Genomic DNA, 57671 nt, shown 5'->3' on the forward strand with positions numbered 1-57671 from the left:
ACATCGTCCGCGGCTACTTCGGCGGCCCACACGTCCGCTACGTCCTGGACGAGAACCCCATGAGTTTCTGATCAATACCAAGATCTGCCGGGCTTTCCGATGGCCTTGAGGGTCTCGGGACGTTTGACGGTTTTGCCGACGTCGTAGCGGGTGGCGGGCCGCCGGTTCTTCGAGCCGAGGGGTCGGCCAGGGCCGGTTCCGGTCGGTTGAGGAACACGGGCCGGGCAGAGCAGGTGCGCGCGGATGTTCCTGAACCCGCGGCGGACCCGGGCCGGGGTGAGACGTTCGGGCTTGGCCGGCTTCTCCCAGGGCCGGCGGAGATCGGTGGCCAGCGGCCGGGCGAGGCGGAGCTGGGTGTGGGCGACGACCAGGAGCCAGGTCCAGCGGTCTGCCGCCTCGGGAGTACGGACTTTCGGGGTGGTCCAGCCGAGTGTCTGTTTCCCGAAACGGAACGTGTGCTCCAGGTCGAATCTCCTGAGGAACACCTGCCAGCACAGGTTCACGTCCGGCGGGGCGGCGCCGGTTTTGGAGGACCACAACCACACCGGCGGGGCCTCTCGTTCCTTCGAGAGGTGCTCGACTTTCAACCGGATCAGGGTGCCTTCGACGATGGGGAGTTCGCCGTCGTGCTCCAGCCATGCCGAGCGGTGGGTCAGTCTCGGGTGGACCCGATCCCACGCCTGGGCTTCGGCCTTTCCGTAGTTCACCGTGTCGGTGGCCGTGGTGATCGCCGGCTCGGGCCAGGTGTCGGGCTTGGCGAAGCGAAATTCCGGGCCGTGCTTGGGCGGCCGGCCGTTGACGCCGTGCGTCCTCGGTGGTTTCGGCAGACGCATCACCCGGTCGCTGCGGATCCGCCCGACCAGCTCGACCGGGAGATCCCGCAGCACCCAGGCCAGACGGGTGACGTCGTAGCCGGCGTCCATGACGATCGTCATGTCCGGATCTCCCGGCGTCCACTGGCCGACCGCGATGAGCCGTTCGGCCACGGCCCTCAGCTGGGCAGCGGTGACCGCGGTCGCGTCGTCCTCGGGCCCGAGGCGGACCACGTCCAGGATCCCGGTCCACGACGTGGCGCCCGGCTCCAGGACGGCAACGAAGGAGTATGGCCAGCCCGGGATGAACTGCGACGCGGACTTCGCCCGCCCGTAGACGTGGCAGAACAGCCGGTCGGCCGAGCACGGCGCGTCGGACCGCAGCCACGGCGACACATCGACCGCCAGCACCAGACGCCCGCCCTCGAAGCGCGGCAGCGGCATGTCAGCCAGCAGCAACCTCAGCCTGTCGACGTCGATCCGGCCGTGGTTGAGGGCTCCGTACAACGCTCCGTGCCCACGGCGGTGTTCGGGTACCAGCGTCAGGTCCACCGGCGAGACCACCGGCCCGTCGACGCACAGCACCGCGTCGGTCAGCTCGAACAACTCGTCACGCCGGGCGGTAAGACACTCATAGAACTCAGCCCGGAAGCGTGACGCTTCCGCGAACGCTTCCCTCCGGACAGCATCAGGCAGCAGACTCACCCTCACGGCCTTCGTCGTGGTCACGTGCACCTTGGTCGGAGCACATGATCAGACGAAGGCCGCCCCCATGTCCGGCGAACCCCCAGGTGAGCGACTCAGTTCGAGACGTCGTTCGAGACCCGTAGAAAAAGAACAAGCTTAGAGCCAGTTGGCAATGCGGTGTTTCATCACCATCCTGCATCAGACAGCTACATTTTGAATGCCGGCTGCGGCTTCTCTCGAATTCACGGCCCAGCGCACCGCCGGCGCTGCGGCCAGACCTGCGCCGATAAAAATGGCACCTAGTGCGAGCCAACCCAGGGATCCACCCTCTACTGCAAGGGGGATGAGCACTACAGGTGCCACCATGTCCGAGAACGAGAGACCAGTGTTGAAAAATCCCTGGTACTGACCGTGCCGCCCCTCGGGTGCCAGATCGAAGCTAAAGACCCACGAGGCGGCGGACTGGAGCAGTTCGGCGTAGACATGCAGGATGGCGGCAAGAGCGAGCATCACACAGGCGAACAGGGGCGAACCGTTAGCGGAGAGCGAGAACAGGAAGCATGCGCCGAACAGGATGAAACCAGATATACGCCACCAGCGTACGGCTGAGGCGATGTCGCCGATCTTCTTGCTGACTCGCACCTGCAACAGCACCACGGCCACGGTGTTGAAGAGGATGAGGGCCGCGATGATCGAGCGGGGGGCGGTGGTATGACGGGCCACCCACAGCGGCAACGCGATGTCGAGGATCTGGAATTGCAGCATCATCACGAAATTGATGAGGGCCACTGTTGCATAGGGTCGGTCACGCAGGACGACCAGTCTCGGCTCATCGACCCGCTTCGGGGGGATCACCCCGGTCTTGGGTAGGCGCAGCATCAACAAGGAGCAGACTGCCAGTGCCACTGAATTGAAGGCGAGCACGGCAATGTAATAAGGGCGGGAGTCCAGAGCGAGGGCGATTCCCGCCAGGCCAGTTCCCACCGCCATCCCAATATTGGCGACAGCGCGCAGGTACGCCCTTGTTGTAACTGCCTGGCTCTTTTCGAGAACCGCTGCCAGCGTCGCTTGCCGAGCAGCGCTCCCGCCGCGCTCCAGCAGGGCGAAGAGGCAGGACGCGGCAACGAAGGCGACAAACGAGCTGACGAACATGAACGACACACTCGTGACGGCCGAGAGGGCCAGCAGGGCAGAGGCGGTTTCCCGTGGCCCACGGCGGTCAGCCAGATAGCCGAACGGAACGCCGGCAAAGAGTCCCGCCACCCCGGCGATGGTAAGCCCCACTCCGAGTTCCCAGAGGGACAGCCCTACAATATGGGTAAAGTAGAGTGCTGAGCACGTCAGGAATGCTCCCCGGCCAGCTGAGTTGACGAGTGAGACGAAGGCGAAGAGCCTCGGGTTTCCTCGTTCAGGCAAGGCCTTGTTCAGGGTAGACGTCGACATGTGTCCCCGATGCATCGTTAGTGACATGTACTGGAAATTGGCTGCAGGGAACCGGATGGGAGGCGTTCGCCTTACCAAGACAGGCAGAAAAATAACACCTGCCCAGCCGACGGCGATTGAGATCTTGCACGGCTCAGCAGAGTCGTGTCAACCCTTGCGGGCGAGGCTGTCAGCCCCCATCTACGCAGGTGGGGGGCCTATCGCTTTGGTCAAGGTGGTGGGGCCGGGGCAGGAGGAGGGGAGGGGGAGGCCGCCTTGCACTGTGGCTGTCGTGAGTGTTGAAGCGCATGTTGAGGAGCCGGCTGATGAGGGCCTGCGCCCAGGGGGCGGGCGACGTGGCGACGATCGCTCGCACCTTGGATGGAGCTAATCCCAGGCATGCAAAGGGAGGTGACGCGGTCCACGGTGACCCTCACGCAGCACCCCGGAAGGTTCGATCAGCGGATGCTCTTGTTCGAATTTCGGACGACTGCTATCTTCCCTAACGGCTCGATGTCCGTTGGCGAGGTTTCCCCGTGATCCTGGACACGTTGATGTCGCGCGGGGAGGGCGTGTCCGGTCGTGTTCGGTGGTGCCGCTGGTGTGTCTCGTGGACAGCGTGCGGCGCGCCGACCAACAACTGAAACTTCGAAGGGCGGCGGGGCGAGGGTGCCCGTAGACATATCGCCTCGCCGCCTGTCGGCGGCCACCGCAGTTGCAGGACACCGCGCCACACCCAAATGACCTTTTAGAAGTACAAGGACGGGTGCACCATCCGCGAGATCTCTCGGCGCGCAAGCCTGCCGAGGATTGGCGCCGCCGAACTTCATGGTAAGGAAACCTCACGATGCGTATTCTGGTCCTGCACCGTCTGCCGGCCAACGAGATCCGGTATGCCCAAGCCATCGATCACGCAATCCATCAGGTCACCTATGTCGGAGTGAAGGACCGACTGGCGAACCTGCCCGATGACTTGCCATGCACACGTCTTGAACGCCCTGGCACGGACGATGTGGCCCACGAAGTCCTCGCTGCCGTGGCCGGTATGCCACACCCGGACCTTGTAGTCGCACTAGCGGAATCTGATCTCATTCCCGCCGCACGCGTTCGTGAACACCTTGGCGTAGAGGGAGCGCGTGAGGACGCCGTCCTCCCGGTGCGCGACAAAGTCGTCATGAAGGCTGCCGTTGCCGCAGCAGGCCTCAGCACCCCACGTTTTCTGGCCCTCGAAGAAATCCTCACATCCTCGACGCGGAAGATTCCTTGGCAGGGACCGACAGTCCTGAAGCCGCGGGGATCGGCCATGAGCCAGCATGTACAGGTGTTCCCCACACCCTCAGCGACCCTCGACAGGGTCGCGTCTCAGGGCATACCGGGCGGGGGACAGTCAACGGACTTCGAGATCGAGGAGTTCATCGATGCACCGGTAGTCCATGTTGACGGACTGGTCGTGGACGACGAGGTCGTGGTTAGCCAGGCCTATCGGTACGAAGGGACATGCCTCGAATTTGCTGAAGGCAGGCCGCAAGCGGACATCCAGATCGAGACAACGCCCGAACTCTCCCGGTGGGCCTCCGACTGCCTCAAGGCGGTTGGGCTTAGAACGAGCATATTCCATCTGGAAGGCTTCCAGACCCCCCAAGGAATGGTATTCCTCGAAATCGGAGCCCGGCATGCCGGCGGGGGAACCATGGACACCTTTGAACTGGCAACGGGCGTACACCTCCCTTCAAGCTACCTGCGGCTCCTCATGAGCGGTGGTACAGAGCGCCCCGAGCCTCGCACGCCAGACCCCGAGAACCTGTACGCGGACTTCATCTACCCATGCGTGCCCCACAGTGAGGGACGCGTCACCATCCAAGAAGAGGCTCGGTTCCGGGAGAACCCGTTGGTGCGCCGATGGCAGCAACGGGCCCCGGAAACTGCAGTCGCACATAGGTTGAGCTACGCAGTCGCCGATGCCCCATTGGGCGGAGTCATCGGGCCGGCAGCCTCCACAGATCTGAGCCGATACGTGCGTGAACTGTTCGACACCGTTGTTGTGAGGTACGAGACCGCCTAACTAATAGTCAGCAGCGTTTGGCTATCTGGGGGTGGTCAGGGGCGGTCCGCCACGTCAACCTCGGTCGACTACGACGTCCCACTGACCGGCGCCAAGGCCCCGTATGCCCTCGGGTCGGCGGACGTGAAGGCGCGGGATCAGACCGAGGCACCCACTGATGCCGCCGTGTTCTTCCCTGCGGATTTGGTGCCGACGAGCCACTCCGGTAGCTCGCTGACCTCTTCCTCCTACGGCCGTGCCGAGGTCACTTACCTCGGTGTCTCGGGACGCGGGGTCGACTCCGCCACCCCTGGCGGGCACATCTCCGTCATCGAGCAAGCTTCGGCAACTCCGTGCGGGAACTCTCCGAGCCAACCGGGCCGTCGCGCTCGGCGTCTCGGCCACGGACCGTGCTGTCCAGGCGGATCTGGGCATCACTTCTTGTCCACGGCCGAACGTGCGAACCTACTGGGTACGACCTCGGTCTACAACGAGAACGGCACCCAGGAGCTGAAGGAGTTCGGTCCGCTGGGGCGCATCGCCGAGGTGCGCGAGTCCCCGGCGGCCCAGGGTGAGAACCGCGTGACCAGACGGTGTACGACTGGGTCAAGGGCCTGCCCACCCAGACCGTGGAGGACCCGGGCGGCCTCGTCATCACCGAGACCACCGAGTACGACGACCAGGGGCGCGTGGTTAATCAGATCCTGCCCGGATTCAACGGCAGCGATGCCGGAGCCCATGTCACCACACGTACTGGTCCTCGACGGGCAGCGGCGCTTGCCAGGGCCGTCCCGAGTGGGCCGACCTCAAGTGCTCCACGGGACCCGGCGGGGTCATCACGGACGGCGGTTCCAACCTGAGCGAGCTGCCCAAGACCACCAGCGAGTACGACTGGTGGGGCAATGCCGCCAAGGTCACCTCGACCACGAACGGCGTCAGCCGGACCGTCATGACCAGCTACGACGGCGCCGGCCGAACCGCCACGGTGGCCGTGACCGGCAGCCGCCTCGGCGAGGTCGGTGACCGGGATGTCCGTCGTGCCGCGCTCGGAGACGAGGCGCACCGCGGCCGCCATCAGCGCAGTGGTCGGGGTACTCGGGCCACAGCCCGTCAGAGGTGGCGAAGGCCGACCGGCTCAGCGGACCGCCATCCGCTCGAAACATGACTGCCCGCCGCTCGATCCGGAGCTCGCTGCGGCGCCCTCGCAGCTGACCATCAATGCGGAGAGGGATGAAGGCGGCGGACTCCTGACGAGGGAGGAGGGGCTGCTGTCGAGCCAATGGCCTTGCCGCTGGCCGGGCCCCCCACCCTGTCATCCGCGTCACCGTTTCGAGGGATTACGCAGCCCTACCCTTGGGCCGCCTGGCCTCGTGCGGCTAGCGTCGGGCCCGTGGCAACTCAAGATGCAGGGCCAACCTCGCCGCCCTCGGCTGACCTCGAATCCCTGAAGGCCGAGTGGAGCCGTCTGCATGCCCAGGCCTCGGCAGAGGCACTCCGCTACGAGACACTCCTGGAATCAGCTCGCGAAATCGAGGAGATCGCGAACCTGTGGCATGAGCTCGCCACCGGGCCCGTCACCCACCCCGCAATCCGGGAGACCGCGCAGGACAGTCCGCCGGACGCCACCCCTGATGCGACAGCCGGCGAAGCCGATGTCGACATCGAGAAGGTCCTGCTGCTGATGGCTCAGGAACCCCACCGCCTCTGGCGCGCCAAGGACGTTCAGGCAGCCTGCGCCCACCCGTCCCTGATGAAGGTGCGGAACGTTCTCAAGACGATGGTCGCGGACGGCCGCCTTGAGGAAGTCCGCCGCAAGGCTCGCCACCTGCTCTTCCGAATCCCGGCCGCCATCCCAGACTCGGCCAAGGGATGACCGCGTACTCGACCTTCAGCTCATCGAGGAACGCCCCTCTTGGAGCCACTCCTGCGGCCGCAGCAGCTCCCACCCGCTCGGCGCCACACCGCCTTCAGCCCCGCCATCGTGCCCTGCTTCGGATATCTCAACCGGGCACGGGACAGGGCCACAACCGCATGCCAGGGCCCTGTTGACCAGGGAATTGGGAACTGATCTTGAGGCGTACGGGAAGTCAAGCCCCAGCGATGCCGTGGCGCCGCAGGTCAACGGATTCTGTCGGTTGACCTTGCCCGAGAACACCCCCGCGGATCGCAGGGCGCTGGCCATCAGCGGATCGGGGACCGCCACGCCGTGCACCAGCTCCGGCGTACGACGGAACCGCGCGGGTTCGGCGGCTGGCCTCCGTGCAGTCCAGCCGCCGGCCACCGGATCCACACCGTTCCGCGCACAGACCGCCTCGACCAGCGATCGGGGGCAGTCCGCCTCGCCCCCCAGCACCTCCCAGGGCAACGGAAGCTCGGCCCACACATAGGTGTCGGGGTGCAGCCCGCCGCCGCTCTTCCGGTGCCAGTAGGCCACGTCGGCCGCCATGAGCCGGGGCACCTTGCCCGGGCAGACGCGGTCCAGGATGTCTTCCTCGCCCAGCTCGGTGAGCAGCGCGAACCAGTGATCCCGGGCCCTGCTCCAGGCCTGTGCGGCCTGGTTCCACGTCGACGAGTCGTTCCCAGGCCGGACGATCATGGTGTTGCGCTCCAGCCGACACCGGTTCCAGGCGTCCTCCAACAGCTCGGCCACCTCCCGCAGGAAACGGTTCCAGCGCACCAGCAACCGGGCCAGATCCTCGTCGGAAAGGTGCCCGAGCACCTCCGCAGTCGGGTGCACATGGGCCAGCGCGTACCAGTTCGTCCGCTCGGGCTCCGCACGCAGCCGCTGGAACAGGGCATCGGCGACCTCGTCATACGGACGCCGCTGCTTGCCGTTGGTGAAGACGCTCCGCATGGTGGCCCGAGCGGTGAGGTAGGCGACGAACGCCGCGGTGCCCGGGTCCGCGGCGAACAGATCGTACGGCAACGTGTGCGCGAGCGCCCCCTTGCCGGTCATGGTGACCTCGCGGCGGCGCTGCTCATGCACGACCCGAGCCAGCTTGGCCTCCATCCGCCGCAGCAGCCGGAAGCGCTTGTTGTACTGGCGCTTGGAGAGCTCGCCTATACCCGCTTCGGCCCGCTCGGCCCGGTTCAACCGGTCCATGCCGAAGTCGTTCTCCCCGTACTCCCGGCAGATCTCCTCACCGGCCCGGCGGATCACCGTCTCGATCCGGGCGGGATCGTCCCCGGCGTCCACCGGAAGCTCCGGCAAGCTCGCGAACAAGGTCGCTGCGCAGGCGAGTTGGCGCTGCGCACCGACCGGCCGGGCGAACTCCTCAAGCATGGACGTGTAGCCATGCCACATCCGCCGCAGCGAGTGCTCGGTCGTCTTGTCGAGAGCCGCGACGGTGACCGGGTCAAGCTCAACCCGCCGGGCAGTGAACAGGTCCTGGATCAGCTGGGCCACGTCCTCGGGACGCTTGCGGAGCCCGAGAGAGGCATGCAACTCCCGCAGGAGCTGCTCGACATGGAGCGGAGGCATGCGCCTCACCTTGACACCGGGCCGTCAGAACCTCCACCGGTTAACGGGCCTGCCCGGGCCGCCCCCGGGCCCCGGCCCACCTCGCTTACTCCCCTTCGGCGGGGGTCAGCCGCAGCGAGATGCTGTTAATGCAATACCGCTGGTCCGTCGGAGTCGGGTAGCCCTCGCCCTCGAAGACATGGCCCAGGTGGGAGCCGCACATTGCACAGCGGACCTCGGTGCGCACCATTCCGTGTGACGTGTCGGCCACAAGTTCTACGGCATCTGAGTTGCGCGCATCCCAGAAGCTCGGCCAGCCGCGCACCATTCTCGATGCACACTCCTCCGACACCCCACAGCCGCTCCCTCACAGATCAGCGTGTGAGACCAGTGCGGTAGTCGTGGAGTTCTGCCCATACCAGCTCGAAGAGCCGACCGGGAAAGGCGGCGGCGAGGGCAGGATTCGAACCTACGTCCACCCGGAAATCGAGCCGGGCGCTCCTCCGCAGAGCTTCCTCGCCGCCGCTGTGATCCTCGTCGGCTGCGGCCTCACGGGGCAACTCATTTCCTCCCGCCCGCCGGCGGGTCACAGCCACTCCTGCGCAGCAGCCCGCTTGCCCTTGCCCGAGAACACCCCCGCGGATCGCAGGGCGCTCGCCATGAGCGGATCGGCGACCGCCACGCCGTGCACCAGCTCCGGTGTGCGACGGAACCGGGCAGGTTCGGCAGTAGGCCTCGGTGCGGTCCAGCCGCCTGCCACTGGGTCAACACCGTGCCGCTGGCAGACCATCTCGACCAGCGAACGAGGACACTCCGCCTCGCCCCGTAGCACCTCCCAGGGCAACGGAAGCTCCGCCCACACATAGGTGTCGGGATGCAGCCCGCCACCACTCATCCGGTGCCAGTAGGCCACGTCTGCCGCCATGAGCCGGGGCACCTTGCCCGGGCAGACACGGTCCAGAAGGTCCTCCTCGCCCAGCTCACCGATCAATGCGAACCAGTGCGCCCGTGCCGTGCTCCAGGCCTGGGCGGCCTGGTTCCACGTCGACGAGTCGTTGCCGGGCCGCACGATCATGGTGTCGCGCTCAAGCCGGCACCGATTCCAGGCGTCCTCCAGCATCTCGGCCACCTCCCGCAGAAAAAGGCTCCAGCGCACGAGCAACCGGGCGATGTCCTCGTCGGAAAGGTGCCCGAGCACCTCGGCGGTCGGGTGCGCGTGGGCCACCACGTACCAGTTCGTCCGGTCGGGCTCCGCGCGGAGCAGCTGGAACAGGGCATCGGCCACCTCGTCGTACGGCCTGCGCTGCGTTCCGTTGGTGAAGACGCTGCGCATGGTGGCCCGCGCGGTGAGGTACGCGACGAACGCCGCGGTGCCCGGGTCGGCGGCGAACGCCTCGTACGGCACCGTGTGCGCGAGCGCGCCCTTGCCGGTCATGGTGATCTCGCGGCGGCGTTGCTCGTGCACGATCCGGGCCAGTTTGGCCTCCATGCGGCGGAGCAGCCGGAAGCGCTTGTTGTACTGACGTTTGGAGAGCTCGCCGATACCCGCCTCGGCACGCTCGGACCGGTTGAGTCGCTCCATGCCGAAGTCGTTCTCCCCGTACTCCCGGCAGATCTCCTCGCCGGCCCGCCGGATCACCGCCTCGATCTGGGCGGGATCGTCCCCGGCGTCCGCCCGGAACTCCGACAGGTTCGGGAACAAGGCGGCAGTGCGGGCGAGTTGGCGTTGCGCACCGACGGGCCGCACGAACTCCTCGCGCATGGAGGTGTAGCCGTGCCACATCCTGCGCAGCGAGTGCTCGACGGCCTTATCGAGAGCCGCGACGGTGGCGGGATCGAGGTCGACGCGCTAGGCGGCGAACAGGTCCTGGATCAGCTGGGCGACGTCCTCGGGACGCTTACGGAGCTTGAGAGAGGCATGCAACTCCCGCAGGAGCTGTTCGGCGTGGAGCGGGGGCATGCGCCCCACCCTGTCACCGCCCCCACAGGACCTCCACCGGATATCCGGGCCGATCGGCATAGGTGAAAGCCCTGTTGTTAGGGTGGCGGAAGCGATGAAGGGCGGGGCCTTGGCAAGCGATGCCGATCTGAACGCGTCCGAGAGCGACCTGACCAGGCTCGCCGATGACATGGATTCGATGCAGCGACACCTCGACGGCCAGGTCCGGCGCATGGACGCGATCGTCGACCGGATCGAGGCCGGCTGGAAGGGCGAGACGGCCAAGGCCTACCGGGCTCTGCACCGGGACGCCGCCGAGGACGCCGTACGCATCCGGGAGATCCTCGTCGTCCTCGAGGAGGCCGTACGTATGGGCCGCGACGGGTTCACCCAGCAGGAGTTGGACGTACTCCAGGCCTTTCGCAAGGTGCGGAGTTCGGTCGACGTCGCGCGCGAAGTGGACCGGCTCTCCGAGGGCACGGAACCGGCGGCACCGCGCAGCGGCCTCATGGACATCTGACGCACACGTACTCCGGATGAAAGGGGGGCTCTGCATGTCCGGTGACCACATAGGAGTCAGCTTCGGCACTCTCCAGGGACTGGCCCGGGAGCTGGAGGACATCCTTCGCCAGCTCAACGAGCGGCTGGAGACGCTCTACGCGCGTACCGAGAAGGTGGTACTGAGCTGGGAGGGCGAGGCCCGTGACGCGTTCGTCGACGAACTCGACCGGTGGGACCGGCAGATGCAGGACCTGGAAGCCTCCCAGAAGTGGCTGCACGAGGTCGTGACGACGGGCCACTCGAACTACACCGCCGCCCATCGGGCCGTGCTGCGCGGATGGGGTGCGGGCTAATGGCCGGACCCACGGCACCTGCCCAGGGCAGCGGGTTCGATGTCACTCCCTCCCAGCTGAACGGTGTCGCCGGGAATGTGGTCCTGCAGCAGAACATGCTGCACACGGTGGCGAACGACTTCCTCTACGACCTCGTGGAGTACATGGACTGCGGCGGGTACGGGAGCGCCGCGCAGGGCGTGTCCGCCGCCTACGTCAAGGTAGGGAATCGTTTCCTCGACGTATGGGCCCGGAGCGTCGCCGGCGTGGGGGGCGCCGCGGTCGGATTCGTCACGACGGCGAACAACTACTCCCGGGCGGAGGCCGCCAGCCATCCGTCCGGCACGGTTCCCCCCGTCCAGTTCCCCGTCCCCAAGGTCATCGACACACCCCCGAAGTACCAGCAGATCACCGACCTGCGCTGGGGTGACATGGACGACTACAGCAGCGGCCTCATCTCCTGGCTGATGGAGGGGATTCCCGACTGGGCGGCGGACCTCCTGCGCGGGCTGTTGCACCACGTCGGCCGGTGGGGAAAGGCCGCCGACATCCTGCCCCTTCCGGACTACCTGGAGATCGACAAGATCGCCCTGGCCTGGCTGAGGCCCGGCTTCGCCGTCACGCAGGTGGACGGCGCCCTGACCGGACTGGTCGGCTCCATCTCCGACCCCAACAACGGCGAGTGGCAGTCGGCGATGCGCCAGTTCGTCAGCTCCCTCTGGGGCACCACGGCGTGGGGCACCTCGACGGCGGGCTACCAGTGGAAGCACGACGCCGCCGGCGGGCAGGGCAGCGGCAGCCATCCCGTGATGAGCGTGCTCTTCGACACCACCCAGGAAGTCAGCAAGGCGATGCGCACCTTCGCCGAGTCGGCCGAGAAGATGCGCCACGAGGTGTGGCGCATCTACAAGAAGGCCATCCGGGACGCGCTGGCCGAGCTGACGGATCTGCCCGACTTCGACGACGTCAAGAAGATCGGCAAGAAGCTGCTGGGGATGGGCAAGGAGGTGGCCATCGGCATCACGCTCAAGGTGGACACCGCCGCGATCAACCGGGCGGTTTCGACGTACGAAATCGAACTACGCGGGGTGGAGAGCCGCCTCAACGCGTTGATGCCGGCCCTCGACGAGGCGTACCGGAGCGCTCCGACCTTTCAGTCGGAGGAGGGCCGCTCCCAGGCCTTCGGCGCCCGCTCCCTGAACGACTTCAAACCCGAGCACCGCTTCACCGTCCCGGGGCAGGACCCGGACAACATGTTCTATCCGATGGACCTGGCGAACCAGGAGGGCCTCTACGACAGCCACCCCATCGACAAGCACGTCGGCATGACCGACGACCAGCTCAGGCAACGCCTCCGCGATCAGGCGGGCGCCCCCGCCGCTTCGTCCTTCAAGGATCTCGCCGCGGCACAGAGATACACCCAGTCGACCATCGAGAACATCGACAATGCCGATCGCATCTCGAAGTGGATCGAAAGCGTCGAAAAGAAGAAACAGAACAATCCGAACTACGACCCGAACAAATCCGAGATTCAGCCGCCACTCTATCTGGAGTTCCCGAACGAGTCCACGGGGCGCAGCGTCTCGCGCGGCGACTATGATACGGACGGGATGAACGCACAGGCCACGGACAAGAACTGGGTGCAGGTGCGGCTCATCTACAAGGACGGCCTGGTTCCCCCCTTCATCGTGCTCACCGCCATGCCGCACAACGGACCCTAGAAAGGTGGATTACGTGCAGCCATCCCCTACGGCGCTGTTCACCGGCGGCCCGGCGCTTCGGCTCATCGATATCGCCCTCTCGGTCCAGGACTCGGGCGGGAAGCTCTCCCTGGACGACGAGATCCGGCGCTACATCCGGGTGGTCGGCAAGGACTGGGCCGCCCATTGGAACTGCTCGGTCTACGTCGCGGCCGGTGTGCTGGAGTTCACCGGGGATTGCGTCGCACGGTCCGGCACGCTTGAGTCGTATCCGTCGGAATTCATGGAGAAAGTGACGCGGGCCGCCGCTGGAATGGATCCAGCCGAATACCTGCGTACCCTTGCCGAAATGGTTCGGATTCTCGACCGTGAACCGGCGCCCGAGTACGGTGAGCTGCCGATGGCAGGGTGGGAATTCCTCCAGATGTTCCCCCACCTCTTCGGATTCGATGCCGTCCTCATGGACGAGGGTGGGGCCCCCAGCTTCTCGGCGATTGTCCACGCCTCAGTGACCAGTGAGCATCCCTACTGCCACGACCGGGCTGTCGCTTACACCACCGAGGCCCAGCGCGCCCTCGTTCTCTTCCCCGGCGAGCAATGCCTCAAGGGGCATCTCTACTGGGCCACCCGCGATGGCCTGCGTGAGCTCATCGACACCATCAACGACCACATGCAGCGAGAGCACTCATGACCCCTGCCGAGAGCGCGGCGCCCGTCGCGAACCGCGCCGCCACGTATCCCGACCGCGAGACGGCCCAGTGGGCCACTCAGCACGTCGTCACCCGCAACGAGCAGGTGATCCACCGCTGGCTGGCCCAGTCCACTCGACAGCGGCTCACCATCGAGGCCGCGTGGCCCTCCCGCCCCGAGCCCGTCGGTCGGGTCCTACTCCAGGCGATGATGCTGGCCGGCCGGGACGCCGTAGACGTACGGGCCGCCCGCGTCGTGCTCAAGCGAAATGCCGCCAGCGCGCACGGCTTCAGCGTCCACCGCACCTTCCCGATCTACCTCTAGAGGCTGCCCCGTGTCCCTCAAGCCCCTCGAACACGACCGGAAGTACGGCGAACTCGACCAGGTGATCCACGCACACCTGGGCCGAACCGCCGACGACGAAGAGGCCCTCACCGCCTACCTCCGGCACTGCTGGCGCACCCGCCCCTGGGCCATCGCCGTCGCCGAACACCAGCTCCGCGAGTACGCGCAGAATCCGCCGGGGCGGCTCCGGCTGCGCCTCGGCGAGTTCTACCCCGTGCCCGACGTCGGGCTGCCCGACACGGAGATCCAGGACTGGCTGCTGCGACTGGCGGACCGGCTCAAGGAGAGCGTGGAGACGGGCACGGCTCCGGCGCCCGCAACCCCACGGACCCACTGGGAGTGGCACGCCCGGTTCCCCGAACTCGGGCAGCTGCTCGGAGGCTGGTTCTCCCAGGACATGCCGGACGAGTTCGAGGACCACGACTCGGCGCTGCAGGACTACCTCGACAGCACCGATCCGGGCCTGACCGCCCAGCTCGACGGCGAACTGCACGACCTGCTGTCGCTGCCGCTGGACGAGTCGGACTACGCCATCGCCCTGGCGGAACTCGGCATGGAGGTGGATCCTCCCGCGCCCCAGGGTCCCGGCGCCTGGCTCGCCGAACTGGCCGCCCGACTTCACTGAACTGGACGAACTGACTTTCCAGCACGATGCAGGTCAAACGCGGACCCGCTATGCGACAGACCCAAAAAGCACACGGCGACGGACCCGGAAGAGGCCGACACCCCGCATCTGGTGCAGTCCGCTGGCCCGGTCAGCCCTCGGCGACGTCTTCTCCGGGGGCCAGCCGCAGGGAGATGGAGTTGATGCAGTACCGCTGGTCGGTCGGGGTGTCGTAGCCCTCGCCCTCGAAGACGTGCCCCAGGTGGGACCCGCATTTCGCGCAGCGGACCTCGGTGCGCACCATTCCGTGTGCCGTGTCGGCCACAAGTTCTACGGCGTCTGAGTTGCGTGCATCCCAGAAGCTCGGCCAGCCCTCGCGCTTCGCGGATTCACACTGCTCCGCTCAGCGCGCTCACACCTGCTGCACATGCACGTCCGGCGGATTGAGCACAGCCAGGCACGCCTGGATGTCTTCCGGATCGCTAGTGAAGATCACTGCGCTGCCATGCTTCGCGGCGGCCAGCGCCACCCAGGCGTCCACCGCGTCCGGCTTCTTCTTCGTCGGCACCGCAGCCTCCCCCAGGGCGGTCCCCAGGCGGCGCCAGTCAGTCAGGTCAGGACCCGCGAGGCAAGCGATGCACTCCGGTCGCCCCGCTCCGGCCTGCCGCATAATACGGATATTTCGCACCCGCAACTGGGGGACGCCTGCCGGGCGGGGCGACCTCGCTCCCGTCTGGCATCCGGACAACCTGATCAGATGTCAGCACAGGCGACTAGCCTGACCCAGCACGGCATCCGGGGTGCTCGACCCCCAGACCCCACCCCCCAGACAGTCGGCATGCGGTACCCGCCGCAGCCCCTCCTTCACACACTCGATCGCATGGAGCGCCATGGCCTTCGTCCAGCATCTTTCAGTTCGGGTCCCGTGGCACGACTCGGGCTGGGACGGCAGCATCTGCAGGGACCCACTGGGCAACAGCTCATGTGTCCTGCTCGACAAGGTAGGCAAGGAACGCGACGACGCGGTCGAGGTCCGCTTCGCGGGACGGCCCTTCGCCGACCTTCCCCTCGCCCTGCCCGCGTGCGCGGCGGAACGCGGAAGCTTCCTCAGCGGCACGGACCACGAGCTGGTGACGAAGCACCCCTACCGGTCCTCCCAGGCTCTGAGAGCGGTCGAGGACACCGTCGTGGACCTGCCGGCCTGGTCAGTGCACGGCATACCCTTCTTCTGGCTCAACCGCGACAACCTCGACCAGGTGCGCGCAGAGCGCCCCGTACCGGGATACGACCCCAATGCCGAGGAGACCGCGCTCAAGGCGCTCGGCTGGGCGTCACCTTGGGTGCTTCACGGCGACAACCAGCAGGCCGTCATCGAGACCTTCTTCCAGGACGTCACGGACGGCCAGTCCCTGATCTTCTTCTACCTGAAGCACGCCCCCTTCGAAGGCCACCCGAGGCGCATGCTCGCCGGCGCGGCCCTGGTCGACTCGGTGACCCTGCCCGCCAGGTGGCGCACCTCCGGGCCCACCCCGTTCCCCAACCACATGTGGGAGACCGTGGTCCGCCACACCCTGCGCAGTGACGGAACCGGAGGGATCCTCCTCCCCCTGCAGGCCCTGGCTCGACTCGCTGACACCGGTGTCGACGTGACCCGCGCCCTGGCCGCGGCACCGGAGACCGACCGTGAATTCTCGTACGCGACCGAGCACGTGCCGGCGGACATGGCGGTGGCAGCCCTGCTGGAGATCAAGCGGGCCGCCGACGCCGCCGTAGCGCTCGGCTGTTCCATGCCGCAGGAGTCCCTGAACTGGCTCGACGAACAGCTCCGGATCGCATGGGTGCGCCGCGGCCCGGCTCCCGGACTGCCCGGGGTGCTCTCCTGGTTGGGATTCGCCCATCCCACATCCGCCGCCCGGATCCTCATGGGCTCCGTCCCGGTGGGCGAAGACCCGTGGCCCGCCCTTACCCGGACTCTGGACGGCCACGCCAGCCCACCGGAGATCGCCAAGCTCGTGACAGGGACCCGCCGGGCCCTGTGGGCGAGCCTCGACCCGGACCAGCGGCAGGCCCTGCGGCTGCTCGCGCGTTTCGATCTCTCCCCGGACCAGGTGCGGCGGGTCATCAATCGCAAGACCTCGATACCGATCGAGATCGGCGAGCTGCTGGCGGACCCCTACACCCTGGTCACGTGCACCGTCGACGACGGCGATCCCATCGCCTTCGAAACCGTCGACCGTGGCTGCTTCCCCGACCACCAGCTGGCAGAGCGCCATCCGCTACCGGTCTCCGAGCTGCTCGACGACCCCGAGGACAGGCGGCGGCTCGAAGCGGCCATGGCCGCGGTGCTGCTCCGGGCCCAGGACGACGGCCATACCCTGCTGCCCCCCGAGGAGATGAACGAACGCCTCGGTGAAATCAACGCTGTCCACCCGTTGTGCCCCTCCCCGGCACTCCTCAAAGCGCTGGCACTGCGGCCCGAGGATCTCGACGACTACGACAAGGACTTCAACTGGCCGCAGCTATGCCGAACGGAGCTGCATGACGGCGGAGCCGCCTACAAGCTCCGGTCCGCCGCCAAGCGGGTCCAGTGGATACGTGACGTCGTCGACGCTCTACTCAAAGCGCCGCGGCACGCCGTGCCCAGCGACCTTTCCGGCACGCTGGACGCCGTACTCGACGCGCAGGAGCAGGCTGAGGAATCCGACCAGGCGGAGGAGCGGCGGGCGCGGAAAGAGAAGGCGGCCGCCCTTCAGGAGATCTACAGCAGTCCGCTCACAGTGCTCAACGGCCCTGCCGGCACCGGCAAGACCACCCTGATCAAAGCATTGGTCCAGCGACCGGAAATCGCCGCGAAAGGGATCCTGCTCCTGGCGCCCACGGGCAAGGCCCGCGTACAGCTGGAGCACAAAGTGGGACACAAGGCCCAGACCCTGGCCCAGTTCCTCAGCAAGTCGGACCACTACGACGGCGACGGCCGCTATGTGATCACCCACAAGGCGGCTCCATCGGCTCAGTACGGAACGGTCGTCGTCGACGAGGCCTCGATGCTCACGGAGGACATGCTCGCCGCACTGCTGGATGCCGTCATCCCCGCACAGCGCCTCGTGCTGGTGGGCGACCCGCGCCAGCTGCCCCCCATCGGGGCGGGCCGCCCCTTCGTGGACCTCGAGCTGGCCTTGCGCGAGTCCCGCACGGGCACGGAGTCGCGCGTCGCGCGGGGCTGGGCGGAGCTGACCGTACTGAGGCGGCAGCGGAGCCGTGACGGGGACCCGGAACGGGACGACCTGGCGCTCGCCCACTGGTTCAGCGGCGACCCACAGTCGGAGAACGCGGACGCGGTATGGCAGCGCCTGCGGCTGGGACAGAAGATGCCCACGCTGCGCGCCGTCGGATGGAACGGCCGTCCGGTGGCCCAGGTCCTCGACGACGTGCTGCGCGAGGAATTCGACGTGAAGCAAGACGATTCAGGACTGAGCTTCGGGATCTCCTACGGCGCCACCCCGAGGCCGTGGAAGAACATGGTCTTCCCCGACTTCTCCAACGCTGCCGAGAACTGCGGGACATGGCAGGTCCTGTCCCCCGTGCGGGGGCGGGCGCACGGCACGGTCGAGCTGAACCGTCACATGAAGCGCCGCTACCGCCAGGTGGCGCTCGACTCCGCGCGCAAGCCCGGCCCGCAGCGCCGTGTGCCCAAGCCTCTCGGTCCCGAGAGGATCGTGGCAGGCGACAAGGTGGTCCACACCGTCAACAAAAGGCAGTGGTCCCCGACGGCCAAGCGGCAGGGCTACGTGGCCAACGGTGAACTGGGGGTCGTCACGGGACCGGTCAGCAGCACGCGCCCTCCCACGTGGACCGAGGTGGAGTTCTCGTCCCAGGCCGGAACCCGGTACGTCTACCGCGGCGGCGCGGGAGCCGAGGATGGTGCTCTTCTGGAGCTGGCATGGGCCTTGACCGTGCACAAGAGCCAGGGCAGCGAATTCGACACGGTCGTGGTGGTCCTGCCGGCGGGTACGGCCGGCCTCTCACGTGAACTGCTGTACACAGCTCTGACCCGGCAGACCGAGCGTGTGGTGCTGTGCCATGAAGGTCCGCTGGAAGATCTCATGGATCTCACCAGAGCCACCGGCTCAAACACGGCCCGGCGCTTCACGGACCTGCTCGGCCGCCCCGATCCGCGCCGTGTGACGACGCCCTCCGGAACCGATGGCGGGCGCGTCGATGCTCGGCTGGTTCATGTGGCGGTCAGCGGAGTCATGGTCCGCAGCAAGAACGAGGTGATTCTCGCCGGGATCCTCGAGGAGCTGGCGCCCGGGACCTGGTCGTACGAACAGCCGTTGAAGGGCGGGGACGGGCGCACCATCCGGCCTGACTTCACCATCGCGGCGCCGTCCGGGCGTCCGGTCTACTGGGAGCACCTAGGCATGCTAGACCGCCCGGCGTACGCGCAGCACTGGGAGGAGCGCCGGAGCTGGTACGCGGAGCAGGGCATATTGCCGGAATCCGAGGGCGGCGGCCCCCATGGGGTCCTCGTGTGGACCAGCGACAGAGACCACGACGGCGGGGGCGGAGTGAACGTCCCCGGATGGCGCGCTATCGCCGAGAGGGTCATAGGTTCACCCGTCGTGGTACGGCCACCGCGTGCCCCTGCCAAGAAGGTGGCCGCGCCCCGCCGACCTTCCTGAGGCGAAACGGCCGCGGGGAGGGTCCCAGTCGCACGGGCGCCCTTCCCGCGGCCGCATCACTCGTCCGGGGTCAGGCGGAGCGAGATCGAGTTGATGCAGTAGCGCTGGTCGGTAGGGGTGGGGTAGCCCTCGCCCTCGAAGACGTGGCCCAGGTGGGACCCGCACTTCGCGCAGCGGACCTCGGTGCGCACCATTCCGTGTGACGTGTCGGCCACAAGTTCTACGGCGTCTGAGTTGCGTGCATCCCAGAAGCTCGGCCAGCCGCAGTGCGATTCGAACTTCTCCGTGGAGCGGAACAGCTCGGAGCCGCAGCCGCGACAGCTGTAGACGCCCTCGGTCTTGGTGTCCGTGTACTCACCGCGGAACGCGGGCTCGGTCCCGGCGAGGCGCAGCACCTGGTACTCGGACGGGGTCAGCTCCGCCTGCCACTGCTCGTCCGTCTTCTCTACCTCGTACGACATGACTGTTCTCCCGCTTTCCCGCTCTTCCCAGAGCCGTCAGTTCGACAGACGGGCCAGGATGGCCGGCCCCAGGTCGGTGACGTCGCCCGCACCCATGGTGAGAACGAGATCGCCGGGCTTGGCCATTCCCGCGATGACGTCGGCGACGGCTTCCTTGGAGTGCTCGGGGGTGACGTCGGCCCCGGCGGCGCGCGCGGCGTCGATGATGATCTCGCTGGTGATCCCGGGGACCGGGTCCTCGCGGGCGGGGTAGATGTCGAGGACGACCGAGGCGTCGGCGAGGGCGAGGGCCTGGCCCATCTCCTTGCCGAGTTCCTGGGTGCGGGAGAACAGGTGCGGCTGGAAGACGACCAGGATGCGGGAGTCCCCGGCGGCGCCGCGGATGGCCTCCAGGTCGGCGGTCATCTCGGTGGGGTGGTGCGCGTAGGAGTCGATGACCTGGACCCCGGCGGCCTCGCCCTTGAGCTGGAGGCGGCGCTTGACCCCGGTGTACTTGCCGAGGGCGGAGGCCAGGTTGTGCGCCGGGATGCCGAGCGCGACGCCGGCGGCGAGGGCCGCGACGGCGTTGTGCGCGTAGTGGCGGCCGGGCACGGAGACGGTGAAGGTGAGCATCCGGCCGTCGATGACGACGGTGACCTCGCTGCTCAGCCCGCGCGGGGTGATCTTGGTGATCTGGACGTCGGCGGTGGGCTCCTCGCCGTACGTGACGATCATCAGGCCGGGGTTGCCGCTGACGCGCCCGGCGATCTCGGCCGCGCCGGCCTGGCCGTGGGCGATGACCAGGGTGCCGCCGTCCGGGATCTTGCCGACGAAGGTCTCGAAGGACTCGTAGATCTCGTCCATCGACGCGTAGTTCGCGTGGTGGTCGAGCTCGGCGTTGAGGATGATCGCGACCTGCGGGGTGTACTTGTGGAAGCTGCGGTCGCTCTCGTCGGCCTCGGCCACGAAGATGTCGCCCTCGCCGTGGTGGGCGTTGGAGCCGGGGGCGTCCAGGTCGCCGCCGATGGCGTACGAGGGGTCCAGGCCCAGCGCCGAGAGGGAGACGGCCAGCATCGAGGTGGTGGTGGTCTTGCCGTGGGTGCCGGCGACGGCGATCGGCCGCAGGCCGTCCATCAGCCCGGCCAGGGCGTCGGAGCGGTGCACGACCGGGATGCCGAGCTCGGCGGCGCGGGCCAGCTCCGGGTTGTCGGCGCGGATGGCGCTGGAGACGACCACGCAGGTGGCGTCGTCGGCGAGGTGCCCGGCGGCGTGCCCGATGTGGACCGTGGCGCCGTGGGCGCGCAGCGCCTGGGCGGTCTCGGAGTCACGGGCGTCGCTGCCGGCCACCCGGGCGCCGCGCCGGGCCAGGATCTTCGCGATGCCGGACATGCCGGCGCCGCCGATGCCGATGAAGTGGGGCCGTTCCATGGCGGTCGGCAGGCCGGGCTTCATTCAGGTAGCTCCAGGATCGAGTGCGTACGTACGGCAGCCGGATGCGCGGTTACGGGGATCCGGGGATCCCCGGATGCGCGGTCCGGCCGCCTCCACCCTATTCCTTGTGGGCGAAGAGCTTGAGCACCGGAACGCCGACCTTGTGGCGCGCCCGCGAGGCCCAGTCCCGGTGGAAGAACTCCTCGACGTAGTGCGGGGCGGTCAGCACGATCACCTCGTCGGCGTTGGTCTCGTCCACCACCGCCTTCAGCTTGTCGAGCGGATGCTCGTCGACGATCTGCCCGACGGCCTTGGCGCCCTTGGCCCGCAGGGACGCGAGGGAATGCTCGATCGCCAGTTCGGCCGGGCCGCGGGCGGCCTCGCCCTCCGGTTCGTCACCCTCCCGAATGGCCTCGGGGAGCTCACCGAGCGCTACGTCGTCGATGGCGCGCAGCAGTCGGTCCCGGTCGCCGCGGGGCTGCATGAGGACGATGAAGGAGACCTGCTCGTCGCCGTGGAGGGTCGTGACGAAGTCCACGTCGACGGGGGTCAGCGGCTGCTCGATCATCAATACGCTCGTGAACACGGACGCCCTCTCCTTCGTGGGCCGAGGCCGGCCGGCCGGCCCCTGCGGAAACCATCCTGCCCCGCTGTGGCACGGGGCCTGTGCGGTTATACCTGCCCACTTATGTGCCCAGCGGAAGCTAAGCGGAACGACAAATTCCGCCTCTCTTCAGATCCGACGGTAACGCGTGAAGAGAAACCCGGCCTCTTCCAGCAGGCAGGCCGGTGCGAGCCGGTGCGGAACCGTGACGGACGGTCCCCCGGAGATCCGCTGGGCGTCACCCGCCGTGAGCATCGGCGAGATCGTCAGGCACAGCTCGTCCAGCGCGTCCGCGGCCACGAGCTGACCCAGCAGCCGGGGCCCGCCCTCGGTGAGCTGGCGGCGCAGTCCCCGGTCCGCGAGTTCCCGTACGGCCCGGGCCGGATCCACGCCCGCCCCGTCGCCGGCCACCACCACCTGCGCCCCGGCCTTGGCGGCGTCGGCGACCCGGTCCGCGGGGGCCGCGGCGCCCGTGAGGACCAGCGTGGGCGCCAGCGGCGAGGTGAACAGCGGCAGCGAGAAGTCCAGGTCCAGGCTCGCGGAGACGACGGCGATGACGGCGGCGGGCCCCTGACCCGCCGCCGCGCGGCGGGCCGCGAAGGCCTCCCGGGCCCGCGCCGGGCGGTAGCCCTCCTGGCGAACCGTTTCCGCACCGACGACCACCACATCGGCCAGGGCCCGCAGGGTGCCGAAGATCCGCATGTCGGTCTCGTTGGAGATGGGCTGGGAGCGCCCGTCGTGCTGGGCCGCGCCGTCCAGGGTGGAGACCATGTTGGCCCGCAGCCAGTGGCCGTCCGGGCCGAGCCCGGGGTACTCGTACGCCTCGGCGAGTTCGTCCAGCGACCACTCACGGTCGGTCTGGTCCGCTGATGTCTGATCGGTCACAGGGAACAGGCGTCGCATCGGTGCAGTGTGCCACGCCCCGTAGAGTTAAGAGCTGTGTCAACATCACTCTCGCCCTCAGCGTCAGCCTCCGGGCACCCCCCGATAGCCGACGCGGGACCGCAGTCCCTGTGCGCCCGCGAACCGCGGGTGCCCGCGGAACGGCTCGTGGCCGAGATGGTGCCGCCGCCGCGCTTCGACTCGGTGCGCTTCGACACCTACGACCCGGACCCGGCCCAGCCCAGCCAGTCCGAGGCCGTCACCGTGCTCAGCGGCTTCGCCGCCGGACTGGGCGGGGCGCACGCGTCCGGTGCCGGCAGGAAGCGCTGGTTCTCGCGGACCCCCAGGACACCGAGGACACCGAAAAACACAGTCCCCACCGGCCCGCGCGGGGTCTACCTCGACGGCGGCTACGGCGTCGGCAAGACCCACCTGCTCGCCTCCCTCTGGCACGCCACCCCGGCCGAGCCGGCCCTCAAGGCCTTCGGCACCTTCGTGGAGCTGACCAACCTCGTCGGCGCGCTCGGCTTCCAGCAGACGGTCCAGACCCTCGGCGGGCACCGCCTGCTCTGCATCGACGAGTTCGAGCTCGACGACCCGGGCGACACCGTCCTCGTCTCCTCCCTGCTCAGCCGCCTGGTCGAGCAGGGCGTGGCGCTGGCCGCCACCTCCAACACCCTGCCCGGCAAGCTCGGCGAGGGCCGCTTCGCCGCCGCCGACTTCCTGCGGGAGATCCAGGGGCTCTCCGCGCACTTCCGTCCGCTGCGCATCGACGGCCAGGACTACCGCCACCGCGGCCTGCCCGAGGCCCCCGCGCCGTTCTCCGACGAGCAGGTGGCGAAGACCGCGTACGCCACCGAGGGCGCGAGCCTCGACGATTTCCCCGGGCTGCTGGAGCACCTGGCGAAGGTCCACCCCAGCCGGTACGGGGCCCTGACCGACGGCATAACGGCCGTCTGCCTCACCGACGTCGGCCCGGTCCCGGACCAGTCGACGGCGCTGCGCCTGGTGGTCCTCGCCGACCGGCTGTACGACCGGGAGGTCCCGGTCCTGGCGGCGGGCGTCCCCTTCGACAAGCTGTTCAGTGACGAGATGCTGAACGGCGGCTACCGCAAGAAGTACTTCCGGGCCATCTCGCGGCTCACCGCGCTGGCACGCGACGCGAAGCCCCTGGTGTCCCAGTAGGTTTGGAGACGTCGGCCCGTTCCGCGGGCCGGCCGTTTCCACTTCTGCGAAGGGATCCACCATGGCTGCCACCCGCAATGCACATGCCGTCTGGGAAGGCGACCTGTTCGAAGGCAAGGGCGTCGTCACGCTCGACTCGTCCGGCCTCGGCAGCTACCCCGTCTCCTGGCCCGCACGGACCGACGAGGCGGCGAACGGGCGGACCAGCCCGGAGGAGCTCATCGCCGCCGCGCACTCGAGCTGCTTCAACATGGCCTTCTCGAACGGTCTCGCGAAGGCGGGCAACCCGCCGGCCAAGCTGACCACCTCCGCCGCCGTCACGTTCGTGCCGGGCAAGGGCATCACCGGGATCCACCTCACCGTCGAGGGCGAGGTGCCGGGCCTGGACAACGACGCGTTCGTCGCCGCGGCCGAGGACGCCAAGCAGAACTGCCCGGTCAGCCAGGCCCTGACGGGTACGACCATCACCCTCAGCGCAAAGCTGGCCTAGCGCCTGCCGCCGGGCGGGCGAACCCGGCCCGCCCGGCCACATCCAGCCCCGCCGGCGTTTGAGGCGCGGGGTCTGGGGCGGAGCCCCAGGGGGGTCCGGGCGCAGCCCGGGGAACGGTGGAAGGGCGGGTAGGGGACTTCGCCCCGCGCAGCGGGCTCCCGCACCCCCGGCCGGGGGTCGGGTCCGCGCGGCGCGGCGAGGTCGGCGGGGTGGCGTGGTACCACGGGCCGTCGAAGGTCCGCCCCCGCACCCGGAGTTGCCGATGACCCTCAGCCGACGCAGTCTGATGGCGGCCGCCACCATCTCCTTCGGCGGAGCCCTCGCCGCGCTGTTCACCGGCGACGCCGCCCCCGCCCCCGCCGCCACCCGCGGCTACGGCCCGCTCGTGACCGACCCCGCCGGGCTGCTCGATCTGCCCGCCGGGTTCACGTACCGCGTCCTCTCGCGCGCCGGCGCCCCGCTGCGTTCGGGCGAGGGCACCGTCCCGGGCAACTTCGACGGCATGGCCGCCTTCGACGCCGGGCAGGGCCGCGTCCGGCTGGTGCGCAACCACGAGAACCGTGCCACCGCCGCCCTGCGGGTCCCTCCCGTCGAGGGGCTCACCTACGACCCGTACGCCCTCGGCGGCTGCACCCTCCTCGGCCTGGACCCGGCCGGCCGGGTCATCGCCGAGCGCGTCGCCCTCGCCGGCACCGCCGTCAACTGCGCGGGTGGCCGTACTCCCTGGAACACGTGGCTGTCCTGCGAGGAGACCGAGGACCGCGCGGGCACCGCCGGGTACACCCGCGACCACGGCTACGTCTTCGAGGTCGACCCCGCCGACCCCCACCGCTCCGGCGCCGTCCCGCTCACCGCGATGGGCCGCTTCGCGCACGAGGCCGTCGCCGTGGACCCGTACCTCGGTGTGGTCTACGAGACCGAGGACGCCTTCACCGAACCCTTCGGGCTCTTCTACCGGTTCCTGCCCGCCCGCCCCCTCGGCGGCCTCGGCTCCCTGCACGCGGGCGGCGGGCTGGAGGCACTGCGGGTCCCCGGGCTGGCGAACCTGGCGGTGGTGGACGAGCCCGGGGCCCAGTTCCCGGTGGAGTGGGTCCCCGTCCCGGACCCGTCCGCGTCCGGGACCCCGATCCGGCTCCAGGACTTCGGCCCCGGCGGGATCACCCACGCCCAGAAGCTGGAGGGCTGCTACTGGGGCAACGGCGGCGTCCACTTCGTCTCCAGCTACTCCCGCACCCGCGAGGGCTCCCCCGCCGACCACCACGGCCAGGTGTGGTTCTACGACCCGCTGCGCGCGCGGCTCCGGCTGGACGTGGTCTTCGGCCCGGCCGCCGACGTCCGGCTGCCCGGCGACTCCCCGGACAACATCTGCCTGGCCCCCGACGGCGGCCTCATGGTGTGCGAGGACGGCGGCGGCGCACAGTACGTCTTCGGCGTGACCCCCGGCGGCGAGGTCTACCCGGTGGCCCGCAGCGCCGCCGACATCGGGAAGCCGGGGGCGCCGGAGTGGGCCGAGTTCGCCGGAGTCACCTTCTCCCCGGATGCCCGGACGATGTACGTGAACGCGTACACGCCCGGGACCACCTTCGCGGTGACGGGTCCATGGCGGTGACCCGTACTGCCTTACGGCCCGCCCGTACTGCCTTACGGCCCGCCCGGCCTGGCCTTTCGTCACGTCGCGGTCCACTGCGTTGTGGTGGAGGATCGTATGGAGTCGACGGATCGAGGTAGGTAGCGGTGGCCAAGAAGGACAGCAGGAAGCCGACGGGGTCGGCCGAGCCGACGGAGACGGCGAAGTCCGGGAAGGACACCAAGCCCGCGGGGGCGGCCAAGTCCGCCAAGGGCGCGGAGAGCACGGAGGGCGGCAAGCCCGCCAAGGGTGCGGGGGCCGCGAAGGCCTCGAAGCCGTCCAAGGGAGAGAAGGCTGCCAAGGCGGGGAAGTCCGCCGACGCCGCCAAGGCGGAGAAGCCGGCCAAGGCGGGGAAGTCCGCCAAGGCCGACAAGCCGGAGAACCGGGAGAAGCCGGCGAAGGCTTCCAAGTCCGAGAAGCCCGCCAAGGTGCCGAAGGCCCGCAAGGCCCCCAAGGGCGCCACGGCCGCCCCGGACAAGCCCGCGGAGCCGGCCGCGCCCGCCAAGGGCGAGAAGGCCGCCAAGGCGGAGAAGCAGACCGATCCCGACGCCGGCACCACTGCCGGTACCACTGCCGCCACCGCCACCGCCATCGGCGGGAAGCCGAAGTCCAAGCCCCTCTCCCTCCGCGAGCTGCTCCGCATCTCCGCCGAGAACTCCAAGGGACCCAAGGGCGGCGGCGCCCGCAAGGCCGGAGGCCACGGGCAGGGCCACGGGCACGGGCACGGCCATGGACTCGGGTACGAGTACGGGTACGACACCCCCCTCAGCCCCCTGCTCCGCGTCCCCTCCGGCGAGCGCGTCGACCTCGGGGCCTTCCACCCCGGCGCGACCCCGGCCGGTCCCACCGACAAGGCGGCCGGCGTGGCGGCCACCGCCCGGATGGCTGAACGGCTCGGCTCCCTCCAGGAGCGGCTCTACGCCGCGAGCACCGCGGGCGACCGCCGCCGCGTCCTGCTCGTGCTCCAGGGCATGGACACCAGCGGCAAGGGCGGCACCGTCAAGCACGTGATCGGCCTGTTCAACCCCTCCGGCTGCCGGATCAAGGCTTTCAAGGCGCCCACGTCCGAGGAGCAGAACCACCCCTTCCTCTGGCGCATCATGAAGGCGCTCCCCCAGCCCGGCGAAATCGGCATCTTCGACCGTTCGCACTACGAGGACGTCCTCATCGCCCGCGTCCGCGACCTGGTGCCGCGCAGTCAGCTGGGCCGCCGCTACGCGCAGATCAACCGGTTCGAGAAGTCCCTCGCCGACGACGGCGTCACCGTGGTGAAGGTCTTCCTCCACATCGGCTACGAGGAGCAGCGCAAGCGGCTCCTGGAGCGGCTCGACAACCCGGACAAGCACTGGAAGTTCAACGCGGGCGACATCGAGGAGCGCTCCTTGTGGCCCGCGTACCAGCAGGCGTACGAGCTGGCCCTGGAGCGCTGCTCCACGGACTCCGCGCCCTGGTACGTCGTGCCCTCGGACCGCAAGTGGTACCGCAACTGGGCGATCAGCAAACTGCTGCTGGAGCATCTGGAGGGCATCGCGCCGCAGTACCCGAAGGGTGACTTCGACGTGGAGGAGTGCCGCACCCGCCTGCTTGCCACATAGTCCTATATTTTGCGTATGTGATCATCTCAGTGCGCAGGACGGCTGCCGTCGCGGCCGTAGCAGCTCTCAGTGCCGCCCTCGCCGCGTGCGGGGGCGGCACCGGTACGTCGGACGCCGGCGGCCAGGCCCGGATGGGAGCCTCCGCGGCCCCCTCCGCTCCGGCCTCCGCCTCCCCTTCCCCCCCGGGGTCCGCCACCCCGGGGTCCGCCACCCCGCCGCCCGGCCCCCGGAGCAGTCCGCCGGTGGCCCCGCAGCCCGGCGCCCCCGGCAAGGCGCCGACCATGGCTCCCGGTCCGGGCGGTCTGACCCCCGTCTTCGACCGCGCGAAGCAGCACACCGACAAGACGGTGGCGCTGACCTTCGACGCCGACATGACCTCCGATCAGGGGCCGCGCGCGGCGGGCGGTGAGCGCTTCGACAACCCTCAGCTGATCTCCACGCTGCGCACCCTCAAGGTGCCCTCGACGGTGTTCATGACGGGCCGCTGGGCCGAGGAGTACCCGGACCAGGCGAAGTCCATCGGCACCGACCCGAACTTCGAGATCGCGAACCACTCGTACAGCCACCACGCCTTCAAGTCCCCCTGCTACGGACTCCCCACCCTCGACGAGGCCGCCGCCCGCGCCGATGTGGACCGGGCCTTCGAGGCCTTCCACAAGGCGGGCGCGGTCAACACCGTCCCGTACTTCCGCTTCCCCGGCGGCTGCTACGACGACCAGGCGCTGCGCGCCATCTCCACGGCCAAGGTCACGGCCGTCCAATGGGACGTGGTCAGCGGGGACGCCTTCGCCAAGGATCCCGACGCGGTGGCCGAACAGGTCCTGGCCGGGGTGAAGCCCGGCTCGGTCGTGGTGATGCACTGCACGCGCAGCGCCGCCCCGGTCACCGAGGAGGCCATCCGGAAGATCGTCCCGGAGCTGCGCAAGCGCGGCTACCGCTTCGTCAAGGTCTCCGACCTCATCGGGAAGTAGCCCGCGGGCCCCTGCTCCGGCCTCAGCCGGAGCAGGCCGTGCGCTGGGCGTCCTGCCACTCGCACACCGGGCACAGCACCACGCCCGGTGTCGCCACCCCGTACTCGGTCGGCTTCCCGCACTCCACGCAGTCGGCGTAGGGCGGCCCGGCCACCCGCCCGGCGGGGGCCGCGGGGGCGGGGCAGTACGAGGAGTCGGGCGCGTGCTGCTCCGTCTGGTCCATGTGTACGAGCGTACTGCGCGGTCAGTGGGCGGCGGCCGACTCGGTGGCTTCGCTCGGGCGGACGATGACGAAGCCCTCGCCGCTGAGCTGCAGCTGGACGGCCTCCCCGGAGCCGCCCCGGATCATCGAGCCGACGGACTGGGAGCGGTGCAGTGCCGTCTCCAGTCGGGCGCTCCAGCCGACCACCGCGTCGGTGTCCACGTAGACCGGGGCCTGCGGGGTGACCGGGATGATGATCGGGTTCCCGTCACAGACGACGGCGAGCTTTCCGGTGCCGGTGAAGAGGCTGTTGAAGAGGCCGCCGCCGGTCATGCCGGCGCCCTTGAGCATCTTGATCTCGTAGCCGAGGGTCGGGTCGAAGCACAGGACGTTGCGGCCGTTGACGGTCAGGGCGTCGCCGGGCTCGAACTCGATGATGAAGCAGTGGCCCGCCCGGTGCGCGAACCAGGCCTCGCCCTGCCCGCGTACGGACATCAGCGCGAGCCCCTCGCCCGTGACGGCGCGCTTGAGCATGCCTCCGATGCCCTGTCCCTTGCGCTCGAACTGCAGGTTCCCCCGGAAGGCGACCATCGAGCCCTGGCGGGCGAGCATTTCACCGTTGACGGCGTACTTCACTGATTTGGCGTTCTGCAGGGTCATCCCGGGCACGGCGGACGCCTCGGCCAGGTTCCCGGACGCGAAAAGCTCACTCTTCATGCCCTCGATCCTCGCCCGTCCCGGACCCCTCGGGCATCAGCCTGGAGGCGGAGGCTGGCATCCTTTGCCGGATGAGCACCGAGGACACGCGCCACGACACCCAGGTACCCGCAGTCGGGTCGGACAGCCCCTTCCGGCAGGAGCGGATCGCCCGCGACGACGCGCCGCAGTACGTCCTCCCGCTGGTGGTGCGGATCGAGAAGGCGGAGCCGCCGGCCCGGACCGACGCCCTGGAGACGGCCGCCCGCGCGGTGCTCGTGCTGCTCACCGACGAGCGGTCGGCCGGCGAGGGCGAGTGGGCGGCGGTGGTCCGGGACTGGCAGGACGCGCGGATCCGCAAGGTGGTGCGCAGGGCGCGCGGGGCGGAGTGGCGCAAGGCCGGCACCCTGCCGGGCCTCACGGTGCACGGCGCGGACTCGGAGGTACGGGTCTTCCCGCCGGTCCCGCTCGACGGCTGGCCCAAGGACCTGGCCAAGCTCCAGGTGTCGGGCACCGACCTGGACGACCCGGAGCCGGTCGCACCGGCGGAGGCCGGACTGCCGGTCCTCTGGCTCAACCCCGGTCTGGACATGTCGGCCGGCAAGGCCATGGCCCAGGCCGGACACGCGGCGCAGCTCGCGTGGTGGGAGCTGACCGGCCCGGAGCGGGCCGCGTGGCGGGAGTCCGGCTTCCGGCTGGCCGTACGGACGGCCGCGCGCGAGCGGTGGACGGAGCTGTCCGGGAGCGGGCTGCCGGTGGTGCGGGACGCGGGGTTCACCGAGATCGCGCCCGGCTCGTGCACGGTGGTCGCGGACCATCCGGCGCTGCGGGCGCGGCTGTAGCGCGGCTCCGCGGGGCCCGTCCGTCCCGGCATCCGGAAGGCGGCCCGCGCCGGGAACCTCAAATGTTGCTCTGAACGTCCCCCCTGGGCGGTTGGCCCGGCTCCGTCGGGGCCATGACATCGGCACACGGACCGATGAGAGGGGGCGAGGGGACATGAAGCCCATGGCACACCTGGGGGTGGGCATCGGCTGGCGGCCGGAGATCGCGGGGGCGGTGGAAAGCCTCCCGGGCCTGGACTGGGTCGAGGTCGTGGCGGAGAACATCTGCCCCGGTCACCTGCCCGAGTCCCTGGAGCGGCTGCTCGAACGCGGGGTCCGCGTGGTGCCGCACGGAGTCTCGCTGGGCATCGGCGGCGCCGACCGGCCGGACCCGGCGAAGCTGGCCGCGCTCGGGGAGCGGGCGGTGGCGCTGGGAGCTCCGCTGGTCACCGAGCACATCGCCTTCGTACGGACCTCCTCGGTGGCGCCGGGACCGGTGCTCGAAGCCGGGCACCTGCTGCCCGTGGCGCGGACCCGGGACGCGCTGGACGTGCTCTGCGAGAACGTGCGGATCGCGCAGGACGCGCTGCCGGTGCCGCTCGCGCTGGAGAACATCGCGGCGCTGGTGTCGTGGCCCGGGGAGGAACTCACCGAGGGGCAGTTCCTGACGGAGCTCGTGGAGCGGACCGGGGTGCGGCTGCTGATCGACGTGGCCAACCTGCACACCAACCGGGTCAACCGGGGGGAGGACCCGGTCGCCGTCCTGGACGGGATCCCGCTGGAGGCGCTGGCGTACGTGCACGTCGCCGGGGGCGTGGAGCGGGGTGGGGTGTGGCACGACACGCACGCGCATCCCGTGCCGCGGGTGGTGCTGGATGTTCTTGCGGAGCTCCGCTCCCGGGTGGACCCGCCGGGGGTGCTGCTGGAGCGGGACGACGACTTTCCGGCCGGCGCCGAGCTGGCGGGTGAGCTCGCCGCGATCCGGGGCGTGCTGGGCGGCCCTGCGGGGGCTGTCCCCTCCCCGCCCTTCCCCCGTTCCCCGGGCGCTGCCCGGACCCGCGCCTCAAACGCCGGCGGGGCTGGGACGGGCTCCGGCCCATCCGGCCCGGACCCCGCCTCGAACCCCGGCGAGGCCGGGGTGGAGCAGGCGCGGACGCGGGTCGGGATCGGGCAGGCCGCGCTGTTGTCGGCGCTGGTGGCCGGGATGCCCGTGCCCGAGGGGTTCGACCGGCAGCGGGTACGGGTACAGGCGCGGGCGCTCGCGGCCAAGCGGGCCGGGGTCCTGGCGAAGCTGGCGCCCGAGCTGCCCGGGATCCTGGGCGGGGAGGACGCGTACCGGGAGGCCTTCCTCGGCTACGCCCGGCACCGGCCCATGACCGCCGGATACCGGCGCGACGCGCTGGACTTCGCCGAGCACCTGCTGGTCCGGGACCTGCCCGCCGACCCCGCCGCCCGGCGCCGGCTCACGCTCTGGTGGCGGGACCGGGCCGGGGCCAGGCCACCGGGCCGGGCCGTGCGCTGGGCCCGCGCCCTGGTGGGGAGGGCGGCGTGAACTTCTTCGACTTCCTCGCCGTGGCCGTCTGGATCGGCGTCATCGCCTCCGGCGTCGTCCTCGTGCGCGGCCTGCGGCAGTCGCGGCCGCCCACCCTCGGCCCCGCCCCGCGCCTGCACGACCTGTCCGAGGCCGCCTTCATGGCGGGCGGGCCGGGCGCGGTGGTGGACGCCGCGCTCGTCTCGCTGCTCTGCGACGGCCGGATGCTGGTCGGCGGGCCCGGCATCATCCAGGCAAGGCCCGGGGTGCGGGGCGGCGACCCCGCGCAGCGGGCCGTGCTCCAGGCCTGCCAGGGCGCCCCGTCCGGGTGGCTGTACCAGATCCGCTACGCCGCGATGCGGGATCCGGCCGTGCAGGAGACCGGCGACGCCCTGGCCGCCCGCGGGCTGATCGCCACGCCGGGCGGCCGGCACCACTGGCTGCGCCACGGGGTGATCCAGGCCGTGGTGTGCGGGGTGCTGCTGATCCTCTCGCTGCCGCTGTCCTTCGTCGCCTTCGTGCTCCAGGAGGGGGCCGGGTCCGTCCGCGTGCCGTTCATCGCCGAGGTGCTGCCCGTGCTGCTGGGCGGGATCGTCGTGGGCACCGTGGGCGCCTCCCGCGCCCGGCAGCGGATCACTCCGGCGGGGGCCGAGGCGCTGCGCGCCGTCCGCGCCCACTACGGGGCCGACCAGAGCCCGTACGTCCAGACCTCGCTGTTCGGGCTGCGGGGACTGCGGGACCCGTACCTGCGCGAGCAGTTGGTGCCGGCGGCTCGCGGGACCCGGCTGGCGGCGGCCCAGTCCCGTACGCGTTCCGGCGGCTCGGGGTCCTCCTGGGGGTCCGGGGCCGAGCTGGTCCCGGTCGTCTGGTGCGCCGGTTCCGACGGCGGCGGGTCCGGCGGGTCGGGCGGATCGGGCGGATCCGGCTGCGGGTCCTCGGGGTCGGTCTGCGGGTCCTCCGGGAGCGGTTGTGGAGGCGGCGGCTCCGGCGGATCGAGTTGCTCCAGCAGCTCCAGCGGATCGAGTTGTAGCAGTTCGTCCAGTTCCAGCTGCGGCAGCAGTTCCTGACCGCCCATCACGGACCCGTCACGAGCTGCTCACACCTCAGCAGGGCCCTGTACCGGCCGGTTCCACATCTTGTAGAACTCGGACATGTTCTGGGTCCTGTTCCTCCTCCTCGCCTGGGCAGGGCTGCTGATCGCGTGCACCCGCCTCCTGAAGGCCGCCGCCGAACTGGAGGCGCCCGCGCCGGGATCCGCCGCGCGCCCCCACCACGACGACCTGAACCTGTACGAGGCCGCCTACCTCGCCGGCGGCCCGGAACGGGTGGCCGAGCTGACGCTGCTGTCGATGCAGCGCCAGCGGCGGCTCCTGCTCGCGTACACCGGGTGGGCGACGGTGGTCGACCCGGTGGGCCGCGATCCGCACGAGTGCTCGGTGCTCGGCGCGTTCGGGCCGGACGGGCAGGAGCCGGTGACCTCCGTACGGGCGGTCGCGGCGCGGGATCCGGCCGTGCGGGCCCTCGCGGACCGGCTCTCAGAAGCCGGGCTCGCGGCGCGCGACGGGGCCCGGCGGGAGGTCTACGCGGGGATCCGGGCGGTCCGGCAGGCCACCGCACTGGTCCTCGGCATGCTCGTGGCCGCGCTGTGCGTACCCGATCCGGGGACCACGACCACGATGATCCTGTGCTGGTTCGCGCTGCCGCTGATCCTGGCGCTGGGCTGCCTGGCCATAGCCCGCGTCGAGGGGCACGCGCAGTCCGGGTGGGCCTCCCCCGCGGGCCGGCGGCTCCTCCTGGAGCTGGGCCGGGAGCGGGGCGTGCGGGGCTCGCTCACCGCGGTGGCGCTGCGGGGGCCGCGCGCGGTCACCGAACCCGAGCTGCGGGCGGCGCTCGCGTACGGCAGGCGGGGGCGGATTCCGCGGCAACGGGGGCATTGAGCGCGACACCGGCCGCATGTCCTGTACTGGGGGCCGCCCGCCGGATCTCATCGGAAGGTCCGATGAGATGAGAGGCCCGCCATGCGCATGCCCCGGGTGCCCGCCACGGTCGCGCTGGCCGCCCTCGCGCTGGCCGCTTCCCTGCCGATGACCTCCGGTGCCGAAGCCGCCGCCGAGGCCGCTCCCCCGCGCCCGTCCCGGGCGACGGCGGGCCCGCCGCCCTCGGGCCCCTCCCCCTGGGACTCCTCCCCTTCGGACTCCCCGACTTCGGGCCCTGCCGCGGCCGCCCGGGCCGCCGCCGAGACGGCCGGGGCCGCGCTCGTGGCCCGGCGCGCCGCGGCCGTCGCCGCGCGCGGGGGTCTGCCGGGCCCGGGAGGGTCTGCGCCGCCGGACCGTCAGGGCGCCCGCGACGGCCTGGAGTTCGGGCCGTGTCCCGTCGCCGAGGGGCTCGGGCCGGACGTGCGGTGCGGCACGCTCCGCGTCCCGGTCGACTACGCCCGGCCCTTCGGGGCGCAGACCGGGATCCTCGTCAGCCGGGTCGCCGCCTCCGGCGCGGGCGGGGCCCGGCGGCAGGGTGCGCTCGTGTACAACCCCGGCGGACCGGGCGGGAACGGGCTGTTCTTCCCGCTCGTCGCCGATCTGCCCGAGTGGCGCCGCGTCGGGGCCGCCTACGACCTCGTCGGCTACGCCCCGCGCGGGGTGGGCCACTCGGGGAGCCCGCTGTCCTGCCAGGACCCGGAGCAATACGACCGGGCTCCGGCCGAGGCCGCCGGCGCACGGCCGGACGCCGCCGCGAAGGAGGCCCGGATCACCGCTGTGCGGTCCTACGCCCGCGGCTGCGCGGAGCGGGCCGGGGCGGCCCTCGGCTCGTACACGACCCTGAACAACGTCCGCGACCTGCACGTGCTGCGCGCCGCGCTCGGCGAGAGCCGGCTGAGCTTCATGGGGGCCTCGTACGGCACGTACCTCGGTGCGGTCTACGCCACCCTCTACCCGGGCCACGTCCGCCGGATGGTCTTCGACTCGGCCGTCGACCCCGATCCGCGGAAGGTCTGGTACCGCAACAACCTCGCCCAGGCCCCCGGCTTCGAGCGCCGCTGGGCGGACTTCCGCGCCTGGGCGGCCCGCCACCACGCCGCGTACGGGCTCGGCTCCACCCCCGAAGCGGTGCAGGCGAGTTACGACCGGGTGCGGGCGGCGCTGGCCCGCGAACCGGCGGGCGGGCTGGTCGGCACCGGGCAGCTGCACTCCGCGTACTTGCGGGCCGCGTACTACGACGAGGTCTGGCCGGGCCGCGCGGCGGCCCTGTCGGCGTTCCTGCGCGGCGATCCGCGCCCGCTCGTCTCGCTCGCCGCCCCGGACCCGGCGGCGGCCGCCGAGGGCGAGAACGCGACGGCCGTCTACACGGCGACCCAGTGCAACGACGCCCCGTGGCCCGCCGACTGGGAGACCTGGGACCGCGACAGCACCGAACTGGCCCGCACGGCCCCCTTCGAGACCTGGACCAACGCCTTCCTGAACCTGCCCTGCGCCTTCTGGCCGGTGCGCGAGCGGCAGCGGCCGGTGGACGTGGGGCTACGGCCGGAATCCCCGCTCCCGAGCACGCTGATCGTCGCGGCCGAGCGGGACGGCGCGACCCCGTACGGGGGCGCGCTGGAGCTCCAGCGGCGGCTCGGGCCGCGGGCCGGGCTGGTGACGGAGGAGGGGGCCGGGAACCACGGAGTGGTCGGCGGACGCAATGACTGCGTGGACGCTCACGTGGAGCGGTACTTGCTGACAGGTGACACCTCGGGGTGGCGTGTCACGTGTGCGCCGCATCCGGAGCCCGCACCGGTGTCGCTGGACGACCGGGCAGCGACCGCCCAGGGGCACCCCAGGGCACTGCTGCCGCCAGTCGTCTGAACTTCCGGGCGGGATCTCCGGCTGCGTCGATTCGGGGGCAGGGCCTCCCGATCCCCGGAGGACGCCGGTCAGGCGCTCCTCCGGTCCTTCCCCCCAGGGGAGGTATCAGGCGAGTCCGGCCACCAGGTCGGCGACGGACTTGCGGCGTCCGGTGTAGAAGGGCACCTCTTCACGGACGTGCATGCGGGCCTCGGAGGCGCGCAGGTGGCGCATGAGGTCGACGATGCGGTACAGCTCGTCGGCCTCGAAGGCCAGCAGCCACTCGTAGTCGCCGAGCGAGAAGGAGGCGACGGTGTTGGCGCGCACGTCGGGGTAGCCGCGGGCCATCATGCCGTGGTCCTTGAGCATGCGGCGGCGGTCCTCGTCGGGCAGCAGGTACCAGTCGTAGCTGCGCACGAAGGGGTAGACGCTGACGTAGTCGCGCGGCGTCTCGTCGGCCAGGAAGGCCGGGATGTGGGACTTGTTGAACTCGGCCGGGCGGTGCAGGGCCATGTTCGACCAGACCGGCTCCAGCGCGCGGCCGAGCTTGGTGCGGCGGAACAGGTTGTACGCGGTCTGCAGCTCGTCGGAGGTCTCCGCGTGCCACCAGATCATGATGTCCGCGTCGGCGCGCAGGCCGGAGACGTCATAGGTGCCGCGGACGGTGATGTCCTTGGCGGCCAGCTGGTCGAACAGCTCCTGGACCTCGTCGGCGAAGCCGGCGCGGTTCTCGGGGAGCACGTCCTTCAGCTTGAAGACGGACCACAGGGTGTAGCGGATGACCTCGTTGAGGTCCTTCGCCTTCTTCCCCGCGTTGGGAATCTTCTCTGGTGCAGTCATGTGTCTATTGTCCCGTGTGCTGATCGGTGGTCGGTGCCAGGGGTGCCCCAGCGGGCGCCAACGTGGCGATCACCACGTCGGCGGCCTTGCCCGCGCTCGCGATGCAGGCCGGGATGCCGACCCCGTCGTACACGGCTCCGCACACCGCGAGGCCCGGCAGGGCCGCGACGGCGGAGCGGATCCGGGCCACCCGGCCGAGGTGGCCGACGGGGTACTGGGGCAGGCCGCCGTCCCAGCGGGTGACGGTGGAGGCCACGGGGCGGACGGTGGGCGCGAGGCCCACGGCCGCGCCGAGGTCGGTGAGGGAGACCTCGACCAGTTCCCCGTCGGAGCGCTTCAGGTCGCCCTCGTCGCCGTGGCGGCCGACGGAGGTGCGGAGCAGGAAGAGGTCGGGATCGGTCCCGGCCCAGGCCCACTTGTTGCTGGAGAAGGTCGAGGCCTTGATCGTCCTGCCGTCCACGGGCGGTACGAGGAACCCGCTCGCGCCGCCGTCGGCGATCCCGGCCGGCAGGTCGGAGCGGCGCAGGGCCATCGTGACCAGGGCCATGGAGGCGTACTCGACGCCGCGCAGCTCGGTGGCGGCGGTGGGCGCGATCCGGTCGAGCAGTCGGGCGGCGGGTCCGGCCTGGACGGCCACGACCACTGCGTCGGCCTCGATGGCCTCGGCGTCGCCCGGGGCGTCGACGGCCACGCGCCAGCCGGTGGCGGTACGGGTCAGCTCGCGCGCGGGGGTGTCGAGGAGGATCCGGGCTCCGGCCGCCCGGCAGGCCTCGGCGACGGCGAGCGGGAGCCTGCCGATGCCGCCGTCGATGCCGGAGAAGACGGGACCGGTCTGCCCCGCGCGGGCCGCCCGGGCCTGCAGTTCCCGTACGCCCTCGCCGAGGGAGGCGTGACTGCGGGCGGCCTCGAAGAGCTGGGGGACGGCGGCCCGCATCGAGATGCGGTAGGCGTTGCCGGCGTAGACCCCGCCGAGGAGGGGTTCCACGAGCCGGTCGACGACCTCGTGGCCCAGGCGGGCGGCGACGTACTCACCGAGGGCCACGTCCTCGCCGATCTCCTGCGGTGCCAGGGCGTGTTCGGCTCCGGCCCGGGCCAGGCCCTCGGCGGAGAGCACCCCGGAGGCGGCGAGCGGGCCCAGGTCGCCGGGTACGCCCATGACGTGACCGCCCGGCAGGGGGCGCAGCACGCCGCGGGTCCAGAGGCGGGCGGTGGCGGTGGCGGGCGGCTGCAGGGCCTCGCCGAGGCCGACGGCGCGGGCCAGTTCGAGTGCCTCGGGGCGGCGGGCGAGTACGGATTCGGCGCCGAGGTCCACGCGCAGACCGGCCAGTTCGCCGGAGCGCAGCTTGCCGCCGAGGCGCGGGCCGGCTTCCAGGAGGGTGACGCGAAGGCCCTCGGCGAGCAGCCGGTGGGCCGCCGCGAGGCCCGCGATCCCGCCGCCGATGACGACGACGTGACCGGCGGGGGCCGGCCGGTCCGTACGCGTGTCCGCTTCGTGCATGGACACATCGTCTCAGACCGCTCATCGGGCGATCGCCGAGGCCTGACCGTGACCGGTTCGGGATCACCTCGGGACCGCGCGTACGAAACCCGGGACGGGACCCCGTACGTCAGAACGTCGAGGCACGGACAGATGCGCATCCGACGATTGCGACACTTACCAGGGGGACCCAACGATGCATACCCAGCACAGACGTTACGGGCGGTACGGACGGCGTTCGGCGACGGCCCTGGCGGCGCTCTCCCTGACCGGGGCGCTCGTCCTCACGGGCTGCGGCTCGGGCGCTGACGACAAGGCGAGCAAGGCGGACGCGGCGTCCACCCAAGAGCTGGAGGCCGGACAGGGCGGGGCGGCGGCTCCGGCCCCGGCCGCGTCGGGCGCGCCGGCCCCGGGCGCCGAGAAGAACCAGCCGCAGGCTCCCGCCGTCCGCACGCAGATCATCCGCACGGCGTCGCTCGGCGTGGAGACGGCCGACGTCCAGAAGGCGACGGCCGGCGCACGGACGGCGGCTTCGAGCGCGGGCGCGTACGTCGGCAGCGAGGGCACCACGCGCGCACCCGACGGGTCGATGACCTCGACGGTGACCCTGCGGGTGCCGGGCGAGCGCTTCGACGCGGTGCTGGCCGCGATGGAGGGCGCCGGGAAGCTGCTGGAGCGCAAGGTCGAGGCGCAGGACGTGACGCAGAAGGTCGCGGACGTCGACAGCCGGGTCAAGTCCCAGCAGGCGAGCGTGGTGCGGGTGCGCGAGATGATGGAGAAGGCCTCGGGGCTGACCGATGTGGTCACGCTGGAGGCCGAACTCAGCAAGCGGCAGGCCGATCTGGAGTCGCTGCTCGCGCAGCAGACGGCGCTGAAGGACCAGACCTCGCTCGGCACGATCACGCTGACGTTCTCGGAACCGGGGAAGCAGCCCGTCAAGGAGAAGGAGAAGCCGGATCCGGGCTTCTCGGACGCCCTGGTCGGCGGCTGGAAGGTCTTCGCCGCCGCGGTCCTGTATCTGCTGATGGCGCTCGCCGCGGCCTCGCCGTTCCTGCTCAGCGGCGCGTTCCTGCTGCTCGCCTTCCGGCAGTACCGCAAGTGGCGGCCGGCGAAGGAGAAGCCCGGCGCGGCGCGGCGCCTGCCCGCACAGAGCGGGCCGAAGTGGCCGGTGCACACGGCCGCCACTCCGGCGGATCCGGCGGATCCGGCGCACCCGGAAGCGACGCCGCCTCAGGTCCAGGACTGACCACCCGTGCGCCCGTAGCGTGGGGCCCGCAGGCACAGGCGGCGGGGAAGGACGGTACGGGCACATGGGGAACGGCACGGAACGGCTGGTGGTGGTCGGCGGTGACGCGGCGGGGATGTCCGCCGCGTCACAGGCCCGTCGGCTCAAGGGCCCGGCGGAGCTGGAGATCACCGCCTTCGAGCGCGGGCACTTCACCTCGTACTCCGCGTGCGGGATCCCGTACTGGATCGGCGGCCTGGTCGACGGCCCGGACGAGCTGATCGCCCGGACGCCCGAGGAGCACCGCGCGCGGGACATCGACCTGCGGACGCGGACCGAGGTCGTGGAGCTGGACCTCGCGGGAGCGCGGGTGCGCGCCCGGGATCTGGAATCGGGCGCCGAGTACTGGACGGGGTACGACAAGCTCGTCCTCGCGACCGGCGCCCGGCCGGTCCGCCCCCGGCTGCCCGGCATCGGAGCGCACGGGGTGCACGGCGTGCAGACGCTGGACGACGGGCAGCGGCTGATGGCGGACGTGGAGCGGACGGCAGGGCGCCGGGCGGTGGTCGTGGGCGCCGGCTACATCGGCGTGGAGATGGCGGAAGCCCTGCTCGGGCGGGGCTTCGAGGTCACCGTGCTGCACCGGGGCGAGCAGCCGATGTCCACGCTGGACCCGGACATGGGCGGGCTGGTGCACAGCGCCATGAACGGCATGGGGATCCGTACGGTCGCCCGCGCCGAGGTGACGGAGATCCTCACCGACGAGGAGGGCCGGGCCCGCGCGGTGGTCACGGCGGCCGGGGAGGAGTACCCGGCGGACGTGGTCGTCCTCGGCATCGGCGTCGAGCCGCGCACGGCCCTGGCCCGCGCGGCGGGTCTGCCGCTGGGCGAGTCGGGCGGCCTGCTGACCGACCTCTCCATGCGGGTCCGCGGCCACGAGAACATCTGGTCGGGCGGCGATTGCGTGGAGGTCCTGGACCTGGTGGCGGGCCGCACGCGGCACATCGCGCTGGGCACGCACGCGAACAAGCACGGCCAGGTCATCGGCTCGGGCGTGGGCGGCGGCTACGCGACCTTCCCGGGCGTGGTCGGCACCGCCGTGAGCAAGGTCTGCGACCTGGAGATCGCCCGTACGGGCCTGCGCGAGCGGGACGCCCTGTCCGTCGGGCTCCGCTTCGTCACGGCGACGATCAGCTCGACGAACACGGCGGGCTACTACCCGGAGGCGGCTCGGATGACGGTCAAGATGCTGGCGGAACGCCGCACGGGCCGCCTCCTGGGCTGCCAGATCGTCGGCGGCGCGGGCTCCGCGAAGCGGGTGGACATCGCCGCGGTGGCCTTGACGGCGGGCATGACGGTGGACCAGATCGTCTCCCTGGACCTGGGCTACGCCCCGCCGTTCTCCCCGGTGTGGGACCCGGTGCTGGTCGCCGCCCGCAAGGCGGTCTCCGCGGTGCGGGCGGCGGGGGTCTAGCCGGTCCGGCTTGGGCCCGCCGCGAGGAGTTCGGAGCGGATCAGCTCCAGCAGGCGGCCCGTCCAGTTCCGGCCGCCGCCGCGGGAGCCCCCGTCGCGCCAGAAGGGGGCGTCGGAGATGCCGGTATAGAGGATCGCGCCCTCCCCGGTGGCGACCAGCAGCTCCGCGAGCCGCGGGTGCTGCCCGAACTTGGCCCGCATCAGCGCCGCCATGACGGCGACCCGCCGGGCGGCCCAGTCCGCGCGCCCCGCGGCCGCTCCGCCCAGCTCCCGCGCCTCGCGGGCGGTCGCTGCGGCGCGGATCCGGTCGTGGTCGGCCCGGTCGGCGGCGAAGAGGGCCCAGTAGCCGTGCACCACGGTGGGGTTGCTCACTGTTCGTTGAGTAGCGCGCACGAGGTCGGGTTAGCTCGATCGTGTGATGGTCCGCTCTTTGCCTTGCGGGGCCCTGGGCTGGTCGGGTTAACGTGATCGGGCGATCTGGGACGCCGGGTGCGGTGCCAGCGTGCGGGACCCCTGCTCCACCGGAGTGATGGTTCAGGGCCTCCCCGTCGCCTCTGGCCGTACCCACATGGCCAGGTCGCACAGGGAACTGGCCTCCCGGGATCGGACCACGTACAAGATGCGTGTCGCCGCCCCGGGGTTGAGTACGCCGGGGACCAGTGCGCTCAAGACCGTTTGGGGCGTGCGGCTGATCGGGCTCACCCCCGCTCGGTCTTCAGGAACGGTAGGTCTCCCCTTCGTACGTGAAGGGGGCGTCGTAGTCGTTGCGCAGCGCGAAGTCTCCGAGCTCGGTCGGCCATCCCCGGGGATACACGGCCTCGTGGAGGACGACCGGGGGCCGCAGAGCGTCGGCCGGTGCGTCCGCGTCCGTGACGGCCCACTGCTGCTCGGCCCTCTCGGTAGCCGCGGACGGCCTCCCGGAGCAGGTCGACGGTCGCGGGTCGGCCCGCCAGCCGGGATATCTCGTCGGCGACTTCCACGAGGAAACTCTCGTCGGTCAGCGGCTCGGGGTAGTCGGATATGCGAAACGTCGGCCCGTGCCATGTCATGCACGGCACGGTACCGACGTCGGCGGAGTCTCGGGTCAGTGGGCCGTCTGCGTGTGGACGTAGTCCACCAGGCGGGTCAGGGCGTCCGGGTTCGTCGTCGGGAGGACGCCGTGGCCCAGGTTGAAGATGTGGCCCTCCAGGTCCGCCGCGGCGTCCAGGACCTCGCGGGTCTTGGTCTCCACCGCCTCGGGGGTGGAGAAGAGGACCGCCGGGTCCAGGTTGCCCTGGAGCGCCTTGCCGGGGCCGACCCGCTTGACGGCCTCGTTCAGGGAGACGCGGTAGTCGACGCCCATGACGTCCGCGCCGGCCTCGCCCATGAGGCCGAGCAGCTCGCCCGTGCCCACGCCGAAGTGGATGCGCGGGACCCCGTACGAGGCGACGGACTCCAGAACCTTCGCGGAGGCGGGCATCACCGAGCGGCGGTAGTCCGCCGGGGCGAGTGCGCCGACCCAGGAGTCGAAGAGCTGGATCGCGGAGGCGCCGGCCTCGATCTGGACCTTCAGGAAGGAGGAGGTGATCTCGGCGAGGCGGTCCAGCAGGTCGGCCCAGAGCTCCGGGTCCCCGTACATGAGGGCCTTGGTGTGCTCGTGGTTCTTGGAGGGGCCGCCCTCCACCAGGTAGCTCGCGAGGGTGAAAGGCGCACCGGCGAAGCCGATCAACGGCGTGGAGCCCAGTTCACCCGTGAGCATGCCGATCGCCTCGGTGACGTACGAGACGTCCTCCGGGGTGAGGTCGCGCAGCTGTGCGAGGTCCTCGCGGCGGCGGATCGGCTGGGCGACGACCGGGCCGATGCCCGGCTTGATGTCCAGGTCGATGCCGATGGCCTTCAGCGGGACCACGATGTCGGAGAAGAAGATGGCCGCGTCCACGTTGTGGCGCCGGACCGGCTGCAGGGTGATCTCGGTGACCAGGTCGGGCCGCATGCAGGATTCCAGCATCTGCGTGCCCTCGCGGACCTTGCGGTACTCGGGGAGCGAGCGTCCCGCCTGTCGCATGAACCACACGGGGGTGTGCGGCACCGGCTCGCGCCGGCACGCCTTCAGGAAGGCGGAATCGTACGTCTGGCTCGGCGTGCCCGTGGGGCGGGTGTTGGCGCTCACGACTCAAATCTTCGCACGTATGAAGAAGTGCCCGGCCCGGCGCGGGTGTGGCTGCGCCGTACGGGCGCTCGTTCCGCCTAGTCTTCCCCGCATGGCTGCGGCTCAGGGACGATTTTCAGATGGCGCTGACGGTACGGACAGCGCGAAGGACAGCTCCGTCCCACTCCCGTTCCGGCGGGCGGTCGACGGCTTGAAGAAGGCGAGGCTGCGGCAGGGGATCGAGATCGATCCCACCAAACCGCCACAGAGGCTGGCACCCCACGCGTACGCGCTGGAAGCGGCGGTCGTGGACGGTGACGAGGACCTGGCCGACGGCCGGCTCATCCTCTTGCACGACCCGGCCGGGCACGACGCCTGGCAGGGCACCTTCCGGCTGGTGACGCTCGTACGGGCGGAACTGGAGCCGGAGATGGCCGTGGACCCGCTCCTCCCGGAGGTGTGCTGGTCCTGGCTGACGGGGGCGCTGGACGCGCGCGGGCTGACGTACGGGGAGGCGAGCGGGACCGTGACCATGGCCGCCTCGCACTACTTCGGCGGGCTCGGAGAGCGGCGGCCGGCGACACAGATCGAGATCAGGGCCTCGTGGACGCCGCGCGAGGGGGTGGGCGGGGTGCCGGACACCGCCGCACACCTGTCGGCCTGGTGCGAACTGCTGTGTCAGATCGCGGGGCTGCCGCCGGTCGGACCGACCGAGACGGTGACCGGCGTGGTCTCGCTGCCCCAGCGGCGCGGTCCGCATCACCCTCAGGGGTAGTTCCGCAGGGCCGGGGGCGGCGCCGACCCGCGTCGACCGTCACCGACCTGCACCGATCCGTGCCGGCCCGCGCCCCGATGTCGGGGCCGGATGTCGTTACGGGGCGCCCCTTGTGGGCTTCTGATCACCCTATGATCGATCGTGCGTCCGAATTGCCCGAATTGTTACTCACCAAATCGTGATCATTCCCTAAAGCCGGGCGGGTGACGTGCCGAAGGAGTCATAGACCATCCGCACGGTTCGCACCGGCTTCCTTCCCCGAGCCGGCCGTCCCGCCACTCCCCCCAGGAGGCCTAGGTGTCCGTTCTTCTCGAGCAGCCCGCAAGCCTGGTCGCCTACCGCCCGAACAAGCCGACGGCCATGGTCGTCGTGGCCGACCCGCGCGTGCGTTCCACCGTGACCCGCCATTTGTGGGCCCTCGGAGTTCGCGACGTGATCGAGGCGTCGTCCATCGCGGAGGCCCGTCCACGCATCGGCAGCCCGCGCGACATCTGCGTGGCCGACGTACACCTGCCCGACGGTTCCGGTCTCACCCTGCTCTCCGAGACCCGCGCCGCCGGTTGGCCGAACGGCCTGGCCCTGTCCGCCGCCGACGACATCGGCGCCGTACGCAACGCCCTCGCGGGCGGAGTGAAGGGCTACGTCGTCACCGGCACCCGGACCAACATCGGGCTCCCGTCCCGGCCCGGCGCCGCCCCCATCGGCGCCGCCGCGGCCCGTATGCACCGCCGCCCCCCGGGTGCCCCGAGCCACCCGGGCGGCTACCGAGAGCTCTCCGGCCGCGAGGTCGAGGTCCTGCGCCTCGTCGCGGAGGGCCAGTCCAACAAGGCCATCGGCGTTTCGATGGGCCTGTCCGCCCTGACCGTCAAGTCCCACCTCGCACGCATCGCCCGCAAGCTGGGCACCGGCGACCGGGCCGGGATGGTCGCCGTCGCCCTGCGGACCGGGATCATCCACTGACCCGGCCGATATCCCCCGAAGTCCCCCGGGAAAACTCCCGGAGAACCCGGGGAAACGTCCGTACTCCCCCCTCGCTCCCCCCTCGCGCCCGTCGCCGGAACGTTCCGGCGACGGGCGCGTTGCATCCACGGATACCCTTGACCGGTGACCGACGCCCAAGAAACCGCAGCAGGCCTGCGCACCACCACCGGGGGCGGCCCCCCGGACGACGAGGTTTCGTCCGACGGGCTGCCGATTCCCTTGCTAGAACCCCGTGAGGGCATCCCCCCGGTGGTCGCCGACGCGGCCGCGCTCGCCGAGGTGGTCGCGGCCTTCGCCGCGGGCACCGGACCCGTCGCCGTGGACGCCGAGCGCGCCTCCGGCTACCGCTACGGCCAGCGCGCCTACCTCGTACAGCTGCGCCGCGAAGGTGCGGGCTCCGCACTGATCGACCCGGTGGGCTGCCCCGACCTCTCCTCCCTCGGCGAGGCCCTGTCCGGCACCGAGTGGATCCTGCACGCCGCCACCCAGGACCTGCCGTGCCTGCGCGAAATAGGCATGGCGCCCACCTCCCTCTTCGACACCGAGCTGGCCGGCCGCCTCGCCGGCTTCCCGCGGGTCGGACTCGGCGCGATGGTCGAAGGGGTCCTCGGCTACGTGCTGGAGAAGGGCCACTCCGCCGTCGACTGGTCGACGCGTCCGCTCCCCGAGCCGTGGCTGCGCTACGCCGCGCTCGACGTGGAGCTGCTCGTGGACTTGAGGGACGCGTTGGAGAAGGAGCTGGACCGGCAGGGCAAGCTGGAATGGGCCCACCAGGAGTTCGACGCCATCGCCGCCGCACCGCCCGCGCCGCCCCGCAAGGACCCGTGGCGCCGCACCTCCGGCATGCACAAGGTGCGCCGGCGCCGGCAGATGGCCGTCGTCCGGGAGCTGTGGGAGGCCCGGGACCGGATCGCGCAGCGACGTGACGTGTCACCGGGCAAGGTGCTGGGTGACGCCGCGATCGTCGAGGCCGCGCTTTCCATGCCGCTGAACGTGCAGGCCCTCTCCGCCCTGCCCGGCTACGGGCAGCGCATGGGCCGGCGCCAGCTGGACCAGTGGATGGCCGCCGTGGACCGGGCGAAGGCCCTGCCCGAGGCCGAACTGCCGCAGCCGGGGGCGACCCCGGCCGGTCCGCCGCCGCCGCGTTCCTGGGTGGACAAGGACCCGGCGGCCGCGGCGCGGCTGGCCGCGGCCCGGACGGCCGTGTCGGCGCTGGCGGAGGGGCTGAACCTGCCGCAGGAGAACCTGATCACCCCCGACACGGTCCGCCGGCTGTGCTGGGAGCCGCCCGAGCGCCTGGAGGCCGACGCGGTGGCCGAGGCCCTGGCGGGCTACGGAGCCCGCCCGTGGCAGATCGAACAGGTGACGGACGCCCTGGTCATGGCCCTGGCCACGGAGCCGGTCGCCGAGCCGGTCGCGGAGCCGGCCGGCGAGCCGGCCCCGACCGAGGACTGACCGGCACGCCGGACCCCGCCGACGGGGCCCTCACTCCAGCGGAGTGAGGGCCCCGTCTTCGTCCCGGTGGAAGCTCCCCTTGGTCTCGCCCTCCACCTTGCCGTGCTTGAGCCAGTGGTCGGACGACGCGGTGTTCACCACCGAGTCGTGCTCGCCGTACACGATGCACACGGGCACCTTGTCGCCGAGGACGTCGTGCAGCTTCACCGTGGTGGAGTTCCAGCCCCACCAGTACGAGTTCCGGATGCGGCTGAGCCCCGATCGGCCGGGCTCGCGGCGGGGGCGCGAGGGGGCTCACACTGCGACGGCCCGGTGTGACCTTCGCCGCTCCTCCCGTGGGGGGTGTGCATGCCGGTTACCGGCAAGTAGCATGGAGAGGTGAGCGGGCGCTCAGTAATGGGCACGCCCCCGCGCAGCAGTGCACACCCGCACCTGGAGGAGAGCCAACGTGCCTCGTACCGTCAGGGACGTCGTCTTCGTCGACGGCGTCCGCACCCCGTTCGGCAAGGCGGGCCCGAAGGGCATCTACAACGAGACCCGCGCCGACGATCTCGTCGTCAAGGCGATCCGGGAGCTGCTGCGCCGCAACCCGGACCTGGACCCCGCGAAGATCGACGAGGTCGCCATCGCCGCGACCACGCAGATCGGCGACCAGGGCCTGACGCTGGGCCGCACGGCCGGCATTCTCGCGGGCCTCCCGCAGTCCGTACCGGGCTACTCGATCGACCGCATGTGCGCCGGCGCGCTCACCGCCGTGACCGCCGTCGCGGGCGGCGTGGCCTTCGGTGCGTACGACGTCGCCCTCGCCGGCGGTGTCGAGCACATGGGCCGCCACCCCATGGGCGAGGGCGTGGACCCGAACCCGCGCTTCGTCTCCGAGAAGCTGGTCGACGAGTCCGCCCTGTTCATGGGCATGACCGCCGAGAACCTGCACGACCGGTACCCGACGATCACCAAGCTCCGCGCCGACGAGTACGCCGTGCGCTCGCAGGAGAAGGCCGCCAAGGCGTACGCCGACGGCAAGATCCAGCAGGACCTGGTGCCGATCTCGGTGCGCAACAACAACGAGGCGGCCGGTGAGACGGGCTGGGGCCTGGTCACCGCCGACGAGCCGATGCGTCCGGGGACCACCCTGGAGAACCTGGCGGGCCTCAAGACCCCGTTCCGGGTCCACGGCAACGTCACCGCGGGCAACGCCGCCGGTCTCAACGACGGTGCCACGGCCGCGATCATCGCGTCCGAGGACTTCGCCCGCGAGAACAACCTCCCGGTCAAGATGCGCCTGGTCTCGTACTCCTTCGCGGGTGTCGAGCCGGAGGTCATGGGCTACGGCCCGATCCCGGCCACCGAGAAGGCCCTCGCACAGGCCGGTCTGACGATCGACGACATCGGCCTCTTCGAGGTCAACGAGGCCTTCGCGGTCCAGGTCCTCGCGTTCCTGGAGCACTACGGCATCGCCGACGACGACGCCCGCGTCAACCAGTACGGCGGGGCCATCGCCTTCGGTCACCCGCTCGCCTCCTCCGGCGTCCGTCTGATGACCCAGCTGGCCCGCCAGTTCGAGGAGCAGCCGGAGGTCCGCTACGGCCTGACCACCATGTGCGTCGGCTTCGGCATGGGCGCCACGGTCGTCTGGGAGAACCCGAACTTCACCGCCGAGGGAGACAGCAAGTGAGCACCACCACCACTGAGCTCCTGAAGGGCGCGGCCGAGCTGTTCCCGGACGAGGTCGTCACGCGCGCGCTCGTACGCCACCTGGACCTGCCCTTCGGCGCCGGGCGCTTCGCGCTCGTCACGCTGGACAACGGCCTGGACCACACCAAGCCGACCACCTTCGGCCCGCAGTCCCTCGCCAACCTGAACGCGGCGATCGACCAGGTCGAGCAGGAGGCCCTCGCGGGCTCCATCGTCGGTGCGGGCCTGACCGGCAAGCCGTTCATCTTCGCGGTCGGCGCCGACCTCAAGGGCGTCGAGCTGCTGAAGAAGCACGACGAGGCGCTCGCCATCGGCAAGGGCGGCCACGACGTCTTCAAGCGCCTCGCGGCGCTGGCCGTCCCCACCTTCGCCTACTACAACGGCGCGGCGATGGGCGGCGGTGTCGAGGTCGGTCTGCACTGCACCTACCGCACCGTCTCCAAGGCCATCCCGGCCTTCTCGCTGCCCGAGGTCTTCCTCGGCCTGGTTCCCGGCTGGGGCGGCTGCGCCCTGCTGCCGAACCTGATCGGCGCGGACCGCGCGGTCTCGGTCATCATCGAGAACTCGCTGAACCAGAACCGGCAGCTCAAGGGCAAGCAGGTCTTCGAGCTCGGCATCGCGGACGCGCTGTTCGAGGGCGCGGACTTCCTGGAGCAGTCGCTCCTGTGGACCGCCCGCGTGCTGAACGGCACCACCGAGGTCGTCCGCGACGAGATCGACCGCGGCGAGGCCTGGGACGCGGCGGTCGCCCGCGGCCGCTTCATCGCCGACTCCAAGGTGCACGGCGCGGCCCCGGCCGCCTACCGCGCGCTGGAGATCATCGAGGCTGCCAAGGACGGCGACCTGCAGAAGGGCTTCGACGCCGAGGACGCGGCCCTGGCCGACCTCATCATGGGCGGCGAACTGCGCTCCGGCATCTACGCCTTCAACCTGGTGCAGAAGCGCGCCAAGCGCCCGGCCGGCGCCCCGGACAAGAACCTGGCCCGCCAGGTCACCAAGGTCGGCGTCGTCGGCGCGGGCCTGATGGCCTCACAGCTGGCGCTGCTGTTCCTGCGCCGCCTGGAGGTGCCGGTGGTCCTCACCGACATCGACCAGGAGCGCGTGGACAAGGGTGTGGGCTACGTCCACGCCGAGATCCAGAAGCTGCTGGGCAAGGGCCGCATCAACCAGGACAAGGCCAACCGCCTGACCGCCCTGGTGACGGGTGTCCTGGACAAGGCCGAGGGCTTCGCGGACGCGGACTTCATCATCGAGGCCGTGTTCGAGGAGATGTCCGTCAAGCAGAAGGTGTTCGCGGAGGTCGAGGCGGTCGCCCCGGCGCACGCGATCCTCGCCACCAACACCTCCTCGCTGTCGGTCTCGGAGATGGCCTCCAAGCTCCAGCACCCGGAGCGCGTGGTCGGCTTCCACTTCTTCAACCCCGTCGCGATCCTCCCGCTGCTGGAGATCGTCCGCGGTGAGCAGACCGACGACGCCTCGCTGGCCACGGCCTTCGGTGTCGCGCGGAAGCTGAAGAAGACCGCGGTCCTCACCAAGGACGCCCCGGCGTTCGTCGTGAACCGCATCCTGACCCGCTTCATGGGCGAGATCCAGAACGTCATCGACGAGGGCACCCCGGTGGTCACCGCCGAGAAGGCCATCGAGCCGCTCGGCCTGCCGATGTCCCCGCTGGTGCTCCTCGAGCTCGTGGGCCCGGCGATCGGCCTGCACGTGTCCGAGACCCTGAACCGCGCCTTCCCGGAGCGCTTCACCGTCTCGCCGAACCTGGCCGCGGTGGTCAAGGCCGGCAAGCGCGGCTTCTACGTCTACGATTCCGGCAAGCCGGAGCTGGACCCCGAGGTCGCCGCCCTCCTCGTGCAGGGCGATGTCGTCCTGACCGAGGAGCAGGTCCGCGACCGCGTCCTGGACGCGGTGGCGCAGGAGATCGGCCTGATGCTGGAGGAGGGTGTCGTGGCCGAGGCCCAGGACATCGACCTCTGCCTCATCACGGGCGCGGGCTGGCCCTTCCACCTGGGCGGCGTCACTCCGTACCTGGACCGCAAGGGCGTCTCCGAGCGGGTGAACGGCAAGAAGTTCCTGGCCCCGGGCCTGGCGAGCGTTCCGGTCTGACGCACGGCCGGCACCGACACGGCGAAGGCCCCGCACACCGAGAGGTGTGCGGGGCCTTCGCCGTGTCCCGTACGGCCCGGGGTCAGCGCCCGCCGCCGAAGGGGTAGTGCTCGCACGGGTCGTCGGAGCAGGGCAGGCGCGCGGCCAGCGCCGACTGCCTGATCCAGTTGTCCTCCGGTACCCCGTGGACCCTGAACGTGACGCGGGTGGACACGGAGTGGATGGCGCTGAAGACCGAGACGAAGTCCAGCGTGTAGGTGCCGGGCTTCCAGGTGTGCGCGTGGCTCACCTTCCACGCGCCGTCCTCGCCCACCACCGCGACGGCGATCAGGCGCTCGTTCTCCAGCACGGAGACCTTCCCGACGCCGGGCTCGGCGGTGCCGGAGAAGCGGGGCTTGGCCGTGGTGTACGCCCCCTCCTTCGGGGAGGTGACGGTCGGCGGGGCGACCCAGGTCTTGACCGTGAACGAAAAGAGGGCGACCGGGGTCGGGCCCTGCTCCGTGAGGCCGACGGCTTGCAGGAGGTGCTCGCCGGCCGCCCAGTTGACCACCCTGCGCCACTGCCACTTGCCCTCTTGGTTGACGCGCGTTCCGCCGACGTAGGTGCCGTTGTCGAAGAACAGCAGGTAGCTCGTGCCCGGGTCCGCGGTGCCGGAGAACTTGCCCATGGCGCTCACGAGCTTGCCCGGCGCCGGCGACAGGAAGACCGGCGCGTCGCCGAACCGCATGTCGGCGTAGAGGGCGAACTCGGGCTTCTCCACGGTGAACTCGGCGGCCGGCGGCGGGAAGTCCGGGGCCACCGCGCAGGCCTCGGGGTTGATGAAGCCTCGCGGCACGCCCGGGGAGTTGTGCAGGGCGATCGCCGTCATGCGGGCCATCTCGCGGGCGCCGACCTGGTTGAAGTGCGTCGAGTCGATCATGCCGCCGGGGTGGTTGGGGTGCTCCCCCGCGTCCATCCAGCGGAAGTACTGGCGGGCCCGGTGCGGACCGAGTTCGCGGAGCATCTGCGCGCTGAAGGCGTGCATGTCCACCAGCGCCGCGCCGGTCTCGGCGGCGGCCTCGCGCACCAGCTGCGGGTACTCCTCGCGGGTGTTCGCGACGCTGCCGTCGGCCTCGAAGGCACACCGGTCGGGCGGGGTGACCAGGACCGGAATCGCGCCCTCGCCGCGGATCCCCTCCACGTAGAGGCGGAGGAACTCCTTGAACTCGCGGTGGCCGTGGTAGCGCAGCGGGTGGTCGATGCGCTGCTCGACCCCGCCGAAGGCGACGAGGACGACGTCGCCGGGCTCCAGGAGGTTCAGGAGCGTGGGCAGCCGGTCCTCGTAGTAGTTCCGGGCGGTCATGGCGTCGCGGGCGTAGTTGCGCACTTCGTGGTACGGCGCAACGAACTCGCGTACGTACTGTCCCCAGCCCGCCATCGGTGCTTCGTCGGGCTTCCGGGACTTCGCGACGGAGTTCCCGAGTATGCAGATCTTGCTCATCGTCTGATCCTGATTCCTACAGCGGATACCCGGGAAGCCGGCCGGCGTGGTAACGCTGGTTCCTCGGCGATCCGAATTCGAATTGGCTTGCGATCGGGAAGTAGCTCGGCAGGAATCCGGCCAGGATCGCGTCCTGCTCGTCCTCCGAGACGTCACCGTCATGGAAGTCGTTCAGGCAGAAGGTGTCGTTCGATCTCGCGGTGAGCATCGTGTTCAGCTTCGGGAGCTGTTCGCTGAGGCCCACGTTCACGAATCCGGCGCTCAGTCCGCCGGGCACGCTGCGCTCGGTGTAGTACCCGAAGTAGTGGTGCAGCGAGGAGGCGGTCGACACGTCCGTGGGGCTGCGCAGCTGGGCGTGGGCGGTGCGCTGCATCGCCTCGGGGAAGTGCGACTCCAGGTCGAACATGATGCTGCGCCGCAGCGGGTGCGGGGCGTGGACGAAGGAGTTCACCAGGGTCCGCCCGAACGTCTGGCGGATGAGCTCGCGGTTGTTCTTCGCCGCCATCCGGCTGAACTCGTCGCCCTCGGTGATGGCGCTCATGGGAATGGCGTTCGACGACGTGAAGTGCTTCGCCTGCCCGTTGCTCAGGTAGAACAGGCTGGGCTGGACCGGGCGGCCCAGGAAGATGTCGTCGTTGAAGTAGAGGAAGTGCTCGGCGAGCCCCTCGATGTGGTGCATGCGGCTTTCGATGGCGTGCGAGTTGTAGGTCGGGAGGCTGCCCGACATGCCGAAGATCTCGCTGTGGTCCACGACGCGCACCCGGGGGTGGCTGGTGTCGAGCCAGGCCGGCACCTGCTGGTCGGTGATCAGATAGATGTTGCGGATCCACGGTCCGTACATGTCGATCGAGCGCAGGGAGTAGCGCAGCTCGTCACGGTTGCGGAAGCGTGCGGCGCTGGTGGCGGCGTCCTCGGTGACGATGCCCATCGCGCCCAGGGCGGCGTTCTTCCGCTCCAGCCAGGCCATGTCCGCGCCGTCGACCCAGGTGTAGACGGCGTCGACGGGGAAGGTGAAGTCGTGGTGGAGCGTCTGGGCGTACGGCTCGATGGAGGGGTAGGTCCGGCCGCCGAGGAGCAGGGACGCCTGGCGCAGCGCGGGCCGGGGCACGCGCGCGCCGATGAGCGTACGGGTCGGGGAGACGAAGAAATCCGGGTCCTCCGCGTCCTCCTCCCAGAAGGAGACGGTGCAGCCGTAGGCGGCGCTCAGCCGCAGGGTGCGCGAGGCGACGACGGCGCTCTGGTAGACCCGCACTCCGGCGAACGCCGATCCGAGGTGGTCGGCGGCCAGTTCGGCGAGGGTGGTGAGGGTCGGCGAGTCGGAGTCGTTGAGCAGCGCTATGTAGACGGGCGCGCCGGGGTAGGTCTCCGCGAGCACCTTGAGGACCTGGTCGCGGTACTCGGCGTGGACGGCGACCGAGTGGCGCACCTTGGTGTCGCGCACCACGAAGTACGGTATTCGGGCCCGTTCCAGCGCGTCCGCCGTGAGCGCGAGGTTGGCGGCGGAGATCTCGAAGGGCGACTCGGAGTCGATGATCCGGCAGATCTGGCCGCCGTCGCGCACCAGGGAGCGGTCGTGCTTGAGGATGCGTTCCTCGGTGGCGCGCAGCCGCTTGGTGCGGGAGGTGCTGGCCGGTGCGGCGGCGGCGGCCCGGGCGGCCCCGTCGTTGCCGGCGTGCAGTGCGTGGGCGGCGAGCCGGGCGGCCTTGGCCTGCGAACGGGATCCGGAGGCGCGGCCCGCGGCGAGCAGCCGGAAGAGGCCGTCCCAGCGGGCGGTGACGGCGGCGGCGTCGAACCGGGCGGCGGCCTCGAAGGCGGCGCTGCCCAGGGCGTGGCGCAGCTGGTCGTCCTCGATGAGCCGCGTGAGGACGCCGACGAGCGCGTCGGTGTCGCCGGGGGTGACGAGGATGCCCGTGCGGCCGTCCTGGACGATGTCGCGGGGAGCGTTGGGGCAGTCGTAGGCGACGACGGGGACGCCGGCGGTCTGTGCCTCCATCAGGGACAGGCCGCCGGCCTCGGACTCGGAGGTGCACAGGGCGATGCTCGCCTTGGCCCACTCCTCGGCGAGGTACGGGGCTTCGCTGATGAAGTGCACGCTGCCGTGCAGGCCGAGCTGGTCGCGGCGGCGGCGCAGGAGGCCGATCTGCGGGCCCTCGCCGATGACGCGCAGGGACCAGGTGGGGTGGTTCGGGGCGATGGCCGCCCAGACCTTGAGGGCGTCGGTGACCCCGGCCCGCTCCACCAGGGGGGCGCTGAGCACGACGATGCGGGTCTGGAGCGTGGAGCGGGGGCGGAAGCCCGCGAGCGGGGCGGGCGGGATCACGTCGAGCTGCGGGTTGCCGGCGCCGAAGGTCTCCATGAACCATTCGTAGGAGCGCGGGCTCGGGAAGGTGACGGCGTCGAACCGCGGGGTGTGCCGGAGCAGCGGCTCGCCCTCGGGGCCTCCGAGCTCGGAGGCCCGCTGTTCGTGGTGGACGGTGAGCACCTCGCTGGGCGCGAACGCCGCGGCGTACGCCATGAGCCCCGGCGAGGTGGTGACGAGTACGTCGGTGTCGAGGTTCTGGAGCGCGTATTCGAGCTCGACGTCCGCGAGCCGGTTGAACCGGTTGTCGCAGCGGCGCTCGACGATCGCGCTGGGTACGGAGGCGAGCGCGGCGTAGCGCGCCTCGTCCAGACCCGCGTCACGGACGGGCCGGTGGGTGGGGCCCGCGGCCTCGATGAGGAATCCGCAGCCGACCCCGCCGTCGGGCACCGCGAAGCGGCGGCGGCGGACCTTGAAGACGCTGAGGACGGACACCTCGTACCCGAGGGCGGCCAGTTCCCCCGCCTGGTTGAACACGGCGCGTTCGGCGTCGCTCATCGCGTCTGCCGCGGTCAGCAGAAACGTGACCTTCATACTCTTCCTCACCCGGCCGCGGTGCTGCACGTGAACCGGAGGTTCCCGGCCGCCGTGTAGCGCGATTCGACCATGATCAAATCCTCTGGACCGGGCGCCACGACGATCTTGCGCGCCGCGAACACCTGCCGCGGGTCGCGCACGTCGTGCAACTTGCGGGCCACGCGCACGGAGCGCCGGCCCTCGGAGCAGAGGAGGACGTCCCAGTGCTCGTCGCGCTCCCCTCCCGGAGTCATCTCCGAGAGCGGCACCGCGACGCGCCACACATCGGGCTCCACCTCGGCGGGCCAGGCGGTGATCCGGCGGCCCGACGCGGCGAACTCGCACCACGCGCCATCGGCCTGCATGCCGAGGACACGGAAGTCCACCTGAATACCGGAATGCCCGATATGCAACTGGATGACCTCCACCCCCGCTTTGGGGGCACTGCAGATGATACGTGCCTCGCCGGTGGCGCTGCGGACGATGCGGTGGCGGCTGCCGGTGACGGGCGAGAAGACCATCGGGCCGGTCGCCCCGCCCTCGTACGCCGGGGGCACGTCGGCGAGCATCAGCGGCAGGCTGCGCGAGGCCCGCCCGGCGCTCGTGCGCAGCCGGAGCTTCCAGCGCCCCGGGGTGACCGGGACCCCGCCCACCTCGGAGCCGAGCAGCACGGCGGCGTCCACCAGCACGCGGCCGTCGCGGTCGGTGCGGACGCGGGCGGGGACGGCGTAGCTGCGGCGGCCGGTCCCGACGACGATCTCGGCGCTCTGCGGGGTGCCGGCCGACACCGGAAGCTCGGCGTGCAGGTTCACGGTCTGCCCGTCGAGCACGGCGGCGTACAGCAGGTGCGCGGAGCGCTTCTCCTTCATGGGCACGAGGACGGGCACCATGATCCGCATGGTGCGGCGGGCGGCATCGAGCTTGAGGAGCCTCCTGCGCACGGCGCCGAGGCGGGCTCGCAGGGCACTCATGCCTGTACACGTCCCAACTCGTTGACGCGGCGTACCGGAAGGCCGGTCGCGCCCGGGATCTCGTAGGGACTGGGGACGGGGAAGTACGCCTCCAGGAAGCCGGCGACCATGCGCTCCTGGGCGTCCGGGTCCGCGGGCACCACCGTGTCGTTGATGCAGAAGGTGTCGAAGTCCCGGCGCGCGACGAGGCGGTCGAGGCGCTGCTTGGCCTTCTCGTCGCCGATGTCGATGTACGTGTACCGCAGGTCCGCCACCGTCGCCCGGGCCGAGTGGTAGGCGTGGTAGTGGTGCAGCGAGGAGGCGATGGGAACGTCGTGCGGGGAGCGGAAGGTCGCGTGCTGCGTGGTCCAGTGGGCCCGCTCGTAGACCTGCTCGATCTCGGCGAGGACGCTGCGACGCAGCGCGTGCGGCGTGTGCTTCATCTTCTGGGAGATGAAGGTGCCGAACTGCTGGGAGATCAGGCTGCGGCTGTTGCGGCCCGCCGCGTTGACCGGAAGGTCCGCGTCACCGCCCCGGCTGGAGGGGATGAGGGCCTTGGACATGAAGAACTTGGTCAGGCCGTTGGGGTGGAAGAAGTGCCCGGGGTCCACGGGTCTGCCGAAGAACACGTCGTCGTTGAGGTAGAGGAAGTGCTCCGAGAGGCCCTCGATGTGGTGCAACTGGCTCTCGATGGCGTGCGAGTTGAAGGTCGGGAGCGCGGACGGGTCGGAGAAGATCTCGCGGTGGTCGACCACGCGCAGGCCGGGGTACTCCGTGTTGAGCCAGCCCGGGGCCTGGCCGGCGGTGACCAGGTAGATGTTGCGCACCCAGGGGGCGTACTGGTGGATCGAGCGCAGCGAGTAGCGCAGCTCGTCGCGGCTCTTGAAGCGGGAGTCGTTGGCGGCCTGTTCGTGCAGGGGCGCTCCGGCGCTCGCGCCCGTGGCGCCGCGGGCCGCTTCCTTGCCGGCCCGCCAGACCGGGTCGGAGTCGTCGACCCAGGTGTAGACGACGTCGACGGGGTAGAGGTGGTCGCCCGGGAGCGGCGCGGTGAACTCGGTCAGCGTGCGCGTCAGGCCCGTGGCGTAGAGCTGGGGGACGGGGCTGAAGAGCTTCTGCTCCGCCAGCCGGCGTTCGTCGCCGACGCCGGCGGCGGTCACGACGCTGTTGGGGCGCGGAGCCACGTACTCCCCGCCGTCCTGGTCCCAGAATTCGAGTTCGACGCCGGACTCGGGGCCGAAGACGAGGTGTCCGGAGGGGTCGCAGACGTTCCAGGCCAGCCGGAGCACCTTGGTGTGGCGGAGCCGGCGCCAGGTGGGGGCGGCGGACCCGGAGCGCATGTTGGCGCCCGAACCCTCGCCCACGTAGCCGGGGTTGTGTCCGAAGCCGATCTGGAGGACCTCCTCAAGGTCCTCGCGCCAGACGGACGGGACGGCCACGCAGGGCAGACGGTTCGCGGTGCCGCGTATGCAGAAGAAGTCGATGTCCGCTTCTTCGAGCATGCTGACCAGGAGGTGCAGGTTGCGGGCGCGTGCGGCCCATTCGGTGGCGCCGGGCACCACGACGGCCCTGACGTGCTTGCCTCCGAGGCGCACGACGCGGATCGAGCCCCGCGCGCTGTGCCGGGCGCCGCGGCTCCTGCCGCCGAGGGCGCGGACCGCCAGGGCGCTGCGCAGCGAGTCGAAGGAGGCCATGGAAGCCATGACCGCCTGGCGCAGGGGGCGCGGCACCTTGCGAACGATCTTGCGGCGGGCTCGTACGGGCAGCAGCGAACGGTAGGAGGCGACCAGAGCACTCGCCTCGGGGTTCTTGAGGCTCACAGACTTCCGCACCTTCCATCACGAGCCACCGCCCATGTCCCCGACGCCTCGGCGTCCGGGACATCCCCGTCAGAACAATGACTGGAAGGTGTACTACGGGTGTCCATCCCGTGGCGACTGATCCAGCATTACTCAACCTTTACATGGCTGATTACGAGGCGTCCATCAATGGCCAGTGATTCCGGGGTCCCGTTACCCACCTGAAATGAACTTGCGGCGCATCCGGGGTTTCGATGTGGAGGTCATCACAGTAAGGTCCGCCCCCACTCAGGAGAACAAGGGGCGAAGAGGGGAAAACACGGTCAGATCTGGGCGGAAGGGTTCATTGTGAAACCGCCCTCGACCCCTTGCCGGGCCACGCGGAGCCGGCCGTCGGCGTCGAGGAACGCGGCCACGACCCGGCCCGCGTGATCGAGCGCGAGGGCGGGGGCGGCGGCGCACCATTCACCGGTCGGCGCCCACCACACGCCCGCGCCCTCGTTCCCGGTGCCGAACGCGCCGAAGACCACCTGGCCGTCGAGGCCGCGGTAGGCCAGCACCGTGCAGTCGTAGCCGTCGATCATCGTCCGCACGGCCGCGACGCGGCCCTCGGCCGCGCTGCCGCCGAGCGGGATCACCCACCCGCCGTCCCGGTACGCCTGGATGCCCGTGGTCGCCTGGTCGGTCCAGTAGTAGGTGACCCGGCCCGGGGCCGTCTCGATCCCCACCGCACTCTGCTCGGCCGGCGCGAACGGCAGGTCCGGGGTGCGCACCAGCGGGACGCCCGCCTCCGGCTGATAGCAGCGCATCGTCCCGGTGCCGATCGGCACCAGGGCCTCCATCAGACCCGACGCGTGGGGCACCGGCGCCATGTCGGAGCGCGTGCCCAGACACTTGATGCCCT

General features: G+C 70.7%; 47 protein-coding genes, 1 tRNA gene and 3 pseudogenes (1 of these 51 running past the window's edge). 27 read left to right on the forward strand and 24 right to left on the reverse strand.

Annotation, left to right across the window (positions count from 1 at the left end; genetic code table 11):
* Positions 1-71: 71 nt before the first annotated feature.
* Both MTF69_RS06025 and MTF69_RS06030 read right to left on the reverse strand, forming a co-directional pair.
* On the reverse strand, positions 72-1517 hold the full coding sequence (locus tag MTF69_RS06025; RefSeq protein ID WP_243331889.1) for an NF041680 family putative transposase: 1446 nt from the start codon (positions 1515-1517) through the stop codon (positions 72-74).
* Positions 1518-1697: 180 nt separating this feature from the next.
* On the reverse strand, positions 1698-2969 hold the full coding sequence (locus MTF69_RS06030) for an MFS transporter (RefSeq protein ID WP_308401368.1): 1272 nt from the start codon (positions 2967-2969) through the stop codon (positions 1698-1700).
* 799 nt (positions 2970-3768) lie between these two features.
* Between MTF69_RS06030 and MTF69_RS06035 the strand changes: the two genes are divergently transcribed.
* From MTF69_RS06035 to MTF69_RS06045, 3 genes and pseudogenes are all read left to right on the forward strand, one after another.
* Positions 3769-4983, forward strand: coding sequence for an acetyl-CoA carboxylase biotin carboxylase subunit family protein (locus MTF69_RS06035; protein WP_243331389.1), 1215 nt, complete (start codon positions 3769-3771; stop codon positions 4981-4983).
* A 42-nt stretch (positions 4984-5025) separates the two neighbouring features.
* Positions 5026-5962, forward strand: a pseudogene (locus tag MTF69_RS06040) (sugar-binding protein); the annotation flags it as partial.
* Between the two features lie 390 nt (positions 5963-6352).
* Entirely contained in the window at positions 6353-6835 is a 483-nt protein-coding gene (locus MTF69_RS06045; RefSeq protein WP_243331390.1) for a hypothetical protein, read from the forward strand.
* 15 nt (positions 6836-6850) lie between these two features.
* Here the strand turns inward: MTF69_RS06045 and MTF69_RS06050 are convergent, their stop codons facing one another.
* From MTF69_RS06050 to MTF69_RS06065, 4 genes and pseudogenes are all read right to left on the reverse strand, one after another.
* Positions 6851-8443, reverse strand: a complete 1593-nt coding sequence (locus MTF69_RS06050; protein WP_243331391.1) for a hypothetical protein — start codon at positions 8441-8443, stop codon at positions 6851-6853.
* An 85-nt stretch (positions 8444-8528) separates the two neighbouring features.
* Positions 8529-8741, reverse strand: a pseudogene (locus tag MTF69_RS06055) (peptide-methionine (R)-S-oxide reductase); the annotation flags it as partial.
* 129 nt (positions 8742-8870) lie between these two features.
* A tRNA-OTHER gene (locus tag MTF69_RS06060) sits at positions 8871-8943 on the reverse strand.
* Positions 8944-9008: 65 nt separating this feature from the next.
* Positions 9009-10205 (reverse strand): hypothetical protein, encoded by a 1197-nt coding sequence (locus tag MTF69_RS06065; RefSeq protein WP_243331393.1) that lies wholly within the window; start codon positions 10203-10205, stop codon positions 9009-9011.
* A gap of 286 nt (positions 10206-10491) precedes the next feature.
* Here MTF69_RS06065 and MTF69_RS06070 point away from each other — a divergent pair, with 286 nt between their 5' ends.
* Genes MTF69_RS06070 through MTF69_RS06095 form a run of 6 tightly spaced genes read left to right on the forward strand, consistent with a single transcriptional unit; the run spans position 10492 to position 14554 of the window.
* Complete coding sequence (locus MTF69_RS06070) at positions 10492-10881, forward strand: WXG100 family type VII secretion target (protein ID WP_374322220.1); 390 nt, start codon at positions 10492-10494, stop codon at positions 10879-10881.
* A 34-nt stretch (positions 10882-10915) separates the two neighbouring features.
* Positions 10916-11215 (forward strand): WXG100 family type VII secretion target, encoded by a 300-nt coding sequence (locus MTF69_RS06075; RefSeq protein ID WP_243331394.1) that lies wholly within the window; start codon positions 10916-10918, stop codon positions 11213-11215.
* Positions 11215-12915, forward strand: a complete 1701-nt coding sequence (locus MTF69_RS06080) for an RNase A-like domain-containing protein (protein WP_243331396.1) — start codon at positions 11215-11217, stop codon at positions 12913-12915. The genes MTF69_RS06075 and MTF69_RS06080 overlap by 1 nt, the downstream gene beginning before the upstream one ends.
* A gap of 4 nt (positions 12916-12919) precedes the next feature.
* Positions 12920-13585, forward strand: a complete 666-nt coding sequence (locus MTF69_RS06085; RefSeq protein WP_243331397.1) for a hypothetical protein — start codon at positions 12920-12922, stop codon at positions 13583-13585.
* Positions 13582-13908: an RNase A-like domain-containing protein gene (locus MTF69_RS06090; RefSeq protein ID WP_243331399.1), complete on the forward strand. Its 327-nt coding sequence runs from the start codon at positions 13582-13584 to the stop codon at positions 13906-13908. Before MTF69_RS06085 ends, MTF69_RS06090 begins: the two co-directional genes overlap by 4 nt.
* A 10-nt stretch (positions 13909-13918) precedes the next feature.
* Complete coding sequence (locus MTF69_RS06095) at positions 13919-14554, forward strand: contact-dependent growth inhibition system immunity protein (RefSeq protein ID WP_243331400.1); 636 nt, start codon at positions 13919-13921, stop codon at positions 14552-14554.
* Positions 14555-14684: 130 nt separating this feature from the next.
* On the opposite strand, the pseudogene MTF69_RS06100 reads toward MTF69_RS06095, so the two are convergent.
* Positions 14685-14906, reverse strand: a pseudogene (locus MTF69_RS06100) (peptide-methionine (R)-S-oxide reductase); the annotation flags it as partial.
* A 39-nt stretch (positions 14907-14945) separates the two neighbouring features.
* The gene (locus tag MTF69_RS06105; protein WP_243331402.1) at positions 14946-15101 is read right to left on the reverse strand and encodes a hypothetical protein; all 156 of its coding nucleotides are present in this window, start codon (positions 15099-15101) and stop codon (positions 14946-14948) included.
* A gap of 322 nt (positions 15102-15423) precedes the next feature.
* Here MTF69_RS06105 and MTF69_RS06110 point away from each other — a divergent pair, with 322 nt between their 5' ends.
* Positions 15424-19215 carry an AAA family ATPase gene (locus MTF69_RS06110; RefSeq protein WP_243331406.1) on the forward strand — a complete coding sequence of 1264 codons (3792 nt, stop codon included), beginning with the start codon at positions 15424-15426 and terminating at the stop codon, positions 19213-19215.
* Positions 19216-19271: 56 nt separating this feature from the next.
* Here MTF69_RS06110 and msrB read toward each other — a convergent pair whose 3' ends face one another.
* From msrB to MTF69_RS06130, 4 genes are all read right to left on the reverse strand, one after another.
* Positions 19272-19676: a peptide-methionine (R)-S-oxide reductase MsrB gene (gene msrB / locus MTF69_RS06115; protein ID WP_243331407.1), complete on the reverse strand. Its 405-nt coding sequence runs from the start codon at positions 19674-19676 to the stop codon at positions 19272-19274.
* Positions 19677-19712: 36 nt separating this feature from the next.
* Positions 19713-21107 carry a UDP-N-acetylmuramate--L-alanine ligase gene (gene murC, locus MTF69_RS06120; RefSeq protein WP_243331408.1) on the reverse strand — a complete coding sequence of 465 codons (1395 nt, stop codon included), beginning with the start codon at positions 21105-21107 and terminating at the stop codon, positions 19713-19715.
* Positions 21108-21204: 97 nt separating this feature from the next.
* Entirely contained in the window at positions 21205-21672 is a 468-nt protein-coding gene (locus MTF69_RS06125) for an indole-3-glycerol phosphate synthase (RefSeq protein WP_243331409.1), read from the reverse strand.
* A 147-nt stretch (positions 21673-21819) separates the two neighbouring features.
* Entirely contained in the window at positions 21820-22593 is a 774-nt protein-coding gene (locus MTF69_RS06130; protein WP_243331410.1) for a pyrimidine reductase family protein, read from the reverse strand.
* A 36-nt stretch (positions 22594-22629) separates the two neighbouring features.
* On the opposite strand from MTF69_RS06130, the gene zapE reads away from it, so the two are divergent.
* From zapE to MTF69_RS06155, 5 genes are all read left to right on the forward strand, one after another.
* On the forward strand, positions 22630-23757 hold the full coding sequence (gene zapE, locus MTF69_RS06135; protein ID WP_243331411.1) for a cell division protein ZapE: 1128 nt from the start codon (positions 22630-22632) through the stop codon (positions 23755-23757).
* Between the two features lie 61 nt (positions 23758-23818).
* Positions 23819-24247: an OsmC family protein gene (locus tag MTF69_RS06140; protein WP_243331413.1), complete on the forward strand. Its 429-nt coding sequence runs from the start codon at positions 23819-23821 to the stop codon at positions 24245-24247.
* A 262-nt stretch (positions 24248-24509) separates the two neighbouring features.
* Positions 24510-25856: an alkaline phosphatase PhoX gene (locus MTF69_RS06145; RefSeq protein WP_243331414.1), complete on the forward strand. Its 1347-nt coding sequence runs from the start codon at positions 24510-24512 to the stop codon at positions 25854-25856.
* 659 nt (positions 25857-26515) lie between these two features.
* Positions 26516-27469 (forward strand): PPK2 family polyphosphate kinase, encoded by a 954-nt coding sequence (locus MTF69_RS06150; protein WP_374322390.1) that lies wholly within the window; start codon positions 26516-26518, stop codon positions 27467-27469.
* Positions 27470-27486: 17 nt separating this feature from the next.
* On the forward strand, positions 27487-28440 hold the full coding sequence (locus tag MTF69_RS06155) for a polysaccharide deacetylase family protein (protein ID WP_243331416.1): 954 nt from the start codon (positions 27487-27489) through the stop codon (positions 28438-28440).
* Positions 28441-28462: 22 nt separating this feature from the next.
* Here the strand turns inward: MTF69_RS06155 and MTF69_RS06160 are convergent, their stop codons facing one another.
* Positions 28463-28663, reverse strand: coding sequence for a hypothetical protein (locus tag MTF69_RS06160; RefSeq protein ID WP_243331418.1), 201 nt, complete (start codon positions 28661-28663; stop codon positions 28463-28465).
* 21 nt (positions 28664-28684) lie between these two features.
* Positions 28685-29359: an AIM24 family protein gene (locus MTF69_RS06165; RefSeq protein ID WP_243331420.1), complete on the reverse strand. Its 675-nt coding sequence runs from the start codon at positions 29357-29359 to the stop codon at positions 28685-28687.
* 71 nt (positions 29360-29430) lie between these two features.
* On the opposite strand from MTF69_RS06165, the gene MTF69_RS06170 reads away from it, so the two are divergent.
* From MTF69_RS06170 to MTF69_RS06190, 5 genes are all read left to right on the forward strand, one after another.
* Positions 29431-30180 (forward strand): aminoacyl-tRNA hydrolase, encoded by a 750-nt coding sequence (locus tag MTF69_RS06170; protein WP_243331423.1) that lies wholly within the window; start codon positions 29431-29433, stop codon positions 30178-30180.
* A 154-nt stretch (positions 30181-30334) separates the two neighbouring features.
* The gene (locus MTF69_RS06175) at positions 30335-31711 is read left to right on the forward strand and encodes a DUF692 domain-containing protein (RefSeq protein ID WP_243331426.1); all 1377 of its coding nucleotides are present in this window, start codon (positions 30335-30337) and stop codon (positions 31709-31711) included.
* Positions 31708-32757, forward strand: coding sequence for a TIGR04222 domain-containing membrane protein (locus tag MTF69_RS06180; RefSeq protein WP_243331427.1), 1050 nt, complete (start codon positions 31708-31710; stop codon positions 32755-32757). Before MTF69_RS06175 ends, MTF69_RS06180 begins: the two co-directional genes overlap by 4 nt.
* An 84-nt stretch (positions 32758-32841) precedes the next feature.
* Positions 32842-33627: a TIGR04222 domain-containing membrane protein gene (locus tag MTF69_RS06185; RefSeq protein ID WP_243331429.1), complete on the forward strand. Its 786-nt coding sequence runs from the start codon at positions 32842-32844 to the stop codon at positions 33625-33627.
* Positions 33628-33708: 81 nt separating this feature from the next.
* On the forward strand, positions 33709-35529 hold the full coding sequence (locus tag MTF69_RS06190; protein WP_243331431.1) for an alpha/beta hydrolase: 1821 nt from the start codon (positions 33709-33711) through the stop codon (positions 35527-35529).
* Between the two features lie 105 nt (positions 35530-35634).
* Here MTF69_RS06190 and hemQ read toward each other — a convergent pair whose 3' ends face one another.
* Entirely contained in the window at positions 35635-36348 is a 714-nt protein-coding gene (gene hemQ / locus MTF69_RS06195; protein ID WP_243331434.1) for a hydrogen peroxide-dependent heme synthase, read from the reverse strand.
* 4 nt (positions 36349-36352) lie between these two features.
* Positions 36353-37846, reverse strand: a complete 1494-nt coding sequence (gene hemG, locus MTF69_RS06200) for a protoporphyrinogen oxidase (protein WP_243331436.1) — start codon at positions 37844-37846, stop codon at positions 36353-36355.
* Between the two features lie 175 nt (positions 37847-38021).
* Between hemG and MTF69_RS06205 the strand changes: the two genes are divergently transcribed.
* Complete coding sequence (locus tag MTF69_RS06205) at positions 38022-39071, forward strand: DUF4349 domain-containing protein (protein ID WP_243331439.1); 1050 nt, start codon at positions 38022-38024, stop codon at positions 39069-39071.
* A gap of 64 nt (positions 39072-39135) precedes the next feature.
* Positions 39136-40524, forward strand: coding sequence for an FAD-dependent oxidoreductase (locus tag MTF69_RS06210; protein ID WP_243331441.1), 1389 nt, complete (start codon positions 39136-39138; stop codon positions 40522-40524).
* Here the strand turns inward: MTF69_RS06210 and MTF69_RS06215 are convergent.
* Both MTF69_RS06215 and hemE read right to left on the reverse strand, forming a co-directional pair.
* The gene (locus MTF69_RS06215) at positions 40521-40895 is read right to left on the reverse strand and encodes an NADAR domain-containing protein (RefSeq protein ID WP_243331442.1); all 375 of its coding nucleotides are present in this window, start codon (positions 40893-40895) and stop codon (positions 40521-40523) included. The two genes, MTF69_RS06210 and MTF69_RS06215, sit on opposite strands and share 4 nt — an antisense overlap.
* 712 nt (positions 40896-41607) lie before the next feature.
* Positions 41608-42672, reverse strand: a complete 1065-nt coding sequence (gene hemE, locus MTF69_RS06220; RefSeq protein WP_243331444.1) for a uroporphyrinogen decarboxylase — start codon at positions 42670-42672, stop codon at positions 41608-41610.
* Positions 42673-42763: 91 nt separating this feature from the next.
* Between hemE and MTF69_RS06225 the strand changes: the two genes are divergently transcribed.
* From MTF69_RS06225 to MTF69_RS06235, 3 genes are all read left to right on the forward strand, one after another.
* The gene (locus tag MTF69_RS06225) at positions 42764-43426 is read left to right on the forward strand and encodes a DUF3000 domain-containing protein (RefSeq protein ID WP_243331447.1); all 663 of its coding nucleotides are present in this window, start codon (positions 42764-42766) and stop codon (positions 43424-43426) included.
* Between the two features lie 297 nt (positions 43427-43723).
* Positions 43724-44386 carry a response regulator transcription factor gene (locus MTF69_RS06230; RefSeq protein ID WP_214956508.1) on the forward strand — a complete coding sequence of 221 codons (663 nt, stop codon included), beginning with the start codon at positions 43724-43726 and terminating at the stop codon, positions 44384-44386.
* Positions 44387-44530: 144 nt separating this feature from the next.
* Positions 44531-45862, forward strand: a complete 1332-nt coding sequence (locus MTF69_RS06235; protein ID WP_243331448.1) for a ribonuclease D — start codon at positions 44531-44533, stop codon at positions 45860-45862.
* A gap of 30 nt (positions 45863-45892) precedes the next feature.
* Here the strand turns inward: MTF69_RS06235 and MTF69_RS06240 are convergent, their stop codons facing one another.
* Positions 45893-46069, reverse strand: a complete 177-nt coding sequence (locus MTF69_RS06240) for a hypothetical protein (protein ID WP_243331450.1) — start codon at positions 46067-46069, stop codon at positions 45893-45895.
* Positions 46070-46310: 241 nt separating this feature from the next.
* Here MTF69_RS06240 and MTF69_RS06245 point away from each other — a divergent pair, with 241 nt between their 5' ends.
* Together MTF69_RS06245 and MTF69_RS06250 are read left to right on the forward strand one after the other, a co-directional pair.
* Positions 46311-47537 carry an acetyl-CoA C-acyltransferase gene (locus MTF69_RS06245; RefSeq protein WP_112447308.1) on the forward strand — a complete coding sequence of 409 codons (1227 nt, stop codon included), beginning with the start codon at positions 46311-46313 and terminating at the stop codon, positions 47535-47537.
* Positions 47534-49666: a 3-hydroxyacyl-CoA dehydrogenase NAD-binding domain-containing protein gene (locus MTF69_RS06250; RefSeq protein ID WP_243331452.1), complete on the forward strand. Its 2133-nt coding sequence runs from the start codon at positions 47534-47536 to the stop codon at positions 49664-49666. The genes MTF69_RS06245 and MTF69_RS06250 overlap by 4 nt, the downstream gene beginning before the upstream one ends.
* Positions 49667-49748: 82 nt before the next feature.
* Here MTF69_RS06250 and MTF69_RS06255 read toward each other — a convergent pair whose 3' ends face one another.
* The 5 genes from MTF69_RS06255 to MTF69_RS06275 all read right to left on the reverse strand — a co-directional run.
* Positions 49749-51146 carry a GDSL-type esterase/lipase family protein gene (locus tag MTF69_RS06255; RefSeq protein WP_243331454.1) on the reverse strand — a complete coding sequence of 466 codons (1398 nt, stop codon included), beginning with the start codon at positions 51144-51146 and terminating at the stop codon, positions 49749-49751.
* A gap of 16 nt (positions 51147-51162) precedes the next feature.
* Positions 51163-54039, reverse strand: a complete 2877-nt coding sequence (locus tag MTF69_RS06260) for a stealth conserved region 3 domain-containing protein (RefSeq protein WP_243331456.1) — start codon at positions 54037-54039, stop codon at positions 51163-51165.
* 8 nt (positions 54040-54047) lie between these two features.
* Positions 54048-54992, reverse strand: coding sequence for a hypothetical protein (locus MTF69_RS06265; protein WP_243331457.1), 945 nt, complete (start codon positions 54990-54992; stop codon positions 54048-54050).
* Positions 54989-56671 (reverse strand): stealth family protein, encoded by a 1683-nt coding sequence (locus tag MTF69_RS06270; protein WP_243331894.1) that lies wholly within the window; start codon positions 56669-56671, stop codon positions 54989-54991. Before MTF69_RS06270 ends, MTF69_RS06265 begins: the two co-directional genes overlap by 4 nt.
* 419 nt (positions 56672-57090) lie before the next feature.
* Positions 57091-57671, reverse strand: the 3' portion of a protein-coding gene (locus MTF69_RS06275; RefSeq protein ID WP_243331459.1) for a hypothetical protein. 541 nt of this gene lie beyond the right edge of the window; only the last 581 of its 1122 coding nucleotides appear in the window; the start codon falls outside the window, past its right edge; its stop codon occupies positions 57091-57093.

Origin of the sequence: Streptomyces sp. AP-93 (assembly GCF_022808175.1) — a bacterium.
Taxonomy (GTDB): domain Bacteria; phylum Actinomycetota; class Actinomycetes; order Streptomycetales; family Streptomycetaceae; genus Streptomyces.

Coding starts and splice junctions, on each gene's coding strand:
- MTF69_RS06030 (WP_308401368.1), bottom strand. CDS start 2,969: ATGTCACTAACGATGCATCGGGGACACATGTCGACGTCTACCCTGAAC.
- MTF69_RS06035 (WP_243331389.1), top strand. CDS start 3,769: ATGCGTATTCTGGTCCTGCACCGTCTGCCGGCCAACGAGATCCGGTAT.
- MTF69_RS06050 (WP_243331391.1), bottom strand. CDS start 8,443: ATGCCTCCGCTCCATGTCGAGCAGCTCCTGCGGGAGTTGCATGCCTCT.
- MTF69_RS06065 (WP_243331393.1), bottom strand. CDS start 10,205: ATGTGGCACGGCTACACCTCCATGCGCGAGGAGTTCGTGCGGCCCGTC.
- MTF69_RS06075 (WP_243331394.1), top strand. CDS start 10,916: ATGTCCGGTGACCACATAGGAGTCAGCTTCGGCACTCTCCAGGGACTG.
- MTF69_RS06080 (WP_243331396.1), top strand. CDS start 11,215: ATGGCCGGACCCACGGCACCTGCCCAGGGCAGCGGGTTCGATGTCACT.
- MTF69_RS06090 (WP_243331399.1), top strand. CDS start 13,582: ATGACCCCTGCCGAGAGCGCGGCGCCCGTCGCGAACCGCGCCGCCACG.
- MTF69_RS06110 (WP_243331406.1), top strand. CDS start 15,424: ATGGCCTTCGTCCAGCATCTTTCAGTTCGGGTCCCGTGGCACGACTCG.
- msrB (WP_243331407.1), bottom strand. CDS start 19,676: ATGTCGTACGAGGTAGAGAAGACGGACGAGCAGTGGCAGGCGGAGCTG.
- murC (WP_243331408.1), bottom strand. CDS start 21,107: ATGAAGCCCGGCCTGCCGACCGCCATGGAACGGCCCCACTTCATCGGC.
- MTF69_RS06130 (WP_243331410.1), bottom strand. CDS start 22,593: ATGCGACGCCTGTTCCCTGTGACCGATCAGACATCAGCGGACCAGACC.
- MTF69_RS06140 (WP_243331413.1), top strand. CDS start 23,819: ATGGCTGCCACCCGCAATGCACATGCCGTCTGGGAAGGCGACCTGTTC.
- MTF69_RS06145 (WP_243331414.1), top strand. CDS start 24,510: ATGACCCTCAGCCGACGCAGTCTGATGGCGGCCGCCACCATCTCCTTC.
- MTF69_RS06160 (WP_243331418.1), bottom strand. CDS start 28,663: ATGGACCAGACGGAGCAGCACGCGCCCGACTCCTCGTACTGCCCCGCC.
- MTF69_RS06165 (WP_243331420.1), bottom strand. CDS start 29,359: ATGAAGAGTGAGCTTTTCGCGTCCGGGAACCTGGCCGAGGCGTCCGCC.
- MTF69_RS06170 (WP_243331423.1), top strand. CDS start 29,431: ATGAGCACCGAGGACACGCGCCACGACACCCAGGTACCCGCAGTCGGG.
- MTF69_RS06175 (WP_243331426.1), top strand. CDS start 30,335: ATGAAGCCCATGGCACACCTGGGGGTGGGCATCGGCTGGCGGCCGGAG.
- MTF69_RS06185 (WP_243331429.1), top strand. CDS start 32,842: ATGTTCTGGGTCCTGTTCCTCCTCCTCGCCTGGGCAGGGCTGCTGATC.
- MTF69_RS06190 (WP_243331431.1), top strand. CDS start 33,709: ATGCGCATGCCCCGGGTGCCCGCCACGGTCGCGCTGGCCGCCCTCGCG.
- hemQ (WP_243331434.1), bottom strand. CDS start 36,348: ATGACTGCACCAGAGAAGATTCCCAACGCGGGGAAGAAGGCGAAGGAC.
- hemG (WP_243331436.1), bottom strand. CDS start 37,846: ATGCACGAAGCGGACACGCGTACGGACCGGCCGGCCCCCGCCGGTCAC.
- MTF69_RS06205 (WP_243331439.1), top strand. CDS start 38,022: ATGCATACCCAGCACAGACGTTACGGGCGGTACGGACGGCGTTCGGCG.
- MTF69_RS06210 (WP_243331441.1), top strand. CDS start 39,136: ATGGGGAACGGCACGGAACGGCTGGTGGTGGTCGGCGGTGACGCGGCG.
- MTF69_RS06225 (WP_243331447.1), top strand. CDS start 42,764: ATGGCTGCGGCTCAGGGACGATTTTCAGATGGCGCTGACGGTACGGAC.
- MTF69_RS06255 (WP_243331454.1), bottom strand. CDS start 51,146: ATGAGCAAGATCTGCATACTCGGGAACTCCGTCGCGAAGTCCCGGAAG.
- MTF69_RS06260 (WP_243331456.1), bottom strand. CDS start 54,039: ATGAAGGTCACGTTTCTGCTGACCGCGGCAGACGCGATGAGCGACGCC.
- MTF69_RS06265 (WP_243331457.1), bottom strand. CDS start 54,992: ATGAGTGCCCTGCGAGCCCGCCTCGGCGCCGTGCGCAGGAGGCTCCTC.
- MTF69_RS06270 (WP_243331894.1), bottom strand. CDS start 56,671: ATGGCTTCCATGGCCTCCTTCGACTCGCTGCGCAGCGCCCTGGCGGTC.